Origin of the sequence: Bradyrhizobium sp. SHOUNA76, from assembly GCF_023006445.1 — a bacterium.
GTDB lineage: Bacteria > Pseudomonadota > Alphaproteobacteria > Rhizobiales > Xanthobacteraceae > Bradyrhizobium.
The window spans coordinates 1-56,091 of sequence record NZ_JALBHA010000004.1 but is presented as its reverse complement, the minus strand read 5'-3'; the positions used below and the strand labels follow the sequence as shown (position 1 = coordinate 56,091).

General features: G+C 63.4%; 60 protein-coding genes (1 of these 60 only partly in view). 50 read left to right on the top strand and 10 right to left on the bottom strand.

Annotated elements, in window-relative coordinates; translation table 11 throughout:
• The 9 genes from MOV74_RS01595 to MOV74_RS01555 all read right to left on the bottom strand — a co-directional run.
• Positions 1-1,001: the 5' portion of a DegT/DnrJ/EryC1/StrS aminotransferase family protein gene (locus MOV74_RS01595; protein ID WP_246916952.1), read on the bottom strand. It extends 118 nt beyond the left edge of the window; only the first 1,001 of its 1,119 coding nucleotides appear in the window; its start codon is at positions 999-1,001; the stop codon falls past the left edge of the window.
• A complete protein-coding gene (locus MOV74_RS01590; protein WP_246916949.1) occupies positions 991-2,097 on the bottom strand; it encodes a DegT/DnrJ/EryC1/StrS aminotransferase family protein in 1,107 nt (368 codons plus the stop codon). The genes MOV74_RS01595 and MOV74_RS01590 overlap by 11 nt, the downstream gene beginning before the upstream one ends.
• Before the next feature lie 8 nt (positions 2,098-2,105).
• Positions 2,106-3,065 carry a transketolase family protein gene (locus MOV74_RS01585; RefSeq protein ID WP_246916946.1) on the bottom strand — a complete coding sequence of 320 codons (960 nt, stop codon included), beginning with the start codon at positions 3,063-3,065 and terminating at the stop codon, positions 2,106-2,108.
• Between the two features lie 10 nt (positions 3,066-3,075).
• Complete coding sequence (locus MOV74_RS01580; RefSeq protein WP_246916944.1) at positions 3,076-3,924, bottom strand: transketolase; 849 nt, start codon at positions 3,922-3,924, stop codon at positions 3,076-3,078.
• Positions 3,899-4,936 carry an aminoglycoside phosphotransferase family protein gene (locus tag MOV74_RS01575; protein ID WP_246916940.1) on the bottom strand — a complete coding sequence of 346 codons (1,038 nt, stop codon included), beginning with the start codon at positions 4,934-4,936 and terminating at the stop codon, positions 3,899-3,901. Before MOV74_RS01575 ends, MOV74_RS01580 begins: the two co-directional genes overlap by 26 nt.
• Positions 4,933-5,544, bottom strand: coding sequence for a hypothetical protein (locus tag MOV74_RS01570; protein WP_246916937.1), 612 nt, complete (start codon positions 5,542-5,544; stop codon positions 4,933-4,935). The genes MOV74_RS01575 and MOV74_RS01570 overlap by 4 nt, the downstream gene beginning before the upstream one ends.
• Before the next feature lie 5 nt (positions 5,545-5,549).
• Positions 5,550-6,551: an NAD(P)-dependent oxidoreductase gene (locus MOV74_RS01565; RefSeq protein WP_246916935.1), complete on the bottom strand. Its 1,002-nt coding sequence runs from the start codon at positions 6,549-6,551 to the stop codon at positions 5,550-5,552.
• A 27-nt stretch (positions 6,552-6,578) separates the two neighbouring features.
• Positions 6,579-8,144 carry a PfkB family carbohydrate kinase gene (locus MOV74_RS01560; protein ID WP_246916933.1) on the bottom strand — a complete coding sequence of 522 codons (1,566 nt, stop codon included), beginning with the start codon at positions 8,142-8,144 and terminating at the stop codon, positions 6,579-6,581.
• A gap of 83 nt (positions 8,145-8,227) precedes the next feature.
• Positions 8,228-9,244, bottom strand: coding sequence for an SDR family oxidoreductase (locus MOV74_RS01555; RefSeq protein WP_246916930.1), 1,017 nt, complete (start codon positions 9,242-9,244; stop codon positions 8,228-8,230).
• Between the two features lie 165 nt (positions 9,245-9,409).
• Between MOV74_RS01555 and MOV74_RS01550 the strand changes: the two genes are divergently transcribed.
• The 48 genes from MOV74_RS01550 (at position 9,410) to MOV74_RS01315 (ending at position 52,733) form a co-directional block, all read left to right on the top strand.
• Positions 9,410-9,997: an SIS domain-containing protein gene (locus MOV74_RS01550; protein ID WP_246916927.1), complete on the top strand. Its 588-nt coding sequence runs from the start codon at positions 9,410-9,412 to the stop codon at positions 9,995-9,997.
• A 12-nt stretch (positions 9,998-10,009) separates the two neighbouring features.
• A complete protein-coding gene (locus tag MOV74_RS01545; protein ID WP_246916925.1) occupies positions 10,010-11,029 on the top strand; it encodes a lysylphosphatidylglycerol synthase transmembrane domain-containing protein in 1,020 nt (339 codons plus the stop codon).
• A gap of 85 nt (positions 11,030-11,114) precedes the next feature.
• Positions 11,115-12,383 (top strand): class I SAM-dependent methyltransferase, encoded by a 1,269-nt coding sequence (locus MOV74_RS01540; protein ID WP_246916922.1) that lies wholly within the window; start codon positions 11,115-11,117, stop codon positions 12,381-12,383.
• Positions 12,384-12,751: 368 nt separating this feature from the next.
• On the top strand, positions 12,752-12,943 hold the full coding sequence (gene secE, locus MOV74_RS01535; protein WP_007602984.1) for a preprotein translocase subunit SecE: 192 nt from the start codon (positions 12,752-12,754) through the stop codon (positions 12,941-12,943).
• Complete coding sequence (gene nusG, locus MOV74_RS01530; RefSeq protein WP_007602985.1) at positions 12,943-13,497, top strand: transcription termination/antitermination protein NusG; 555 nt, start codon at positions 12,943-12,945, stop codon at positions 13,495-13,497. The genes secE and nusG overlap by 1 nt, the downstream gene beginning before the upstream one ends.
• A gap of 141 nt (positions 13,498-13,638) precedes the next feature.
• Entirely contained in the window at positions 13,639-14,067 is a 429-nt protein-coding gene (gene rplK, locus MOV74_RS01525) for a 50S ribosomal protein L11 (RefSeq protein WP_006611824.1), read from the top strand.
• Positions 14,068-14,073: 6 nt separating this feature from the next.
• A complete protein-coding gene (gene rplA / locus MOV74_RS01520) occupies positions 14,074-14,766 on the top strand; it encodes a 50S ribosomal protein L1 (RefSeq protein WP_014494487.1) in 693 nt (230 codons plus the stop codon).
• A gap of 89 nt (positions 14,767-14,855) precedes the next feature.
• Complete coding sequence (locus MOV74_RS01515; RefSeq protein ID WP_246916919.1) at positions 14,856-15,809, top strand: 2-hydroxyacid dehydrogenase; 954 nt, start codon at positions 14,856-14,858, stop codon at positions 15,807-15,809.
• A gap of 579 nt (positions 15,810-16,388) precedes the next feature.
• Entirely contained in the window at positions 16,389-16,907 is a 519-nt protein-coding gene (gene rplJ / locus MOV74_RS01510) for a 50S ribosomal protein L10 (protein WP_246916917.1), read from the top strand.
• A 54-nt stretch (positions 16,908-16,961) separates the two neighbouring features.
• Positions 16,962-17,339: a 50S ribosomal protein L7/L12 gene (rplL, locus tag MOV74_RS01505; protein ID WP_028152883.1), complete on the top strand. Its 378-nt coding sequence runs from the start codon at positions 16,962-16,964 to the stop codon at positions 17,337-17,339.
• A 481-nt stretch (positions 17,340-17,820) separates the two neighbouring features.
• On the top strand, positions 17,821-21,939 hold the full coding sequence (rpoB, locus tag MOV74_RS01500) for a DNA-directed RNA polymerase subunit beta (protein WP_246916914.1): 4,119 nt from the start codon (positions 17,821-17,823) through the stop codon (positions 21,937-21,939).
• Between the two features lie 128 nt (positions 21,940-22,067).
• A complete protein-coding gene (gene rpoC, locus MOV74_RS01495) occupies positions 22,068-26,264 on the top strand; it encodes a DNA-directed RNA polymerase subunit beta' (RefSeq protein WP_246916909.1) in 4,197 nt (1,398 codons plus the stop codon).
• A 193-nt stretch (positions 26,265-26,457) separates the two neighbouring features.
• A complete protein-coding gene (locus MOV74_RS01490) occupies positions 26,458-28,518 on the top strand; it encodes an FAD-dependent oxidoreductase (protein ID WP_246916907.1) in 2,061 nt (686 codons plus the stop codon).
• A gap of 132 nt (positions 28,519-28,650) precedes the next feature.
• Positions 28,651-30,672 carry an ABC transporter ATP-binding protein gene (locus MOV74_RS01485; RefSeq protein ID WP_246916905.1) on the top strand — a complete coding sequence of 674 codons (2,022 nt, stop codon included), beginning with the start codon at positions 28,651-28,653 and terminating at the stop codon, positions 30,670-30,672.
• 888 nt (positions 30,673-31,560) lie between these two features.
• A complete protein-coding gene (rpsL, locus tag MOV74_RS01480) occupies positions 31,561-31,932 on the top strand; it encodes a 30S ribosomal protein S12 (RefSeq protein WP_007603006.1) in 372 nt (123 codons plus the stop codon).
• Between the two features lie 15 nt (positions 31,933-31,947).
• Positions 31,948-32,418, top strand: coding sequence for a 30S ribosomal protein S7 (gene rpsG / locus MOV74_RS01475; protein ID WP_018322260.1), 471 nt, complete (start codon positions 31,948-31,950; stop codon positions 32,416-32,418).
• Between the two features lie 30 nt (positions 32,419-32,448).
• Positions 32,449-34,521: an elongation factor G gene (fusA, locus tag MOV74_RS01470; protein ID WP_038950207.1), complete on the top strand. Its 2,073-nt coding sequence runs from the start codon at positions 32,449-32,451 to the stop codon at positions 34,519-34,521.
• Positions 34,522-34,561: 40 nt separating this feature from the next.
• Positions 34,562-35,752, top strand: coding sequence for an elongation factor Tu (gene tuf / locus MOV74_RS01465; protein WP_008136415.1), 1,191 nt, complete (start codon positions 34,562-34,564; stop codon positions 35,750-35,752).
• An 83-nt stretch (positions 35,753-35,835) separates the two neighbouring features.
• Complete coding sequence (rpsJ, locus tag MOV74_RS01460; RefSeq protein ID WP_002712302.1) at positions 35,836-36,144, top strand: 30S ribosomal protein S10; 309 nt, start codon at positions 35,836-35,838, stop codon at positions 36,142-36,144.
• Between the two features lie 52 nt (positions 36,145-36,196).
• Entirely contained in the window at positions 36,197-36,913 is a 717-nt protein-coding gene (gene rplC, locus MOV74_RS01455) for a 50S ribosomal protein L3 (RefSeq protein WP_246916903.1), read from the top strand.
• A 1-nt stretch (position 36,914) separates the two neighbouring features.
• Positions 36,915-37,535, top strand: coding sequence for a 50S ribosomal protein L4 (rplD, locus tag MOV74_RS01450; RefSeq protein ID WP_246916901.1), 621 nt, complete (start codon positions 36,915-36,917; stop codon positions 37,533-37,535).
• Entirely contained in the window at positions 37,532-37,834 is a 303-nt protein-coding gene (locus MOV74_RS01445) for a 50S ribosomal protein L23 (RefSeq protein WP_194402791.1), read from the top strand. Before rplD ends, MOV74_RS01445 begins: the two co-directional genes overlap by 4 nt.
• A 12-nt stretch (positions 37,835-37,846) precedes the next feature.
• Positions 37,847-38,680, top strand: coding sequence for a 50S ribosomal protein L2 (rplB, locus tag MOV74_RS01440; protein ID WP_246916898.1), 834 nt, complete (start codon positions 37,847-37,849; stop codon positions 38,678-38,680).
• 12 nt (positions 38,681-38,692) lie between these two features.
• Positions 38,693-38,971, top strand: a complete 279-nt coding sequence (gene rpsS / locus MOV74_RS01435) for a 30S ribosomal protein S19 (RefSeq protein ID WP_008136357.1) — start codon at positions 38,693-38,695, stop codon at positions 38,969-38,971.
• A gap of 10 nt (positions 38,972-38,981) precedes the next feature.
• Positions 38,982-39,368, top strand: coding sequence for a 50S ribosomal protein L22 (gene rplV / locus MOV74_RS01430; RefSeq protein ID WP_008136353.1), 387 nt, complete (start codon positions 38,982-38,984; stop codon positions 39,366-39,368).
• A 17-nt stretch (positions 39,369-39,385) separates the two neighbouring features.
• Positions 39,386-40,111 carry a 30S ribosomal protein S3 gene (gene rpsC / locus MOV74_RS01425; RefSeq protein WP_129268065.1) on the top strand — a complete coding sequence of 242 codons (726 nt, stop codon included), beginning with the start codon at positions 39,386-39,388 and terminating at the stop codon, positions 40,109-40,111.
• Between the two features lie 30 nt (positions 40,112-40,141).
• Positions 40,142-40,555 (top strand): 50S ribosomal protein L16, encoded by a 414-nt coding sequence (rplP, locus tag MOV74_RS01420; protein WP_008136349.1) that lies wholly within the window; start codon positions 40,142-40,144, stop codon positions 40,553-40,555.
• 5 nt (positions 40,556-40,560) lie between these two features.
• A complete protein-coding gene (gene rpmC / locus MOV74_RS01415; RefSeq protein ID WP_026202715.1) occupies positions 40,561-40,767 on the top strand; it encodes a 50S ribosomal protein L29 in 207 nt (68 codons plus the stop codon).
• Positions 40,768-40,780: 13 nt separating this feature from the next.
• Entirely contained in the window at positions 40,781-41,029 is a 249-nt protein-coding gene (gene rpsQ, locus MOV74_RS01410; RefSeq protein ID WP_007603028.1) for a 30S ribosomal protein S17, read from the top strand.
• Between the two features lie 83 nt (positions 41,030-41,112).
• Positions 41,113-41,481, top strand: coding sequence for a 50S ribosomal protein L14 (gene rplN / locus MOV74_RS01405; protein ID WP_007603030.1), 369 nt, complete (start codon positions 41,113-41,115; stop codon positions 41,479-41,481).
• On the top strand, positions 41,481-41,795 hold the full coding sequence (gene rplX, locus MOV74_RS01400) for a 50S ribosomal protein L24 (protein WP_007603031.1): 315 nt from the start codon (positions 41,481-41,483) through the stop codon (positions 41,793-41,795). The genes rplN and rplX overlap by 1 nt, the downstream gene beginning before the upstream one ends.
• Positions 41,788-42,345: a 50S ribosomal protein L5 gene (gene rplE / locus MOV74_RS01395; protein ID WP_246916895.1), complete on the top strand. Its 558-nt coding sequence runs from the start codon at positions 41,788-41,790 to the stop codon at positions 42,343-42,345. The genes rplX and rplE overlap by 8 nt, the downstream gene beginning before the upstream one ends.
• A gap of 46 nt (positions 42,346-42,391) precedes the next feature.
• Positions 42,392-42,697: a 30S ribosomal protein S14 gene (rpsN, locus tag MOV74_RS01390; protein ID WP_246916892.1), complete on the top strand. Its 306-nt coding sequence runs from the start codon at positions 42,392-42,394 to the stop codon at positions 42,695-42,697.
• 14 nt (positions 42,698-42,711) lie between these two features.
• Positions 42,712-43,110: a 30S ribosomal protein S8 gene (gene rpsH / locus MOV74_RS01385; RefSeq protein WP_246916889.1), complete on the top strand. Its 399-nt coding sequence runs from the start codon at positions 42,712-42,714 to the stop codon at positions 43,108-43,110.
• A 16-nt stretch (positions 43,111-43,126) separates the two neighbouring features.
• Positions 43,127-43,660 carry a 50S ribosomal protein L6 gene (gene rplF, locus MOV74_RS01380; RefSeq protein WP_246916886.1) on the top strand — a complete coding sequence of 178 codons (534 nt, stop codon included), beginning with the start codon at positions 43,127-43,129 and terminating at the stop codon, positions 43,658-43,660.
• Positions 43,661-43,671: 11 nt separating this feature from the next.
• The gene (gene rplR, locus MOV74_RS01375) at positions 43,672-44,034 is read left to right on the top strand and encodes a 50S ribosomal protein L18 (protein ID WP_007603036.1); all 363 of its coding nucleotides are present in this window, start codon (positions 43,672-43,674) and stop codon (positions 44,032-44,034) included.
• A gap of 44 nt (positions 44,035-44,078) precedes the next feature.
• Positions 44,079-44,672, top strand: a complete 594-nt coding sequence (rpsE, locus tag MOV74_RS01370) for a 30S ribosomal protein S5 (protein WP_025036985.1) — start codon at positions 44,079-44,081, stop codon at positions 44,670-44,672.
• Positions 44,673-44,697: 25 nt separating this feature from the next.
• Entirely contained in the window at positions 44,698-44,904 is a 207-nt protein-coding gene (rpmD, locus tag MOV74_RS01365; RefSeq protein WP_212248998.1) for a 50S ribosomal protein L30, read from the top strand.
• 75 nt (positions 44,905-44,979) lie between these two features.
• On the top strand, positions 44,980-45,465 hold the full coding sequence (rplO, locus tag MOV74_RS01360) for a 50S ribosomal protein L15 (RefSeq protein ID WP_011088136.1): 486 nt from the start codon (positions 44,980-44,982) through the stop codon (positions 45,463-45,465).
• A gap of 148 nt (positions 45,466-45,613) precedes the next feature.
• Positions 45,614-46,945 carry a preprotein translocase subunit SecY gene (gene secY, locus MOV74_RS01355; RefSeq protein WP_246916884.1) on the top strand — a complete coding sequence of 444 codons (1,332 nt, stop codon included), beginning with the start codon at positions 45,614-45,616 and terminating at the stop codon, positions 46,943-46,945.
• A 268-nt stretch (positions 46,946-47,213) separates the two neighbouring features.
• Positions 47,214-48,119, top strand: coding sequence for an adenylate kinase (locus MOV74_RS01350; protein WP_246916881.1), 906 nt, complete (start codon positions 47,214-47,216; stop codon positions 48,117-48,119).
• Between the two features lie 184 nt (positions 48,120-48,303).
• Entirely contained in the window at positions 48,304-48,672 is a 369-nt protein-coding gene (gene rpsM / locus MOV74_RS01345) for a 30S ribosomal protein S13 (protein ID WP_008549231.1), read from the top strand.
• A gap of 123 nt (positions 48,673-48,795) precedes the next feature.
• Positions 48,796-49,185, top strand: a complete 390-nt coding sequence (gene rpsK / locus MOV74_RS01340; protein WP_007603045.1) for a 30S ribosomal protein S11 — start codon at positions 48,796-48,798, stop codon at positions 49,183-49,185.
• A 111-nt stretch (positions 49,186-49,296) separates the two neighbouring features.
• Positions 49,297-50,328, top strand: a complete 1,032-nt coding sequence (locus tag MOV74_RS01335; RefSeq protein WP_094895375.1) for a DNA-directed RNA polymerase subunit alpha — start codon at positions 49,297-49,299, stop codon at positions 50,326-50,328.
• Positions 50,329-50,493: 165 nt separating this feature from the next.
• Positions 50,494-50,910, top strand: a complete 417-nt coding sequence (gene rplQ, locus MOV74_RS01330) for a 50S ribosomal protein L17 (protein ID WP_018322277.1) — start codon at positions 50,494-50,496, stop codon at positions 50,908-50,910.
• A gap of 166 nt (positions 50,911-51,076) precedes the next feature.
• Positions 51,077-51,433, top strand: a complete 357-nt coding sequence (locus MOV74_RS01325) for a c-type cytochrome (protein ID WP_258719477.1) — start codon at positions 51,077-51,079, stop codon at positions 51,431-51,433.
• Positions 51,434-51,639: 206 nt separating this feature from the next.
• The gene (locus MOV74_RS01320) at positions 51,640-52,428 is read left to right on the top strand and encodes an SDR family NAD(P)-dependent oxidoreductase (RefSeq protein WP_246916875.1); all 789 of its coding nucleotides are present in this window, start codon (positions 51,640-51,642) and stop codon (positions 52,426-52,428) included.
• A gap of 8 nt (positions 52,429-52,436) precedes the next feature.
• The gene (locus MOV74_RS01315; protein WP_246916873.1) at positions 52,437-52,733 is read left to right on the top strand and encodes a DUF1330 domain-containing protein; all 297 of its coding nucleotides are present in this window, start codon (positions 52,437-52,439) and stop codon (positions 52,731-52,733) included.
• Between the two features lie 110 nt (positions 52,734-52,843).
• Here the strand turns inward: MOV74_RS01315 and MOV74_RS01310 are convergent, their stop codons facing one another.
• Positions 52,844-53,857, bottom strand: coding sequence for a zinc-binding alcohol dehydrogenase family protein (locus MOV74_RS01310; RefSeq protein ID WP_246916870.1), 1,014 nt, complete (start codon positions 53,855-53,857; stop codon positions 52,844-52,846).
• Between the two features lie 121 nt (positions 53,858-53,978).
• Between MOV74_RS01310 and MOV74_RS01305 the strand changes: the two genes are divergently transcribed.
• Both MOV74_RS01305 and MOV74_RS01300 read left to right on the top strand, forming a co-directional pair.
• Positions 53,979-54,356 (top strand): helix-turn-helix domain-containing protein, encoded by a 378-nt coding sequence (locus MOV74_RS01305; RefSeq protein WP_246916867.1) that lies wholly within the window; start codon positions 53,979-53,981, stop codon positions 54,354-54,356.
• Positions 54,357-54,570: 214 nt separating this feature from the next.
• On the top strand, positions 54,571-55,977 hold the full coding sequence (locus MOV74_RS01300; RefSeq protein ID WP_246916864.1) for a DegQ family serine endoprotease: 1,407 nt from the start codon (positions 54,571-54,573) through the stop codon (positions 55,975-55,977).
• Positions 55,978-56,091: the final 114 nt, after the last annotated feature.

Below are 56,091 nucleotides of genomic sequence, written 5' to 3'. Positions count from 1 at the left end.
CCGCGGCCATGGCCCAGATGCGCCGCCGACGGTTGCAGGTGGATCGGTACCGGATAGTGGATCGCGGTCTCGATACCCTTGTCGGCAAGATATTTCTGGAAGTCGTTGCGACGGTCGGTCTGCACCACAAAGGTATGGAAGGTGTTGAACTCGATGTTGCGGCAGGGCGGAATGAACAGAGGGAGTCCTGCGAGCTCGGCGCGGTATTGCGCGGCGCTGCGTCGCCGGCGTTCGATCACGGAGGGAAGGTGGCGCAGGCGGATCCGCAGCACTTCCGCCTGGAGCGTGTCGAGCCGAGACACGATGCCCCATTCCTGGACGTCGCTGCGATTGATCAGCCCGTGATTGCGCAGCCGGCGGATTCGTGCGGCGAGCTCGGCGTCGGCGGTGACGAGGAAGCCGGCATCGCCCGCGGCATTGAGATTCTTCAGGGGATGGGCGGAGAAACAGCCGAACGTTCCGATCGTGCCGCTCATCCGGCCGTCATAGGTCGAGCCGACCGCCTGGGCGCTGTCCTCGATCACCGCAAGCGCATGCTTGTCCGCGATCGCCATCAACGGGGTCATGTCGGCCATGCGCCCGGTCAGATGCACGGGCATGATCGCCCTGGTGCGCGGCGTGACGGCGGCCTCGACCGCGGCCGGATCGATGTTCTGGTCCGGCAGGACGTCCGCAAACACCGGCGTGGCGCCGACCGCGATGATCGCGGCGGTCGATGCCACGAACGAATTGGGCGGGGTGATCACCTCGTCGCCGGGACCGATGTTGAGCGCCCGCAAGGCGAGGATCAGCGCGTCGGTGCCGGAATTCAGGGTCACGACATGTGGCGAGCCGAGATAGGCGGACAATTCCTCCTCGAGCTTTCCGACCGCTGCGCCGCCGATGAAATCGCCGCGGGAAAATACGCCCTCGACCGCCTGCATGATCTCGGCGCGTTCTTCCTCGAATTGTGCGGGAAGATTGACGTAACCGATGCGCCGGCGGCCGGTGTCAGCGTCCATGGCAGAACTTCCTGACGGTCTCGATGACGCGGTCCTGCTGTGCGCGCGTCAGATGCTGGTCGACGGGGAAGCTGATGACTTCCTTCGCGTGGCGGTCGGTGACCGGGAAGGTGCCGGGGGCGTAACCGAGGTGCCTGAGGCCTTCCTGCTGATACAGCGGGATCGGATAGTGGATCTTGGCCTCGATGCCGTTGTCCAGGCAGTATTGGTAGAGCTCGTCGCGGCGCTCGGCGAACACCATGTAGAGATGGTAGACGTGCTTCACATTGGGCCGGCGCGGCGGGACGCGCAGGCCAGGCAGGCCGGCAAGGCCAGCGTCGTAATAGGCCGCATTCTCGATCCGGCGCCGCGTGATCTCGCTGGTCTGGCCGATCAGCCAGTTGCCGACCACGGCCTGCAGGGAGTCGAGCCGTGAATTGCAGCCGAGGATCGCGATCTCGTCGCGGTTCTTCATGCCGTGATTGCGGATCAGGCGAAGCTTCTCGTTCATGCCGTCGTCATTGGTGACGACGACGCCGGCATCGCCCCAGACGTTGAGGTTCTTGAGCGGATGCAGGGAGAAGCCGGCTGCGATGCCGTGGGTGCCGGAGCGCTTTCCGGCAAACTCGGACAGGATGCCCTGGCATGCGTCCTCGACGACGGGCAGGTTGTGGCGCTGGGCGATCGGCATCAGCTTGCCCATATCGGTGACCTCACCGGTCAACTGAACCGGCATGATCGCCTTGGTCTTCTCAGTGATGGCGGCCTCGACCTGGTCGACGTTCATGCAGAACGAATCGTCGCAGTCGACCAGCACAGGCGTCGCGCCGGTCTCCGCGATGGCGCCGACGGTGGCGATGAAAGTGTTGGCGGCGGTGATGACCTCATCGCCATGGCCGATGCCGAGCGCCTTGAGCGGCAGCTTGAGCGCATCGGTGCCGGATCCGACTCCGATGGCGTGACGCACGCCGATCAGCTCGGCAAAGCGCTTCTCGAATTCGGCAACCGGCTTGCCAAGGGTGAAGTCCCCGGTCGCCACCAGCCGGCCGATCTCGGCCAGGATGGGGGCGGGGTCGGAGAATTGCTCGAGCAGATAGGAATATCGAACGTCGTACATGTGACCCGTCAGGTGGAATGGAGTTGAGGAGAGGGGGTGTGCGAGGCGGCATGCGCGCGCTCGATCGAGGTCGCAATCGCGGCCGCGGAAAGTCCATGCTTCTTCAGCAGTGAGTCCTGCGAACCGTAATTGTGCATGAAGCGGTCCGGCAGCGACAGCCGAAGCATCGCCGGCAGGCCTGAAGCGAGCTTGTCGATCAACGCCTCCACAACGGCGCTGCCGAGGCCGCCGGAGGGCACGTGCTCCTCCAGCGTTGCCACGAGCTTGACGCCGCGAACCGACTGCAGCAGCGCTTCGGTGTCGAACGGCTTCACCGTATGCATGTGCAGGATGCCGGCGCGAATGCCTTGCGCGGCCAGCAGGTCGGCTGCGGCGATGGCGCGCTGAAGCATGATGCCGGTGGTCACCATGAGGACGTCGCCCGGCGGCCGCATCAGGATGGCCTTGCCGATCTCAAAACCGTGCTCGGCCTTCGAGACGATCGCATCGCCGCCCTTGCCCAGCCGGATGTAGATCGGTCCGGTCCAGTCGAGCGTCTTTTCCATCAGCCGCGCGGCCTCGTCGGCATCGCACGGGCAGACCACCGTCATGTTCGGCAGCGCCCGCATGATGGCGATGTCCTCGATCGCCTGGTGCGTGGGGCCGAGCGGTGCATAGACGAGGCCGCCGCCATTGGCGATCAGCCGCACCGGCAGATTGTGCAGGCAGAGATCGACGGCCACCTGCTCGTAGCAGCGGCGGGTGAGGAATGTCGCGATGGTATTGACGTAAGGCACGAAGCCTTCCATCGCCAGGCCGGCGGACATGCCGATGATGTGCGCTTCCGAAATGCCCTCGATCAGATGGCGCTTGGGAAACTCCTTGCTCATCGCACGCAGCGTGCCGGCGCCGGGATCGGAGCCGATGTAGAGCACTCGCTCGTCGCGCGCGGCGAGCTTGTGGACCATGTTCATGGCGGTGTTGCGCATGGGGAGCCGATCAAAAATCGCCGACGGCGACGCGGATGGCGTCGAGCTCGCTGTCGGTCAGCTTGTTCTTGTGATGCCAATCGGCGTTGGATTCTGCAGCCGGCAGACCCTTGCCCTTGACGGTATGGCAGATGATGGCAGTCGGTTTCCCGGCAACGGCCGGGACCTGCTTCAGCACGGTGCGCAGGGTGCCGACGTCGTGGCCGTTGAGCTCCTGCACGGCAAAGCCGAAGCTGCGCCATTTGTCCGCGAGCGGCTCCAGCGGCAGGACGTAGTCGGTCGGCCCGTAGCTCTGGAGCTTGTTGTAGTCGATCATCGCGACCAGATTATCGAGCCCGTGCTTGGCCGCGCCCATGGCGGCCTCCCACACCGATCCCTCGTTGATCTCGCCGTCGCCGAGCAGGACGAAGGTCCGGTAGCTGCGCTCGCGCATGCGGGCGGCGAGCGCAAGACCGACGCCGATCGACAGACCATGCCCGAGCGCGCCGGTCGACGCCTCGACCCCCGGCACCATGCCGTATTCGGGATGTCCGCCCAAAATGCTGTCCGGACCGCAGAAGCCGTCCAGCTCCGACAGCGGGAAGAAGCCGCGATCGGCGAGTAGCGCGTAGAGCGCCAGACAACCGTGTCCCTTGCTGAGGATCGCGCGGTCGCGATCGGGATCGCGCGGATTTTTCGGATCGATCCGCAGCACATCGTCGTAGAGCACGCGCACCATCTCGATCAGCGACAGGGCGGGTCCGACATGTCCGCGTCCCGCAGAACGGACAGAACCGAGGACCAGGCGGCGCAAATAAAGACTGCGCTCGTCCAGCGTGCAGGTGAGGGCGGCTTCAGCGTGGGGTGAGATCTGGATCACGTTGGCAAATCGTTTGATGGAGCCGGCGGGCTTTGTCGAGCTGGCCGGCAAGGCGGACCGTCAGATCGCCACCTTGCGCAGCCAGGGCGCGCCGGGAGCGGCTTTCCGGCAAATAAGCATTCAGGACAATCAGGCACCAAATCGCCCCGAACACAGGATACAGTACGTCTCGGCGGATCGCAAACGCGTCATCCCCAGCCTCGAAGGCGCGCGAGAGCCGTTCGATCAACCGGTTCGCGCTGGCCTCCGGCAGATCGCTGCCGGGATGAATCGCGGTGTCGGACACGAGCTTGACCGGATCGTCCCAGCCGAAATATTCAAAGTCGATGAAGCGCAGCCTGCCATCTTCGGTGCGCAGCGCGTTGTGCAATCCGAAATCCGACGGGCTCAATGCGCGATGGGCCGGTGCCAGGTCCGCTGCGGGATCCCGGCCCAGTTCCGCGTAGCGGCGACGGAGCCGCTGAATGGCGGCGGCAGTGCTGGGAACCAGGTTGCCATCGATGAACGCGCGCAGGTCCGGATGATCAACCGAGGCCCGTCTTAGTCCGTCCAGACGCTGCTCGTATTGGGCGACGGCTTCCTCGGGCGAAAAGATGCTGGCTGAGGCGTTCCGCAAAGTCTGCGCACCCTCGGCCTCGCGCAGCTTCTGCAATTCGATCAGGAAGTCGGCCAGCTGGTCGGCATCGCCGTCCTGGGGGCGCAGCACCGCCGCTTCGCCGTCGAACCATTGATACAACGCGCAGAACGTATCCGCGTCCTTCGCGACCGGGCGCGGTGTCGAGATGATGCCGTGGCGCGACAGAAACGACAGCGCGTCATATTCCTGTCCCAGGCGATCGCGCCCGTCGGACGGATATTGCTTGAGGGCGAGGGGCGGACCCTCCGCCATCTCCAGCCGAAACACCCTGTTGTTGCCGCCGGACCGCGCCGGTTGAGCGCCCGCGACCCTTGCCCCGGAGAGGCGGCTGCCGATCGAGATCGCATCCTGCGCGCTCAGGTCCGGCTCGCTCATTGCGCGAACACTCCGCGGCTTATATCCGCCCAGGTCGCGATCGGCTCGCAATGCTCGGGATGGGGAGGCCGCGACTGCGTGAACAGGATCGATCGCGTCGCCTTCGGAAAATGCGGCTGCTCGAAGACATCGACGAGATCGTCAATGAAGATATCGAGCTCAAGGCTCGCGAGCCGCTCCACCTTGGCCGCCAGCGTGTCCTCGAAATAGACATTGCCCGACGCCAACGCCGCATCGGCGACGTCGATGAGGCCCGCGCCCTTCAGCCAGCCGCGCGCGGCCTCGCGCAGATCGACGTGCTCCGGGTCCTGGTGACCAAACTGGGTCTTGTGGCTGACGATGTAGACGCTCGCGCCGGCCTTGCGGCAGCTTGCGAGAAACTCGCGGACACCGGGATAGATCTCGGCGCCGCCGATGCCCTTGCCGTAGACAAAGCCCTGCAGCCCCTGCCAGGCAAGCTCACCGCCGGCGCGGGACCGCAACAGATCCCGCAACTCGGTCTTCAGCCCGACCCAGCCCTCCGGCACCAGCCCACGCTGGCGCGCGGCGGCGGCAAAGACCTTGTCGTAGCAGATGATCGTGTTGTCGAAATCGATGCCGATCCGCACGCCGCTCACTTCAGGCTGATGTTCTGCATCATCTTGATGTTGAAGTACCGGGGATCGTTCAGCGAGTTCGGCAGGCGGCCGGCCTTGAAGGCGTCCACGAGTCCGGACACGGCCTGCTCGATCGTGTGCGTCGGCGCAAATCCGAGCTCGCGGCGGATCTTCTCCGAGGAGACGTGGTAGGAGCGCAGATCGTCGGTCGGCTCGACGGCCACGTCGACGTTGTTTCCGACCACCGATTTGACGATGTCGGCGATCTTCATCAGCGAGTGGTTTTCGTAGCCGATATTGTAGGTCTTGCCGTCGATCTTCGCGTCATCCTGCTGAAGCAGGAACAGATAGGCCGCCGACATGTCCTCGATGTGCAGATTGGGCCGCTTCTGCGTTCCGCCGAACACGCGGATGCGGCCGGTGTTGACCGCGAGGTTGGTCAGGATGTTGACGACGACGTCGAGCCGCTGCCGCGGCGCGTAGCCGCAGACGGTGGCCGGACGAACCGTGCAGGTGACGAAGCCGGACGCGGCCTCTTCGGCGAGGTCGGTCTCGCACATCGCCTTGAACTTGGAGTAGTCCGTGAGCGGCTCGCAGGACAGTTCCTCGGTCACCTCGGCCTCGTCCTTGATGCCGTAGACGCTCGACGAGGAGGCATAGATGAAGCGCTTGATGCCGGCCTTCTTCGCGGCGCGCACCATCGGACGGAAGCAGTCGTAATTGATGGACTTGCCGAGCCCCGGATCCAGCTCGAACGAGGGGTCGTTGGAGATGCAGGCGAGGTGGATCACCGCGTTGTTGCCGCGCAGGGCCTCGTTGATCGCGGCCTCATCGCGGATGTCGCCCTTGATCAGGCGCAGGTTCGGATTGTCGCGAACGGCGTTGAAGACGTCGTCACCGTACATGAAGAGGTCGAGCACAGTGACCTTGTGGCCGGCCGCCAGCAACCGGGGAACCAGTACGCTGCCGACATAGCCGGCACCACCGGTGACCATCACGTTCCATTTCTGATCAATCACTGTCGTTCTCCAAATTTCTCGTTAGCGTCACTTCAACAAGGCGGTGACGAATTTGACCAGCGGCGCCTTTTCGACCGAGCTGCGGTGACCGACGATGCCGACCTTGATCGCGCCTGCCGCGTTACCGATGAAGGCGACGTCCTCGATATTGCCGCCGGCCGCCACCAGCGGCGCCGTAATCGTCAGGAAGGCATCGCCGGCGCCGACCGTGTCCACCACGGTCTTGGTGAAAGCAGGCACGCGCGCGACGCCGGTCTTCGACGAGAAGGGGTAGCAGCCGAAGGAGCCGTGCGTGATGATCATGTTGTCGCAATCGATCTTGCCGTGCAGGCCGTCCTCGATCACCGACGCGATGTCGTTGAATTTGTCGGTCGCGGCCAGGCGCGCTTCCGGCGCGTCGATGCAGACGTAGTCGGCCCGCGGATACTTCGTGATCAGATTGTAGCCGTGGTTGCCGCTGTTGCTCTGGGCGTTGACCGCCAGGAATTTGGAATTCGCGATCAACGTGTCGATCGTGCTGGATGCGATCATGCCGTGACCGAAATCGGTGACGATGACCACGTCCGCGCCGCGCACGCGTTCCGCGGTGACCCTGTCGATCTCCTTGCGCGCGGTCTCGTCCAGTGGCGTGTCGTCCATGGTGTAGACTTCGAACAGCTTGTGCAGATAGCCCAGCTCGACGTACCGCAATTTGCGCGTCGTCGGGCGGCCCTGAATGCGGATCGGCGTGAGCGTGACATTCGGGCGGACATGCGCGCGAATGAATTCTTCGGGGTAGTCGTTGCCACCCAGCGTCGTGACGATCTCCACCGACTTGCAGAAGCTCGCCACGTGATTGGCCGCGGCAATGACGCCGCCGGCAAATTGCTCGCCATTCTTGAACAGCGTAGCGACGATGTTCTCCTTTGAAGCCTTCCCGAGCGCCGTGACGTACTGGTATTCGTCGATGATGGTATCGCCGACCAGCACGACGTGCATGTCCTGGATCTTGTCGATCAGCTTCAGCAGGCGTTCGGCGCCGCCGCCTTCGCGCACCTTCTGGAGGTAGTCGCGCAGGGGCGGATCGTAGATGTCGAAGTAGCGGTTCAGCAGCGACGACGAGCTGAAGGTCACGTCGCGCGTGAAGACGACTCGCCCGCCGTGACGTTCGACGGCCTCGCGCTCGGTGGCGATCTTGCCGGTGACGTCATCCTCGGGGTTTTCGTAATCCGAGCCCTTCACGTAGATGTCGGGGCGCACGGTATCGAGGACCGGCTCGGCGCTGGACGTCCGGTTGATGCCGACCCAGTCGACCGTGCCGAGCGCGGCCAGCATCTCGGCGCGCATGTTCTCCGGAAAGATCGGCCGCCCCGGGCCCTTGTTGACGAAACGGTCGGCGGTGATTGTCACGATGACCACGTCGGCCTCGTTGCGCGCCGCCAGGATGTGCCGGACGTGGCCGAGATGCACCAGATCGAACACGCCGTGGCACAACGCGACGGTCTGGCCCTTTGCCTGCGCGGCGCGTGCAACCGCGCCGAGGTCCTCGATCGTCTTGATCTTCTCGTGCGGTGCCGGATGGCCGTTCGGCTTGTCTGTCGGAGCATTACCCATGTGAATTACCCAAAGCGCCGGCAGGTCTCAGATGGCCGGCCCGAAATTGATCGACTCGCAGCAACGATATCCCGCGAACCTGTTCAAGAGCTTGCCTTCTGCGGCGAGCCATTGTCGTCACCGAGATATTTGAACCAGTCCTTGGTGGCGTCGGCAATCTTGTCGACCGTCCAGAGGGGCGCGTCCTTGTACTGATCCATCGATTTCAGCATCGTCGCAACGCCGTCCTCGAATTTCACCTTCGGCGTCCAGTTCAGGACCCGTTTGATCTTGGTGATGTCGGCGTAGGTGCAGTCGGGTTCGCCCGGACGCTTGGGGATGTGCACCTTGTCGCCGCCGAGAAGCTCGACCAGCCGGTTGACGCTGTAGGTGTTGTCCGAGCCAACGTTGAATATCTCGTGCGAAATATCGGAGCGCGCGGCGGTCACGAAGGCGTCGGCGACGTCGCTGACGAAGGTGAAGTCGCGCGTCTGCTCGCCGTCGCCGACCACCGTGAAGGGCTTGCCGGCAAGCTTCTGCGCCATGAACACGCCGAATACGGCACCGTAGGTGCCCGTGGTGCGATGGCGCGGCCCATACACGTTGAACAGGCGGAGCGCGACCGCGGGCAGCTTATAGACCTGGCACCAGTGCATGACGCACTGCTCGCCGAGATTCTTGGTAAGGGCGTAGGGATACATCGGCCGGATCTCGGCGCTCTCGGGCGTCGGATAGACGTCGGGAATGCCGTAGCAGGATGACGATGCGGCGTAGACGAAGCGCTTGGCGCCCGCATGCCGTGCCGCCTCGAGAACGTTGACCGTGCCGTCGACATTGGCGCGATGATACGGGATCGGGGACTCGATCGAGGGAACGATGTCGGCCAGCGCCGCGAGGTGGAAGACCCAGTCGATCCCCTGGAAATACGGCTTGATCGATTCCAGGTCGGTGACATCCGCCCGCACGACCTTCAACTGGCTCGAATTGGCCCGCGAAGCCAGATTTTCGGGGCGGCCGATCACAAAATTATCGAGCGCGATGACCTCATGGCCATCATCGAGGAGGCGATCGACGAGGTGACTTCCGATGAAACCTGCGCCACCGGTGACAATGCATTTCATGGGGAACATCCGTGACGCGAATGCCCAGCGAAACAGGCCCGCCAATGTTAAGGGAAACTCGAAAGCCGACTATCAGCCGCTCGCCAACTTTGCAAGCATTATACCTTTGCAATCCCTAGTAATAGCCGGTATCAGGGCGTCATGTTGCAGCCGAGCCGCCAGCCCATGCCTGTCGAGTCCGTCGATCCCGATCACAAGGCTTTCCTCGACGATTATGTGGGGCGCCTCCATCGCGCGACGGCGATTGACGATGGCGTTTTTGCCGGGATCTCCGCCACCCGCACCATCTGGTTGCGCACGCGCGAGCAGGGCGGCCGCGTCATCTTCATCGGTAATGGCGGCTCGGCCGGCATCGCCTCGCATCTGGCGATTGATCTTGCGAAGAACGCATCGGTGCCTGCGCTCTGCTTCAGCGACGCGAGCATGATGTCGTGCCTTGCCAACGACTACGGGTTCGAGGATTGGATCGCGCACGCCGTGCGGTTGAACGCACGTGCCGGCGACTGCCTCGTCGCGATCAGCTCGTCGGGACGCTCGAAGAACATCCTCAATGCGGTTGCGCAGGCGCGGACGATGAAGCTCGACGTGATCGGGCTGTCGGGCATGAATGTGGACAATCCGCTGCGCAATCTCGGCGACGTCAATTTCTGGGTCGACAGCCGCAGCTACAACATTGTCGAGACCACGCACCAGTTCTGGATGATGGCCGCGATCGACCTCGTCATCGGTCGCGCGGAATATCCGGCATCCTGAGGCGGGCATCCGATGCAGTCGCGGTTCAAACAGGCGGCCCTGTTTTCGGTAAAGCTGCTGCTGTCGATCGCCGTGCTGGTCTACATCGCGCGCGGTCTCGACCTGCAACGGTTGCGCAGCCATCTCGTCTCGGTCGATCCTTTCCTGTTCGTCCTCGCACTGGCGCTGATCTTCTTCCAGACCTTCGTGCTCAACGGCCGGTGGGAGCTGATCATGCGCGCGCTCGGCGTGTCGCTGGACTGGCTCGCGGGCTGGCGGATCCTCATGATCAGCCTCTGGTTCAATCAGGTGTTGCCGTCGTCGGTCGGCGGGGACGCGGTGCGGATGTGGCTGCTGCGCCAGCGTGGCGTGCAGTGGCCGGAGGCGGTCAAGGGCGTTGCGGCCGACCGTTTCACGGCATTGATCGGGCTGATCGTGCTGATGGTGGCCGGATTGCCGTTGCTGCTATCGCGCGTGTCCAATCAGGCCGCGATCCTGGCCATCGGCGGGCTGACGCTGGCAGGCGTCGCCGGCACCGTGGTGCTGTTGACGCTCGACCGTCTGCCCAGGCGCCTCATTGCGCATCCGGCGATCGCAAGCTTCGTCCGGTTCGGAACGCTTGTCAGGTTTCTTCTCCTGCAGTCCGAGCGCCGCGCTCTGCTGTTCGGATCGGCGCTCCTCATCCATCTCGTGACCGCGGCGGCCTGCTACGCCTTGGCGCGCGGTGTCGGAGCGCAGCTCTCGGTGCTGGACGCCGTCGTCCTGATTCCGCCGGTGGTGCTGTTGACGGCCGTCCCGATCTCGATCAGCGGCTGGGGCGTTCGTGAGGGAGCGATGGTCGCCTGCCTCGGTCTGGCGGGCGTGCCTTCCGAGGAAGCGCTGTCGGTGTCGCTCCTGCTGGGCGCCATCAGCGTGATCATCGGGCTCGTCGGCGGCGCGATCTGGCTGGCAAGCCCGGAGCGCGGCTCGTATTCCGCGGACAAGGCTGCCAAGGCGGCGGAGGAAGGCCCCAGCTACGACGGGCTGGGCAAGGAAGTCTCGAGCCACCCATGACCCTTTTCAGCTCGTTGCTGCAGGTCTGGTTTTCACAGGGTGGGATTGCCTCACCCGCCCGCGCATCTCATTTTTCGGTTCCACGATGAAAAATCTGTTCTACGTCCGCCATACCTGCCGCCTCTGTCATTCGGACAAGCAAGAGCTGGTCGTCCCGATGGCAGGCATGCCCATCGGCACGCCGAACTTCCAGGTCCCGGACGCCAGCGTCGACGATCCCGTGTTCCGGGCCGCGGTGCCGATGGCGCTGCATCTGTGCCGGGATTGCGGTCATCTGCAGATCCTCCATGTCGGCAATCCGGAGATCCAGTACCGCAACTACGTCTACACCACCTCGCTCTCGCTCGGCCTGCGCGAGCATTTTGCTGGCTATGCCAACGACGTCGTCAGCCGCTTTGGTATTACGCCGGGCTCGCTGGTCGTCGAGCTCGGCAGCAACGACGGATCGTTGCTCGGGTTCTTCAAAGAGCGCGGTATGCGGGTGCTGGGCGTCGATCCCGCCGTCGACATCGCGCGGCGCGCGACGGAGGCGGGGATCGAGACCATCGGCGATTTCTTCACCGATGCCATCGGTCACCGCATCCTGCAGAGCCACGGTGCGGCGAGCGTCGTGATCGCCAACAACATGATCGCCAATGTCGACAATCTCGACCCACTGGTGATCGGGGTTCGCGACGTGCTGGCGCCGGACGGGTTGTTCGTCTTCGAAACGCAATACGGCGTCGACGTCACCGAGAAGAACCTGCTCGACACCGTCTATCACGAGCATCTGTCGTATTTTAACATCAAGCCGCTGATCCGTTTCTTTGCCCGGCTCGGCATGGAGCTGATCGACGTCCAGCACATCTGGACCAAGGGTGGCTCGATCCGCGTGACCGTGCAGCGTGCCGGCGGCGCCAAGAAACCGTCGGCCGAGGTCGCGCGCTTCGTTGCCGAGGAGGAACGGCTCGGCGTCGATCAGCCGGCCTATTATGCACCCTACGTGAAGCGGATCGCCGCCATCCGCGACGAGTTGGTCGCGATGGCTGATGCCGCCCATGCGCGCGGGCAGCTCGTTGCCGGCTACGGCGTCTCGGTCGGCACCACGACCCTGCTGCCGCAGTTCGGCCTGGAGAACAAGATCGACTTCCTGGTGGACGACGACCCCAAGAAGGGGAACGTGATGGCCGGCCCGGGTTATGACATCCCGATCCTGCCGCCCGCCGCCCTTTACGAGCGCAAGCCGGCATTCGTCGTCGTTTTCGCCTGGCGCTATGTCGACCCGATCCGGGCCAAGCACGCCCGCTATTTCGCCGAAGGCGGAAAGTTCGTGGTGCCGCTGCCGGGCACTTCGATGGTCGACCGGGCGGACTGACCGCGCGAGGCGCCGAAGAGGCGAGCGCTCCATTGGAGCGTTCTGAAGGAACCGGCCGGAAGCTGCGGTCAGGCCTTGCGAGGGTGGGCAGATAAGTTCTTGATTCGCCTGGGCTCTGCTCTGACGCCCGGGAAGGGCGGCTCGTCGAGGCGAGTCCCCTATATCTTGACCTTTGGTCCTATCCGCAGTAGATACCCCGCACTCGCAGCCGGCCCGTTAGACGCGGATCTCCGGCGCGGCTTTGAAATCCCCGAACAATCGAGCCCGGTTTCCGGCTCATCCTTCGAGACAGAGGGCTGGGCCAACGGCGGCTGTTCGGATCCCTGAAATTCATTCGCGTCTGTCGACGGACGTTGGACATCAAAACGATGGCAGTCAGCCCGTTCAAGTTCTTGCAGGAAGTACGCTCGGAGACGGCCAAGGTCACCTGGCCAACCCGCCGCGAGACCACGATCACCACCATCATGGTGTTCGTCATGGTCGCCGTGGCCTCGATCTTCTTCTTCGCCGCCGACCAGATCATCCGGGTCCTCATCACCTTCCTTCTGGGCATTCACTGATGGCAACAGCAACCGCTCAACTGTCTGACAAGCGCTGGTACATCGTCCACGCCTATTCGAACTTCGAGAAGAAGGTCGCCGAATCGATCCGCGAGCAGGCCAAGCAGCGCGGGCTCGAGGAGCTGTTCGAGCTGGTGCTGGTTCCGACCGAGAAGGTCACGGAAGTGCGCCGCGGCCGCAAGATCGACGCCGAACGCAAGTTCTTCCCGGGCTACGTGCTGGTGAAGATGAAGCTGACCGACGAGGCGTTTCATCTGATCAAGAACACGCCGAAGGTCACCGGCTTCCTCGGCGCCGAAAACAAGCCGATGCCGATCTCGGAGGCCGAAGCCATGCGTATCCTGCACCAGGTGCAGGAGGGCGTGGAACGGCCGAAGGCGTCGGTGTCGTTCGAGATTGGCGAGAACGTGCGCGTGGCCGATGGCCCGTTCGCCTCGTTCTCGGGTGTCGTCGAGGAAATCGACGAGGCGCGCTCGCGCGTGAAGGTCGCGGTGTCGATCTTCGGCCGGGCCACGCCGGTCGAACTGGAATTCGGTCAGGTCGAGAAGGTCTGACCGTTTGTCTCCCTCTCCCCGCAAGAGCGGGGCGAGGGAGAAGAGAGGCCGTGGGAGGACGAGGGCGGTTGCCAGCCGCCTGTTGATCCCGACCACGAACCTGAAACCGCCGGCGACATGCCGGCACAACAGGAGTGATACATGGCAAAGAAAGTGACCGGATACCTGAAGCTTCAGGTCCCGGCCGGTGCGGCGAATCCTTCGCCCCCGATCGGTCCCGCGCTCGGTCAGCGCGGTCTCAACATCATGGAGTTCTGCAAGGCGTTCAACGCGCAGACCCAGAAGGAAGAGAAGAACACCCCGATTCCCGTCGTGATCACGATCTACGCCGATCGTTCGTTCACGTTCGAGATGAAGACGCCTCCGATGTCGTTCTTCCTCAAGCAGGCCGCCAAGATCCAGTCCGGCTCGAAGGCGCCGGGCCGCGACAAGGCCGGCAAGGTGACCAAGGCGCAGGTGCGCGAGATCGCCGAGAAGAAGATGAAGGATCTGAATTGCGACTCGATCGAATCGGCCATGAAGATGGTCGAGGGCTCTGCCCGTTCGATGGGTCTGGAAGTGGCGGGGTAAGCGGTCATGGCAATCGGAAAGCGTTTGAACAAAGCCCGCGAAGGTGTTGACCGCGAAAAGCTTTATCCGCTCGCGGACGCCATCAAGATGGTCAAGGAACGCGCGAAGGCGAAGTTCGACGAGACCATCGAGGTCGCGATCAATCTCGGCGTCGATCCGCGTCACGCCGACCAGATGGTCCGTGGTGTCGTGACCCTGCCGAACGGCACCGGCCGTACGCTCCGCGTCGGCGTGTTCGCCCGTGGCGCCAAGGCTGATGAGGCCAAGGCTGCGGGTGCCGACGTCGTCGGCGCCGAAGACCTGGTCGAGAAGGTGCAGAACGGCTCGATCGATTTCGACCGCTGCATCGCCACCCCCGACATGATGCCGCTGGTCGGCCGTCTCGGTAAGGTGCTCGGCCCGCGCGGCCTGATGCCGAACCCGAAGATCGGCACCGTCACCATGGACGTCACCGGTGCGGTGAAGGGTGCCAAGGGCGGCTCGGTCGAGTTCCGTGTCGAGAAGGCCGGCATTCTGCAGGCCGGTGTCGGCAAGGCCTCGTTCTCCGAGGAGAAGCTGGTCGAGAACATCAAGGCTCTGGCCGATGCTGTCTCCAAGGCCAAGCCCGCCGGTTCCAAGGGCACCTACATCCAGCGCGTTGCGGTGTCCTCGACGATGGGCCCGGGCGTGAAGGTCGAGCCGGGCACCATCCTCGGCTAAGTCTGGAAATTGCATGACGCGAGGGGCGGAATTGGGCAACCGATTCCGCCCCTCGTCGTTTGTGAGGGCTTTCACCGGAAACAAGAACAATGGCTGACAAGGTCCTGATCTATTCGCGCTTTCCCAAGTCGATGATGGCGCGGTTCGCCGAACGGTTCGAATTGCTCGACACGGGCGGCAAGCCCGCGCCAGAGGTGTTTTCGGCCGACGAACTCGGCGACGTCCGTGCGATGCTGACGGCGGGCGGCTCGCCGCTCGGTGCGGAGGGGATGGACCTGTTTCCAAAGCTCGGCGCCATCGTTTGCTACGGCACCGGCTATGACGGTGTCGACCTGAAGGCGGCAGCCAGCCGCAATATCGCGGTCGCCCACAGTCCCGGCGCCAATGCGGCCTCGGTCGCCGATATCGCGATGACCCTGATGCTGGCGACGACGCGTCGGATCCTGGTGGCTGACCAATATGTCCGCAGCGGCGACTGGGCCGCCTCGAAGCAATCGCCGATGATGCGCCCGCAAGCCGGCATGCCCGGCCGCCGCATCGGCGTCTACGGCATGGGCGAGATCGGCCGCAAGATCGCGGCGCGCTGCGCCGCTTTCGAGAGCGAGGTCGGCTATTTCAGCCGCAGCAAATACGATCTGCCCTATCAATACTTCCCAACGCTGGAGGCACTGGCCGACTGGTGCAGCGTGCTGATGATTGCGGTCCGGGCAGGGGCCGAGACCCAGCATGTCGTCAATGCCGGCATCCTGAGGCGACTGGGCGTAGACGGCTACGTCGTCAACATCTCCCGCGGCTCGGTGATCGACGAGAATGCCCTGGTCGCGGCCCTCACAGACAAGACCATCGCTGGCGCCGGCCTCGACGTCTACGAGAAGGAACCGCACGCGCCCGATGCGCTGACGGCGCTTCCCAGCGTGGTGTTCGCCCCGCATATCGGCGGCCACACCCTCGAATCGCACGTTGCCATGCAGAACTGTGTGCTGGCGAACCTGACCGCGTTCTTCGCGGGCCGGCCGCTGCCCCATGCGGTCAAATCGGCCTGAATCGGTCCTTATCGGCCCGGGTCAAGCGCCCGCGGCAACAGATTGGAACTGGTGTGAATTTTGCTCTTGGCAAGCACGCCCGGAGCGGTTAAAGAACCGCCTCCGGACGTGCCGGCCTCGGCTGGCGCGTTCGTGCACGCATTCCAAAACCCGACACGACAGGAGATCATTCCTTTTCAGGACGTCCGAGAGGATTTGCCCGAAAAGGAAGGAAAACCCGTCAGTTGGTGGAATGTGGGCAGAGGTCGGGCGGTTCGCCGGCTGACCTTGTCCTGTCCAAGACTGCAGGCGCCCGCGGGGAATTTCGATTTCTCAACGGCTTAATCGCATGGCCTGCATAGACGGGTGAAGACCGGATTTCACTTCGCATCCAGCTTTAAGGGCTGGCTTTGCGAAACGGGTCTGGTTCGGACCTCGACACGCCGTGGGCCCTAGGGCTCCCGGAGGGCAGGCTTTGAATCGTCGTTTTGCCCGGCGTGTCCTCAGGGTTTTGCCCCGAGGTTCAGGTTTGGGTGGGACGATGGGTGCAACCCGGCGGTCCCGCTTCTCGCGATGACCGCCAACCGGAAAGAGCTTGCTGTGGAACGAGCGGCAAAAAAGGAAGCGGTCGAACAGCTCAATGGGGTCTTCAAGACCACGAGCGTCGCGGTCGTTGCCCAATATTCCGGCCTGACCGTTGCCCAGATGCAGAAGCTGCGTACGCAGATGAAGCAGGCTGGCGCCTCGGTGAAGGTCTCGAAGAACCGTCTCGCCAAAATTGCTCTTGAAGGCACTGACGTCGTTGCCATCGGTCCCATGCTTAAGGGGCCGACCGTGATCGCCACTTCGAACGATCCGGTAGCGGCGCCGAAGGTCGCCATCGAATTCGCCAAGGCGAACGAAAAGTTCGTCATCATCGGCGGCTCGATGGGGAAGACCGTCCTGAATGTCGACGGCGTGAAGGCGCTTGCCTCGCTGCCGTCGCTTGACGAACTGCGCGCAAAGATCGTCGGCCTGCTTGTGGCCCCGGCGACCAAGATCGCTCAGCTCGCCAACGCGCCCGCGGGCAAGCTCGCGCGCGTCATCCAGGCTCATGCCTCAAAGGGCGAAGCGGCCTGACGCCCTTCGCAAAACTCAAACCCGAACCAGACATATACGTAAGGAAACTGAACAATGGCTGACCTGCAGAAGATCGTTGACGACCTCTCGAGCCTCACCGTGCTCGAAGCTGCCGAACTCGCGAAGCTCCTCGAAGAGAAGTGGGGCGTTTCGGCTGCCGCGGCTGTCGCCGTGGCCGGCCCGGCTGGTGGTGGCGCTGCTGCCGCTCCGGCTGAAGAGAAGACCGAGTTCACGGTCGTTCTCGCCGCCGCCGGCGACAAGAAGATCGAAGTCATCAAGGAAGTCCGCGCCATCACCGGCCTGGGCCTGAAGGAAGCAAAGGACCTCGTCGAGGGCGCGCCGAAGCCTGTCAAGGAAGGCGTGAACAAGGACGAAGCCGAGAAGATCAAGGTCCAGCTCGAGAAGGCTGGCGCGAAGGTCGAGCTCAAGTAAGCGCAAGCTTGCTGGTACGAGGTCCCGGGTGCGCATCAAGCGGCGCCCGGGATCTTGGCTCCCCTCAAGAGGGTGGGCCAGATGCAAAAGGCGTGCGACGGAACGTCCCGACGCGAGCCGAACACGAAAAAGTGTAGGGATTAGAGGGTTTACCCCTCGAATCTGCACTATTGTCGCCCCATATCGGTTCGACAGCACGAAAGCGCGGTGGGCAGGGGTGATTTCCCTGTAAGCCGTTGGGAGAGCAAGCTATTTCGGGCTTTTGCAGTCCGTGAAGACGATCGTTGTGACGGGCGGGCGTGCCTATGCGCCCCGCGCGTCGTTTTGCGTTTTGAAGGTCTGAAGAACAGATTCAGGACATGACGGCCTGAAACTGGATTTTCGGTTCCTCAAGACGGGTTCGAAAAATTCAACCCGGGGAGCGGCGGCAGCTGCGTCCTGGACGGCGCGCCCAGTGCGGGCGACGAAATGAGAGGCCACGATGGCGCAGCAGACATTCACCGGTCGCAAACGCGTTCGCAAGTTTTTCGGACACATCAAGGAAGTCGCCGAGATGCCGAACCTCATCGAGGTTCAGAAGGCGTCCTATGACCAGTTCCTGATGGTCGACGAACCCCAGGGTGGCCGTCTCGACGAGGGTCTGCAGGCGGTGTTCCGCTCGGTGTTCCCGATCTCCGACTTCTCGGGCACCTCGATGCTGGAATTCGTCCGCTACGAGTTCGAGCAGCCGAAATATGACGTCGACGAGTGCCGCCAGCGCGGCATGACCTTCGCGGCCCCCCTGAAGGTGACGCTGCGCCTCATCGTGTTCGATATCGACGAGGAAACCGGTGCGAAGTCGGTCAAGGACATCAAGGAGCAGGACGTCTACATGGGCGATATCCCGCTCATGACGATGAACGGCACCTTCATCGTCAACGGCACCGAGCGCGTCATCGTCTCGCAGATGCACCGGTCGCCCGGCGTGTTCTTCGATCACGACAAGGGCAAGACCCATTCCTCGGGCAAGCTGCTGTTCGCCGCCCGCGTCATCCCGTATCGCGGCTCCTGGCTCGATATCGAGTTCGACGCCAAGGACATCGTCTATGCGCGTATCGACCGTCGCCGCAAAATTCCGGTGACCTCGCTGATGTTCGCCCTCGGCCTCGACGGCGAGGCGATCCTCAGCACCTTCTACAAGAAGATCCTCTACAAGCGGACCAAGGAAGGCTGGCGCGTTCCGTTCGACGCCAACCGTTTCCGCGGCTACTCGACCGTCAACGATCTGATCGACGCCGATACCGGCAAGGTCGTGCTCGAGGCCGGCAAGAAGCTCACCGTCCGTGCCGCCCGCCAGCTCCAGGAGAAGGGGCTGAAGGCGCTGCGCTTGTCCGATGAGGAGCTGGTCGGCAATTACGTCGCCGAGGACCTCGTCAATCCGAAGACCGGCGAGATCCACGCTGAAGCCGGCGAGGAGATCACCGACAAGCTGATGAAGGGGCTCAACGAGCACGGCTACAAGGAACTGCCGCTGCTCGACATCGACCACGTCAATGTCGGCCCCTACATCCGCAACACGCTGTCGGCGGACAAGAACATGACGCGCGAGGATGCGCTGTTCGACATCTACCGCGTGATGCGTCCGGGCGAGCCGCCGACGCTGGATTCGGCGCAAGCCATGTTCCAGTCGTTGTTCTTCGACGCCGAACGCTACGACCTCTCCGCGGTCGGCCGCGTCAAGATGAACATGCGCCTCGACCTCGATGCGCCCGACACCCAGCGCACGCTGCGCAAGGAAGACATCCTCTCCGTCATCAAGACGCTGGTGGATTTGCGCGACGGCAAGGGCGAGATCGACGACATCGACCATCTCGGCAACCGCCGTGTGCGCTCGGTCGGCGAGCTCATGGAGAACCAGTACCGCATCGGCCTCCTGCGCATGGAGCGCGCGATCAAGGAGCGCATGTCCTCGGTCGACATCGACACGGTCATGCCGCAGGACCTGATCAACGCGAAGCCGGCGGCTGCCGCCGTGCGCGAGTTCTTCGGCTCCTCGCAGCTCTCGCAGTTCATGGACCAGACCAACCCGCTGTCGGAGATCACCCACAAGCGCCGCCTGTCGGCACTTGGACCGGGCGGTCTGACCCGCGAGCGCGCCGGCTTCGAGGTGCGCGACGTGCATCCGACGCATTACGGCCGCATCTGCCCGATCGAGACGCCGGAAGGTCCGAACATCGGCCTGATCAACTCGCTCGCGACCTTCGCGCGCGTGAACAAGTACGGCTTCGTCGAGACGCCGTACCGCAAGGTCAAGGACGGCCGCGTCACCGACGAGGTCGTGTATCTCTCGGCGATGGAAGAGGGCCGCTACACGGTCGCGCAGGCCAACGTGCCGCTCGACCCGAAGGGCCGCTTCACCGAAGACCTCGTGGTCTGCCGTCACGCCGGCGAAGTTTTGCCGGTGACGCCTGACAAGGTCGACTACATGGACGTGTCGCCGAAGCAGCTCGTTTCGGTCGCCGCGGCGCTGATCCCGTTCCTCGAGAACGACGACGCCAACCGCGCGCTGATGGGCTCGAACATGCAGCGCCAGGCGGTGCCGCTGGTTCGCGCCGAGGCGCCGTTCGTCGGCACCGGCATGGAAGGCGTGGTTGCGCGTGACTCGGGTGCCGCGATTGCGGCGCGCCGTTCCGGCGTGATCGACCAGATCGACGCGACCCGCGTCGTCATCCGCGCCACGGAAGATCTCGATCCGACCAAGTCGGGCGTCGATATCTACCGGCTGATGAAGTACCAGCGCTCCAACCAGTCGACCTGCATCAACCAGCGTCCGCTGGTGAAGGTCGGCGACATCGTCAAGAAGGGCGACATCATCGCCGACGGTCCCTCGACCGATCTCGGTGAGCTCGCGCTGGGGCGGAACGTGCTCGTCGCGTTCATGCCGTGGAACGGCTACAACTTCGAAGACTCGATCCTGCTCTCCGAGCGGATCGTGAAGGAAGACGTGTTCACCTCAATTCATATCGAAGAATTCGAGGTGATGGCCCGTGACACCAAGCTCGGACCCGAGGAAATCACCCGCGACATTCCGAACGTCTCGGAAGAAGCGCTGAAGAACCTCGACGAAGCCGGTATCGTCTACATCGGTGCGGAAGTGCGGGCCGGCGACATCCTGGTCGGCAAGATCACGCCGAAGGGCGAGAGCCCGATGACGCCGGAAGAGAAGCTCCTGCGCGCCATCTTCGGCGAGAAGGCTTCCGACGTTCGCGATACCTCGCTGCGCGTTCCTCCGGGCGTGCAGGGCACGATCGTGGAAGTGCGCGTGTTCAACCGTCACGGCGTCGACAAGGACGAGCGTGCGCTGGCGATCGAGCGGGAAGAGATCGAGCGTCTGGCCAAGGACCGCGACGACGAGCAGGCGATTCTGGACCGCAACGTCTACAACCGTCTTGCCGAGCTGCTCGAGGGGCGTCAGGGCATTGCCGGTCCCAAGGGCTTCAAGAAGGACACCAAGATCACCCGTGCGGTGCTCGAGGAGTATCCGAAGTCGCAGTGGTGGCTGTTCGCTTCGCCGAACGACAAGCTGATGGCCGAGATCGAGGCCATGCGGAAGCAGTACGACGAGTCGAAGAAGGGGCTTGAACAGCGCTTCCTCGACAAGGTCGAAAAGCTGCAGCGCGGTGACGAATTGCCGCCCGGCGTGATGAAGATGGTCAAGGTCTTCGTCGCGGTGAAGCGCAAGATCCAGCCCGGCGACAAGATGGCCGGCCGCCACGGCAACAAGGGCGTGGTGTCGAAGATCGTGCCGATCGAGGACATGCCGTTCCTCGAAGACGGCACGCATGCCGACATCGTGCTCAATCCGCTGGGCGTGCCCTCGCGCATGAACGTCGGACAGATCCTCGAGACCCATCTCGGCTGGGCCTGCGCCGGCCTCGGCAAGCGTATCGGCCAGACGGTCGATGCCTATTTGTCGAAGCAGGACATCAAGCCGCTGAAGGAAACCTTGAAGAAGGTCTACGGCGAGGACGAGACGATCAAGTCGCTCAACGACAACGAACTGATCGAGCTCGGCCACAACTTGAGCCGCGGCGTGCCGATCGCGACGCCGGTGTTCGACGGCGCCAAGGAAGCCGACATCGAGGAGATGCTGAAGCTTGCCGGTCTGGACGCTTCGGGCCAGTCGACCGTCTATGACGGCCGCACCGGCGATCCGTTCGATCGCAAGGTGACGGTGGGCTACATCTACATGCTCAAGCTGCACCATCTGGTCGACGACAAGATCCACGCGCGTTCGATCGGTCCGTACTCGCTCGTCACCCAGCAGCCGCTGGGCGGCAAGGCGCAGTTCGGCGGCCAGCGCTTCGGCGAAATGGAGGTGTGGGCGCTCGAGGCTTACGGCGCGGCGTACACGCTCCAGGAGATGCTGACGGTGAAGTCGGACGACGTCGCCGGCCGCACCAAGGTGTACGAGGCGATTGTGCGCGGCGACGACACGTTCGAGGCCGGTATTCCGGAATCGTTCAACGTGCTGGTCAAGGAAATGCGCTCGCTCGGCCTCAACGTCGACCTGCACAACTCCAAGGTGGGACCGGCGCCGACGTCGGAAGCGGCCGAGTAATCGACCTGTTCATGCCCGGCCTTTACGGCCGGGCACCGGCGCCCCGCCCGAGGCCTTGAGGGCAGGGCGCCCCGCTAAGTGATTTTCGAATTTGCGGCCGGAGGCGACCGGCATGCGAGGAGAAGACGATGAACCAAGAAATTATGAATCTCTTCAACCCGACGACGCCGGCTCAGGTCTTCGACCAGATCCGGATCTCGATCGCGTCTCCAGAGAAGATTCTGTCCTGGTCGTACGGCGAGATCAAGAAGCCGGAGACCATCAACTACCGTACCTTCAAGCCCGAGCGCGACGGCCTGTTCTGCGCCCGCATCTTCGGGCCGATCAAGGATTACGAGTGCTTGTGCGGCAAGTACAAGCGCATGAAGTACAAGGGCATCATCTGCGAGAAGTGCTCGGTCGAGGTCACGCTGTCGCGCGTCCGGCGTGAGCGCATGGGCCATATCGAGCTCGCAGCCCCCGTCGCCCACATCTGGTTCCTGAAGTCGCTGCCCTCGCGCATCGGCCTCTTGCTGGACATGACGCTGAAGGATCTCGAGCGGATCCTCTATTTCGAATACTACGTCGTGCTCGAGCCGGGACTCACCGCGCTGAAGGACCGCCAGCTGCTGTCGGAAGACGAGTATCTGAAGGCGCAGGACGAGTACGGCCAGGATTCCTTCACCGCCATGATCGGCGCGGAAGCGATCCGCGAGCTGCTCAAGGGCATGGACCTCGAGAAGCTCGAATTGTCCTTGCGCGCGGAGATGCAGGAGACCGACTCCGATATCAAGCACAAGAAGCTGGCCAAGCGCCTGAAGATCGTGGAAGCGTTCCGCCACTCCGGCAACAAGCCGGAATGGATGATCATGACCGTGGTCCCGGTGATTCCGCCGGACCTGCGTCCGCTGGTGCCGCTCGACGGCGGCCGCTTCGCGACCTCCGACCTCAACGACCTCTACCGCCGCGTCATCAACCGCAACAACCGCTTGAAGCGGCTGATGGAGCTGCGTGCGCCCGACATCATCATCCGCAACGAGAAGCGCATGCTTCAGGAAGCGGTCGATGCGCTGTTCGACAACGGCCGCCGCGGCCGCGTCATCACGGGCGCCAACAAGCGCCCGCTGAAGTCGCTCGCCGACATGCTCAAGGGCAAGCAGGGCCGCTTCCGCCAGAACCTGCTCGGCAAGCGCGTAGACTATTCGGGCCGTTCGGTGATCGTGGTCGGTCCCGAGCTGCGCCTGCATCAGTGCGGCCTGCCGAAGAAGATGGCGCTCGAGCTGTTCAAGCCGTTCATCTATTCCCGGCTTGACGCCAAGGGCCTGTCCACCACCGTGAAGCAGGCGAAGAAGCTGGTCGAGAAGGAGCGGCCCGAGGTCTGGGACATCCTGGACGAGGTCATCCGCGAGCATCCGGTGCTGCTGAACCGCGCGCCGACGCTGCATCGTCTCGGCATCCAGGCGTTCGAGCCGGTGCTGATCGAGGGCAAGGCGATCCAGCTTCACCCGCTGGTCTGCTCCGCGTTCAACGCCGACTTCGACGGCGACCAGATGGCCGTGCACGTCCCGCTGTCGCTCGAAGCGCAGCTGGAAGCGCGCGTCCTGATGATGTCGACCAACAACATCCTGCATCCCGCCAACGGTCAGCCGATCATCGTGCCGTCGCAGGACATCGTGCTCGGCCTCTACTACGTCTCGATCATGCGCGAAGGCCTGCCCGGCGAGGGCAAGGTGTTCGGCGAGATGGCTGAGCTCGAGCACGCGCTGCATGCGAAGGTCATCCACCTCCACACCAAGATCAAGTACCGGTGGGAAGGCATCGACGAGACCGGCAAGATCTCCAAGCGCTGGATCGAGACCACCGCCGGCCGCGTCATGCTCGGCAATCTGCTGCCGAAGAACCCGCGCGTCCCGTACGAGATCATCAACAAGCTGATGACCAAGCGCGAGATCTCGGGCGTCATCGACCAAGTCTACCGCCACTGCGGTCAGAAGGAGACGGTGATCTTCTGCGACCGCATCATGGCGCTCGGCTTCTACAACGCGTTCAAGGCCGGCATCTCGTTCGGCAAGGACGACATGGTCGTACCGCACTCCAAGTGGAAGATCGTCGACACCACCCGTACGCTGGCGAAGGATTTCGAGCAGCAGTACAACGACGGTCTGATCACCCATGGCGAGAAGTACAACAAGGTCGTCGACGCCTGGTCGAAGGCCACGGAAGAAATCGCCAAGGCGATGATGAAGGAGATCTCCTCCACCAAGAAGACGGCGAGTGGAGCGGATGCCGACATCAACTCGATCTACATGATGGCTCACTCCGGTGCCCGCGGTTCGCCGGCCCAGATGCGCCAGCTCGCCGGCATGCGCGGCCTGATGGCCAAGCCGTCGGGTGAGATCATCGAGACGCCGATCATCTCGAACTTCAAGGAGGGCCTCTCGGTTCTCGAGTACTTCAACTCGACCCATGGCGCCCGCAAGGGTCTCGCGGACACCGCGTTGAAGACCGCGAACTCGGGCTACCTGACCCGTCGTCTGGTCGACGTGGCGCAAGACTGCATCATCACGCAGAGCGATTGCGGCACCAAGCTCGGCATCAAGATGCGTGCCATCGTCGATGCCGGCACCGTGGTTGCTTCGCTCGGTTCGCGCATCCTCGGACGCACGGCCTGCGAAGACATCCGTGACAGCTCGGGCAAGGTGATCATCAAGCGCGATACGCTGATGGAAGAAAGCCATCTGGACGCCATCCAGCAGGGTGGTGTGCAGGAGGTGAAGATCCGCTCGGCGCTGACCTGCGAACTCGTCAACGGCATCTGCGGCAAGTGCTACGGCCGCGACCTCGCCCGCGGCACGCCGGTCAACCACGGCGAAGCGGTCGGCGTCATCGCGGCGCAGTCGATCGGTGAGCCGGGCACCCAGCTCACCATGCGCACCTTCCACATCGGTGGTGCGGCGCAGCTGAACGAGCAGTCGTTCGTCGAAGCCAACTTCGACGGCAAGATCGTGATCAGGAACAAGGCCATCGCCCGCAACAGCGAAGGTCACCTGGTCGCAATGGTGCGCAACATGGTGGTGGCGATCGTCGATGCCGACGGCACCGAGCGTGCGACGCACCGCGTCCAGTACGGTTCGCGCCTGCACATCGACGAAGGCGACATGGTCAAGCGTGGCCAGCGCATCGTCGAGTGGGACCCGTACACCCGTCCGCTTCTCACCGAAGTGGAAGGCACCATCGGCTTCGAGGACCTGATCGAGGGTCTGTCGATCTCGGAAACGCTCGACGAAGCCACCGGCATCGCCAAGCGCGTGGTCATCGACTGGCGCTCGACGCGTGGCGGCGCGGACCTGCGTCCCGCCATCGTGGTCAAGGGCAAGGACGGCAAGGTGCTCAAGCTCGCCCGCGGCGGCGATGCCCGCTACATGCTGTCGGTCGACGGCATTCTGTCGGTCGACATCGGAGCCAAGGTCCAGGCGGGTGACATTCTCGCCCGTGTCTCGACCGAAAGCGCCAAGACGCGTGACATCACCGGCGGTCTGCCGCGGGTGGCGGAACTGTTCGAGGCACGGCGTCCGAAGGACGCGGCGATCATCGCCGAAATCTCGGGCACCATCCGGTTTGGGCGCGACTACAAGAACAAGCGTCGCATCTCGATCGAGCCGATGGACAAGACCGACGAGGCGCGTGAGTACCTGATCCCGAAGGGCAAGCACATCCACCTTCAGGACGGCGACGTCGTCGAAAAGGGCGATTTCATCGTGGAAGGCAACCCGGCGCCGCACGACATTCTTGCGGTCAAGGGCATCGAGGAACTCGCGGCCTATCTGGTCAACGAGATCCAGGAGGTCTACCGGCTTCAGGGCGTGCTCATCAACGACAAGCACATCGAGGTGATTGTCCGTCAGATGCTCCAGAAGGTGGAAGTCACCGACCAGGGCGACACGGACATGATCTCCGGCGAGCAGGTCGACAAGATCGAGTTCGACGCGCTGAACGAGAAGGCCAAGGAAGAGGGCAAGAAGATCGCCACGGGTACGCCGGTTCTGCTCGGCATCACCAAGGCGAGCCTCCAGACCCGCTCGTTCTTCTCGGCGGCCTCGTTCCAGGAGACCACCCGCGTCCTCACGGAAGCGGCGGTCAACGGCAAGGTCGATCCGCTCGAAGGCCTCAAGGAGAACGTCATCGTCGGCCGGCTGATCCCGGCGGGCACCGGCGCTTCCATGGCCAAGATCCGCGAAGTCGCCGTGAAGCGCGACAATATGATCCTGGACGAGCGCGAGAAGCAGGCGGCCGTCGTGTCGCCCGCGCCGGAAGCCGAGCTTCCTGCGCTGCCGCCCGCGGAATGATGGTTCATCCGTAGGAATACCGAGGACAATGAAAAGGCCGGCGCAAGCCGGCCTTTTTGCTGCTTTCATTGCCTGCTGCGATGCGGGATCAACCTTTGTTCATCTTTCCTTCAGGCGCAAAAGCGCTTCTGCTAGGAGAGTTTAGACCGGTGGATCCCGTGACGGGGGCAGGGCCGGAGACCACGGAACTCACATGCTTGATCTCGCAATCGTAGGCGGCGGCCCCGGTGGGCTGATGAGTGCCTGGTATCTGAAGCGCAAGCTTGGCGATCTCTGTCGTGTCACCATCTACGAGGCCTCCGACCGGCTCGGCGGCAAGATCGTCACGCGCAAGTTCGATTCCGCACCTGCGATGTACGAGGCCGGCGTCGCCGAGATCTACGACTACTCGATGACGGGGCCCGATCCGCTGCGCGAGCTGATTCAGCATTTCGGGCTGCAGACCATTCCGATGGATGCCGAGCAGGTCCAGTTCGGCGGCGAGCTGCTGCGCGACGTGCCCGACATGCGCCGCAAATACGGCGCCAAGACCGCGGCCGCGATCGAAGCGTTCCGCAAACGTTGTGCCGAGGTGATGTCGCCGGTCGAATATTACGAGGGCGTCGGCGCGCACGACAACGAGAATCCCTGGGCCTTCAAGACCGCCGAGCAGGTGCTCGACGAGGAGGTCGAGGACGAAACCGCAAAGCGTTTCTTCAAGGTGATGGCGCGCTCCGATATCGCGACCGAGAGCCACAACACCAACGGCCTCAACGCGCTCAAGAACTACCTGATGGATGTCGACGGCTATATTGGCCTGTATTCCATCCAGAACGGCAATGAGCAGTTGATCGAGTGCCTCCAGTCGGAGGTCAACGCCGACATCCAGCTCAATCACCGCGTGCTCACCGTGGGCAAGGCGCCGACCGGCCGCTACCAGCTCAAGATGATGAATGGCAAGGGACCGGAGACCCGCGACTTCGATCTCGTGCTGGTCTGCCTGCCGCATTCCTGGCTCGCCACCATGGGGTGGGAAGGCGAGCAGCTGCGCAAATCGATGGTCAAGCACGTCTCCTATTTCGACCGTCCCGCACATTACCTGCGCGTCTCGATCCTGTTCGACACGCCATTCTGGGGCGAGAAGATTTCCGGCGCCTGGTTCATGTCGGAAGCCTTCGGCGGCTGCTGCGTCTACAACGAAGGCGCGCGCCACGACGTCGGCAAGCACGGCGTGTTGAACTGGCTGATTCCCGGCTCCGACGCGCTGGCCTTTGCCAATCTGTCGGACCAGGAGCTGATCGATGCCGCGCTCAAGTCGCTGCCGGCTTCGCTCGGCGATGCGCGTTCGCATTTCATGGAAGGCAAGATCCACCGCTGGCTGTCGTCCGTGAACGCTATACCGGGCGGCCTGCCCGTGCGCGACGTCATGACCAATCACCGGCCGGAGCCGAAGGAGCATCCGGGCATCGTGGTGGTCGGCGACTATCTGTTCGACTCGACGCTGAACGGCCTGCTCGACTCCTCGGACGCGGCGACCGACATCATCCTGACCGAGATGATGCGCCTGCGCCGCCAGCGCGCGCAGGATGGCGAGCCGGTCTCCGACAAGATCGACCGCGGCTATTTCGAGGATTATCGTGGCCTCGGTCCCTATCACGAGGCATGGCGCCACTTCACCGACGCCGATTATCTCACCAGGCTGCTCGGCATCGTCTGGGGCAAGACCAAGGGCGCCAAGCTGCTCGTCGCGGGCTCGGCCAGCGGTGAGCTGGTCGGCGCGCTGCGCGAGCGCGGCATCGATGCCTTCGGCATCGAGAACAACCGTGCCATCCACGGCAGGACGCCGAAGGCGCTGAAGAAATACAACAAGCTCGGCTCTATCACCGACATGCCGTTCAAGGACGGCGCGTTCGACTTCGTGTTCGAGACCAGCCTTTGCCACGTTTCCCCGAAGCAGGTGGTCCGCGCGATCAAGGAGCTGAACCGCGTGGTCAAGACCGGCCTCGTGTTCGGCTCGATCACCTCGGACATGGCTCCGGCTCTGATTGACCGCTACGACCTCCTGCGCGGGGTCAAGAAGCTCGGGACCTGGTGGGAATGGTCCGAGCTGTTCTTCGGCAACGGTTTCGACCTCTCGATGCACCGCAAGGATTGCACCGATGCGCTCTGGGAGGCGACGCTCGCCGCCAACAAGGGGCCGGGGCAGTGGTACGCCGACGCCGACAGCTTGCGATATTCCTTCTTCGACAAGGTCGGGGACGAGGACGACGATTAGGCGCTTGGAGCGAGCGCCTTCGCCAATTGTTTTGCCGAATTCATCTTGATCGCATAGAATCGGTGCAATAGCGGTTACCGCTATCTCCTGCTTTCTCTGCGGTCATGCCGGCCGTCAGCATCGGTTGGTTTCATGGCGTCCAAGCCCCTCCCGCCCGACAAACAGAAGCTCGCCGCCGAAGAGGCGGCCGAGCTCGACGACAAGCTCGCCGCTTCTGCCAAGCCGGACCTCGAAGACGACGAGGACGAGGCAGATGACGAGCTGGAGCTTGATGACGACGATGAGGACGAGGACCTCGTCGTCTTTACCGCACGCGAGGCTGCGGGCGCGCTCGCCACCATCGTCGGGTTCGTCAAACCCCATCTGACCAACTACAAGCGGATGCTGTCATTCGTGGCGTTTGGCGTCTTCGTCGAGACGCTGTTCAACGTCATCATGCCTCTCAGCCTCAAGTTCCTGATCGACGATGCGCTCGGCGAGGAGGACTTCCAGGCGCTGTACAAGATCCTCGGCGTGCTCGCCGTCGCCGGCATCTTCACCTCGATCGTCGCCGTCTGGTACGAGCGCTGGGATGCGCGGCTGGCTGCCTGTATCATCTCCGACGTCCGCAAGCGCCTGTTCGAGCACGTGCAGGACCTGCCGGCGGCCTATTTCGGCCGCACCAAGCGCGGCGAGATTTTATCGCGCTTCTCGGTCGACCTCTCGGCCTTCGAAGGCTCGGTGAAGACTTTCGCCAACAGTGCCGCGCTGCCGTTTCTGGAATTGATCGCCGGCATCGTCCTGATGGTGTTCTTGAACTGGCAGCTCGCCGCCGTTGCGCTGCTCGTGTTCCCAATCACGCTGATCGGCCCGCGGATCCTGACGCCCAAGGCGGTGCAGGCCAATTACGAGCAGAAGCTCAACGAGAGCGCGCTGCTCGGCATGGTGCAGGAGAACGTGGCGGCGCAAGCCGTGATCAAGGCATTCAGCCTGCAGCGCAAGATGTTCGGGTTCTTCACCTTCCGCAACGACGAGACGCGCAACAAGATTGCCTCGGCCGCGTTCCTGTCCACCATGGTGGAGCGGACGGTGACCATCTCGGTGCTGATGCTGCACCTGGTCGTGCTGGCCATCGGCGCGTACCTGGCGACCAAGGGCCAGATCACCATCGGCACCTTCGTCACATTCGAGAGCGCGTTCTGGGAGGTCTCCTACAACATCGCCCATGTGATGCATTTCATCCCGGTGTCGATCTCCTCGGCCGCCGCGATCCGCCACATCCAGGAGTTGCTGGACCAGCCGACCCGCAGCGCTGATCGCCCTGGCGCGCCCGACCTGCCGCGCATCACCAACGACATCACCTTCGATCACGTCACCTTCCAGTACGAGGGCAGTCAGACGCCGGTGCTGGATAATCTCAGTCTCAAGCTCAATGCGGGCAAGCGCATCGCGATCGTCGGCCCGAGCGGCTCCGGCAAGAGCACGTTGCTCAACCTGATCCTGCGGCTCTACGTGCCCAACGAGGGGCGCGTCACCATCGACGGCGTCGACGTCCGCAAGGTGACGCTGGATTCCCTGCGCCGGAGCATGGCGGTGGTGTTCCAGGAGAACATGCTGTTCAACATGTCGATTCGCGAGAACATCCGGCTCGGCAAGGAAGGCGCGAGTGACGAGGAGGTGGAGGACGCCGCCAAGAAGGCCGAGATTCATCGCTACATCATGAGCCTGCCGCAGCGATACGACACGCCGGTCGGCGAGCGCGGCGATACCCTGTCGGGCGGCCAGCGCCAGCGCATCGCGATCGCGCGCGCGATCATTCGCAACCCCTCGGTGCTGCTGCTGGACGAGGCGACCTCGGCGCTGGACCAGACCACGGAAGCTGCAATCAACCGGACGCTGCTCAAGGTCGCCAAGGGCCGCACCATGATCTGGTCGACCCACCGGCTGACCTCGGTGGTCGAGATGGACGAAATCATCGTGATTTCCGCGGGCAGGGCGATCGAACGCGGCTCGCATGCCCAGCTGCTCGCCAAGAACGGCACCTATCGCAAGCTGTGGAACGACCAGATCCACCAGCCGCATGGCGCGGCGGCTCACGCCGACGACGGCAGAGACGATGACGATGAAGACGACCGCGAGGATGATGAGGACGAGGACGGCGACGGGGAGGGGTGAGTCGGGCCGCACCGATTCTGTGATTCCGGTCATCGGCATTCGCGGGGGCGCATGGACCGATGAACTCCTCGATTCGAGAGCTCGGCCGGATACCTCTCAGAGTGAATCGGTCGGGACCCGATGTCACGGACGTTGGTCGCGCCGGCGACCTTTCGCCCATTTTTTGGTAACGTTCCCGATGCCGATTGCTGTCGAAGGGAAGAGATTAACGCTCATTAACGCTTGAAGAGCCCAAAAAACCTTCGCGGATCGTTATAAAGTTACATTTCGCCCGGATATAAATGTTCGTCGAGCTGGCGAAATGGGTGCTGCGCTCCCATATCCGGGTGACGCGGCGAGGGTGGCAAACAGCGATTTTGACAGGCTCCTGAGCGCCTTGTGACTGTCGTTTCGCCTTGACTTGACCGACTCTCACTTATAGAAAGCGCCTCACTTAACGACAGGCGGTGAGCATCGCCAGCGTCGGAACGGGCCACCCGTTAGATCCCCAAGAACTAGATCCCACAAGGACTAGATCAGCAGGGGTCGCGCAAGACGGGCACCAACCTCGACGAATGCCGCTCAAACGCTGTCGATCATAGCTAGGCAATGCCAGTGCGATTTTAGTTCTCTTGAGCACGTTCTCTAGAGATCGAATTCGGATGCATGACCTCAGTGCGCGGGCCGCGGCTTTACGCTGACCGGCCTCAAGACTGCGGTCCTCTGTGGCGTCGAAGCGCTTTCCGCCCGTTGATGGGGCGGTTGGCGCGATTTCGCTTTGTGCGGATTGTTCCGCCGAAGGCGACCTCGTCGGGCGGGTGGCTCGAAAGAATTTGCGGTCCCGGCAACGGGCTGCGGCAAGACAGCGGATCCGGAAGGATCTGCAACAGAACAAAGGGTAAGGCCAGGATGCCGACGATCAACCAGCTGATCGCTCAACCGCGTGAAGTGCAGAAGTCGCGCAAGAAGGTGCCGGCGCTGCAGCAGTCGCCGCAGAAGCGTGGTGTTTGCACCCGCGTCTACACCACGACCCCGAAGAAGCCGAACTCGGCGCTTCGTAAGGTCGCCAAGGTGCGCCTGACCAACGGCTTCGAGGTGATCGGCTACATCCCCGGTGAGGGCCATAACCTCCAGGAGCACTCGGTGGTCATGATCCGCGGCGGTCGCGTCAAGGACTTGCCCGGCGTGCGCTATCACATCCTCCGCGGCGTTCTGGATACCCAGGGCGTCAAGAACCGTAAGCAGCGTCGTTCGAAGTACGGCGCGAAGCGTCCGAAGTAAGCGGGAACCAGGTCCATGTCTCGTCGCCACTCAGCGGAAAAGCGCGAAGTTCTCCCCGATCCGAAGTTCGGGAACATCATCGTCACGAAGTTCATGAATTCGGTGATGTACGCCGGCAAGAAGTCGGTCGCCGAAGGCATCGTCTACGGTGCGTTCGGTATCATCGAAACCAAGACCAAGCAGAACCCGCTCGGCGTGTTCGAGCAGGCACTCGAGAACGTCATGCCGACGATCGAAGTGCGCTCCCGCCGCGTCGGCGGCGCGACCTACCAGGTCCCGGTCGAGGTTCGTTCGACCCGCCGTCAGGCGCTGGGCATCCGCTGGCTGATCTCCGCTGCTCGCGATCGCAACGAGAAGACCATGACCGAGCGGCTGTCGGCCGAACTGCTGGACGCGTCGAACAACCGTGGCAACGCCGTCAAGAAGCGCGAAGACGTGCACCGGATGGCGGAAGCCAACCGCGCCTTCTCGCACTATCGCTGGTAACGGCGAAACACGGAATCTAAGGAACACCCAATGCCCCGCGTTCATGCCATAGAGAATTACCGCAACTTCGGTATCATGGCGCATATCGATGCCGGCAAGACGACGACGACCGAGCGCATCCTCTATTACACCGGCAAGAGCCACAAGATCGGCGAAGTGCACGAAGGTGCCGCGACGATGGACTGGATGGAGCAGGAGCAGGAGCGTGGCATCACGATCACTTCGGCTGCGACCACCGCGTTCTGGGCCGGCAAGCGTCTGAACATCATCGACACCCCCGGCCACGTCGACTTCACCATCGAAGTCGAGCGTTCGCTGCGCGTGCTCGACGGCGCCGTCTGCGTGCTCGACTCCAACCAGGGCGTCGAGCCCCAGACCGAGACCGTCTGGCGCCAGGGCGACAAGTACAAGGTTCCGCGCATCGTCTTCGCCAACAAGATGGACAAGACCGGCGCCGACTTCTTCAAGTGCCTGGCCGACATCGTCGACCGCCTCGGCGCCAAGCCGATCGCGATCCAGCTTCCGATCGGCGCCGAGAACAACTTCAAGGGTCTCGTCGACCTCGTGAAGATGCAGGGCATCATCTGGAACGATGAATCGCTCGGCGCGAAGTTCGACTATGTCGACATTCCCGAGGATCTCGTCGAGCAGGCCAAGGAATATCGCGAGAAGATGGTGGAAGCCGCCGTCGAGCTCGACGACGACGCCATGGCCGCCTATCTCGACGGCAAGGAGCCGGACGAAGAGACGCTGAAGCGGCTGATCCGCAAGGCGGTCCTGACCGGCGCGTTCTATCCCGTGCTGTGCGGCTCGGCCTTCAAGAACAAGGGCGTGCAGCCGCTGCTCGACGCCGTCGTCGACTATCTGCCGTCGCCGATCGACGTGCCCGCGATCAAGGGCACCGACGACCGCGGCAACGAGGTCGTGCGCAAGGCGGACGACAAGGAGCCGCTCGCGCTGCTCGCGTTCAAGATCATGGACGACCCGTTCGTCGGCACCATCACCTTCTGCCGCATCTACTCCGGCGTTCTGCAGAGCGGCACCGGCGTCGTGAACTCGACCCGCGAGAAGAAGGAGCGCATCGGGCGCATGCTCTTGATGCATGCGAACAACCGCGAAGACATCAAGGAAGCCTATGCCGGCGACATCGTCGCGCTGGCCGGCCTGAAGGAAGCGCGCACCGGTGACACGCTGTGCGATCCCGACAAGCAGGTGATCCTGGAGAAGATGGAATTCCCCGAGCCGGTCATCGAGATCGCGATCGAGCCGAAGTCCAAGGCCGACCAGGAAAAGCTGGGCGTGGCGCTGGCCAAGCTCGCTGCGGAAGATCCGTCCTTCCGCGTGTCGACCGACCAGGAGTCCGGCCAGACCATCCTGAAGGGCATGGGCGAGCTCCATCTCGACATCAAGGTCGACATCCTCAGGCGCACCTACAAGGTCGACGCCAACATCGGCGCGCCGCAGGTTGCGTTCCGTGAGCGCGTCACCAAGAAGGCCGAGGTCAAGTACACCCACAAGAAGCAGACCGGCGGTACCGGTCAGTTCGCGGAAGTGTCGATCGTGGTCGAGCCGAACGAGCCCGGCAAGGGCTACGAGTTCGAGTCCAAGATCGTCGGTGGTGCGGTTCCGAAGGAATACATCCCCGGCGTCGAAAAGGGCCTCAACAGCGTGATGAGCTCTGGCGTGGTCGCGGGCTTCCCCGTGGTCGACGTCAAGGTTCAGCTCGTCGACGGCAAGTATCACGACGTCGACTCGTCGGCGCTCGCCTTCGAAATCGCATCGCGCGCGGCATTCCGCGAAGCCTTGCAGAAGGGCAAGTCCGTCCTGCTCGAGCCGATCATGAAGGTCGAAGTGGTGACCCCGGAAGACTACACCGGCTCGGTCATCGGCGACCTGAATTCCCGGCGCGGTCAGATCCAGGGGCAGGACATGCGCGGCAACGCCAACGTCATCAACGCGATGGTGCCGCTCATGAACATGTTCGGTTACGTGAATAACCTGCGCTCGATGAGCCAGGGTCGCGCAACCTTCACCATGCAGTTCGACCACTACGCAGAAGCGCCGGCCAACGTGTCGGCAGAAGTCCAGAAGAAGTTTGCCTGATTGTCGTCGGTCACGAACTGACGATTGAACGGAGAGTCAAATGGCCAAAGCAAAGTTTGAACGTAACAAGCCGCACTGCAACATCGGCACCATCGGTCACGTCGACCATGGCAAGACGTCGCTGACCGCGGCGATCACCAAGGTTCTCGCCGAAGCCGGCGGTGCAACGTTCACCGCGTACGACCAGATCGACAAGGCGCCGGAAGAGAAGGCGCGCGGCATCACGATCTCGACCGCACACGTCGAGTACGAGACGCCGAACCGCCACTACGCCCACGTCGACTGCCCCGGCCACGCCGACTACGTGAAGAACATGATCACCGGCGCCGCCCAGATGGACGGTGCGATCCTGGTCGTGTCGGCTGCTGACGGCCCGATGCCGCAGACGCGCGAGCACATTCTGCTCGCCCGCCAGGTCGGCGTGCCCGCGCTGGTCGTGTTCCTGAACAAGTGCGACATGGTCGACGATCCGGAACTGCTTGAGCTCGTCGAGCTCGAAGTTCGCGAACTGCTCTCGAAGTACGACTTCCCGGGCGACAAGATCCCGATCATCAAGGGTTCGGCGCTCGCCGCTCTCGAAGACTCCGACAAGAAGCTCGGTCACGACGCCATTCTCGAGCTGATGAAGAACGTCGACGAGTACATCCCGCAGCCGGAGCGTCCGATCGACCAGCCGTTCCTGATGCCGGTTGAAGACGTGTTCTCGATCTCGGGCCGCGGCACCGTGGTGACCGGCCGTGTCGAGCGCGGCATCGTCAAGGTCGGCGAGGAAATCGAGATCGTCGGTCTCCGTGCGACCCAGAAGACGACCGTCACCGGCGTCGAAATGTTCCGCAAGCTGCTCGATCAGGGCCAGGCCGGCGACAACATCGGTGCGCTGCTCCGCGGCACCAAGCGCGAAGACGTCGAGCGCGGCCAGGTGCTGTGCAAGCCGGGTTCGGTCAAGCCGCACACCAAGTTCAAGGCTGAGGCTTACATCCTCACCAAGGAAGAGGGCGGCCGCCACACCCCGTTCTTCACCAACTACCGTCCGCAGTTCTACTTCCGCACCACCGACGTGACCGGTGTCGTGCATCTGCCGGAAGGCACCGAGATGGTGATGCCGGGCGACAACATCGCGATGGAAGTGCACCTGATCGTGCCGATCGCGATGGAAGAGAAGCTCCGTTTCGCGATCCGCGAAGGTGGCCGCACCGTCGGCGCCGGCGTCGTCGCCTCGATCATCGAGTAACAAGCGAATAGGGAATGGGGAGTGGCGAATAGGGAATTCTATTCGCTACTCGCTACTCGCCACTCACTAGAGAAAGCACGGCAATGAACGGCCAAAACATTCGTATCCGTCTCAAGGCGTTCGACCATCGTATCCTCGATACGTCGACCCGCGAGATCGTGAACACGGCGAAGCGCACCGGCGCGCAGGTCCGCGGACCCATTCCGCTGCCCACCCGCATCGAGAAGTTCACCGTCAACCGTTCGCCCCACGTCGACAAGAAGAGCCGCGAGCAGTTCGAGATGCGCACTCACAAGCGCCTGCTCGACATCGTCGATCCGACCCCGCAGACCGTCGATGCTTTGATGAAGCTCGACCTGGCCGCCGGTGTCGACGTCGAGATCAAGCTCTAAGATTTTTGGATCCCGTTCGCGCAAGCGGACAGAAAGAACAGGAAGCAAGCCGATGCGCTCCGGAGTGATCGCACAAAAGGTCGGGATGACGCGGGTCTTTACAGAGGCCGGCGAACATATCCCCGTGACCGTGCTGAAGCTCGGCAATTGCCAGGTCGTAGGCCACCGCACCGAAGAGAAGAACGGTTACGTCGCGCTCCAGCTTGGTTCTGGCAGCCGCAAGACCGTTTACATGCCCAAGGCGGAGCGCGGCCAGTTCGCGGTCGCCAAGGTCGAGCCGAAGCGGCAGGTCGAGGAATTCCGAGTCTCCGCGGATCAGATGATCCCGGTCGGCGCCGAGATCCTTGCCGACCACTTCGTCGTTGGCCAGTTCGTCGACGTCACCGGCACTTCGGTCGGTAAGGGCTTCGCCGGCGGTATGAAGCGCTGGAACTTCGGCGGTCTGCGCGCCACCCACGGCGTCTCGGTCTCGCACCGCTCGATCGGTTCGACCGGTGGCCGTCAGGACCCCGGCAAGACCTGGAAGAACAAGAAGATGCCCGGCCATATGGGTGTCGACCGCATCACCACGCTCAACCTTCGCGTCGTTCAGCTCGATGTCGAGCGTGGCCTGATCCTCGTCGAAGGCGCCGTTCCCGGCTCCAAGGGCGGCTGGATTCGCGTGCGCGACGCCGTCAAGAAGCCGCTGCCGAAGGAAGCTCCGAAGCCCGGCAAGTTCAAGGTTGCGGGTGGCGAAGCCGAGGCTGCGGCCCAGCAGGAGGGTGCGTGAGATGGAATTGAAGGTCACCACCCTCGAAGGTAAGGAAGCCGGCTCGGTCCAGCTGTCCGACACCATTTTCGGCCTCGAGCCGCGCCAGGACATCATTGCACGTTGTGTGCAGTGGCAGCTCAACAAGCGCCAGGCCGGCACGCACAAGGCCAAGGGCCGCGCCGAGATCTGGCGCACCGGCAAGAAGATGTACAAGCAGAAGGGCACCGGCGGTGCTCGTCACGGCTCGGCCCGCGTGCGGCAGTTCCGCGGCGGCGGCCGTGCCTTCGGTCCGGTGGTGCGTTCGCACGCCACCGACCTGCCGAAGAAGGTCCGCGCGCTCGCGCTGAAGCATGCGCTCTCGGCCAAGGCCAAGGACGGCGATCTCGTCGTGATCGACAAGGCCGCGCTGGAAGCCGCCAAGACCAAGGCGCTGCTCGGTCACTTCTCGGGGCTCGGCCTGACCAACGCGCTGATCATCGACGGCGCCGAGCTCAACAATGGCTTCGCCGCTGCGGCTCGCAACATCCCGAACATGGACGTGCTGCCGATCCAGGGCATCAACGTCTACGACATCCTGCGCCGTCAGAAGCTCGTTCTGACCAAGGCCGCCATCGATGCGCTGGAGGCGCGCTTCAAATGACGAAGAACATCGAGGCTCGCCACTACGACGTGATCGTGTCGCCGGTCGTGACCGAAAAGGCGACGATCGCATCCGAGCACAACAAGGTGCTGTTCAAGGTGGCCGCCAAGGCGACCAAGCCGCAGATCAAGGAAGCGATCGAGAAGCTGTTCGACGTCAAGGTCAAGAGCGTCAATACGCTGGTCCGCAAGGGCAAGACCAAGATCTTCCGCGGCAATCTCGGCTCGCAGTCGAACACCAAGCGCGCGATCGTGACCCTCGAAGAGGGCCACCGGATCGACGTAACCACCGGTCTGTAAGGTCGTACGACGATGGCACTGAAGACATTCAATCCTACGACGCCGGGCCAGCGCCAGCTGGTCATGGTCGATCGTTCGGCCCTCTACAAGGGCAAGCCGGTCAAGGCGCTCACCGAGGGCAAGCACTCCTCGGGCGGCCGCAACAACACCGGTCGCATCACCGTGCGCTTCCGCGGCGGCGGTCACAAGCAGACGCTGCGCACCGTGGATTTCAAGCGCGAGAAGATCGACGTCCCCGCGACGGTCGAGCGTCTCGAGTATGATCCGAACCGCACCGGCTTCATCGCGCTGATCAAGTATCAGGACGGCGAGCTGGCCTACATCCTGGCGCCGCAGCGCTTGGCCGTGGGCGACACCATCATCGCCGGCAACTATGTCGACGTGAAGCCGGGCAACGTCATGCCGCTCGGCAACATGCCGGTCGGCACGATCATCCACAACATCGAGGTCAAGATCGGGAAGGGCGGCCAGCTCGCCCGTTCCGCGGGCACCTATGCCCAGCTCGTCGGCCGCGACCAGGACTACGTGATCATCCGCCTGAACTCGGGCGAGCAGCGCCTGGTGCACGGCCGTTGCCGCGGCACGATCGGCGCGGTGTCGAACCCGGATCACATGAACACCTCGATCGGCAAGGCCGGCCGTAACCGTTGGCTGGGCCGCAAGCCGCATAACCGCGGTGTCTCGATGAACCCGATCGACCATCCGCACGGCGGTGGTGAAGGTCGTACCTCGGGCGGTCGCCACCCGGTCACCCCGTGGGGCAAGCCGACCAAGGGCAAGAAGACCCGCACCAACAAGTCGACCAACAAATTCATTCTCCTAAGCCGCCACAAGCGGAAGAAGTAAGGAACGCCGGACATGGTTCGTTCAGTCTGGAAAGGCCCGTTCGTCGAGGGTTCTCTGCTCAAGAAGGCAGATGCTGCCCGCGCGTCCGGCCGTCACGACGTCATCAAGATCTGGAGCCGTCGCTCGACGATCCTGCCGCAGTTCGTCGGCCTGACCTTCGGCGTCTACAACGGTCAGAAGCACGTGCCGGTGGCCGTCAACGAGGAAATGGTCGGTCACAAGTTCGGCGAGTTTTCGCCGACCCGGACCTTCCATGGCCACTCCGGCGACAAGAAAGCCAAGAAGGCTTGAGGATTAAACGATGAGCAAACCTAAGCGCGAACGGAGCCTCGCCGAGAACGAGGCCAAGGCGGTCGCCCGGATGCTGCGGGTGAGCCCGCAGAAGCTCAACCTGGTCGCCCAGCTCATTCGCGGCCGGAAGGCAGCTGCTGCGCTCGCCGATCTGCAGTTTTCGCGCAAGCGGATCGCGGTGGACGTGAAGAAGTGCCTGGAATCGGCTATCGCCAATGCCGAGAACAACCACGACCTCGACGTCGACGATCTCGTCGTGGCGCAGGCCTTCGTCGGCAACGGCCTCGTGATGAAGCGCTTTGCCGCTCGCGGCCGTGGCCGCTCGGGCCGTGTCTACAAACCATTTTCGCAGCTGACGATCATCGTTCGTCAGGTCGAAGCTGAAGCCGCCGCTTAAGGGCGCAGGAGAACACGATGGGTCAAAAGATCAATCCGATCGGTCTGCGTCTCGGCATCAACCGCACCTGGGATTCCCGCTGGTTCGCCGGCAAGCAGGAATACGGCAAGCTGCTGCACGAGGACGTCAAGATCCGTGAGATCCTGCACAAGGAGCTCAAGCAGGCGGCCGTCGCCCGCATCGTGATCGAGCGTCCGCACAAGAAGTGCCGCGTCACCATCCACTCGGCCCGTCCGGGCGTGGTGATCGGCAAGAAAGGCGCAGACATCGACAAGCTGCGCAAGAAGGTCGCGGACATCACCTCGTCCGACGTCGTCATCAACATCGTCGAAATCCGCAAGCCGGAGCTCGATGCGACGTTGGTGGCCGAGTCGATCGCGCAGCAGCTGGAGCGCCGCGTGGCGTTCCGCCGCGCCATGAAGCGCGCCGTGCAGTCGGCGATGCGTCTCGGCGCGGAAGGCATCCGCATCAACTGCTCGGGTCGTCTGGGCGGTGCGGAAATCGCGCGCATGGAGTGGTACCGCGAAGGTCGCGTGCCGCTGCACACGCTGCGCGCCGACATCGACTACGGCGTTGCGACCGCGTTCACGACCTTCGGCACCTGCGGCGTCAAGGTCTGGATCTTCAAGGGCGAGATCCTCGAACACGATCCGATGGCCCAGGACAAGAGAATGGCCGAAGGCGAGACCAGCGGTGGTGGTGATCGCGGTGGCCGTGGGCGCCGTGACAACGCTGCGGCCTGATCCGCACTGAGAATTTGAGGGCTTAAAGCCATGATGCAACCTAAGAAGACGAAGTTCCGGAAGGCGCATAAGGGCCGTATCCACGGCGTTGCGTCGTCGGGCGCGACGTTGGCGTTCGGCCAGTTCGGCCTGAAGGCGACCGAGCCTGAGCGCGTCACCGCGCGCCAGATCGAAGCCGCTCGCCGCGCGCTGACCCGCCACATGAAGCGTGCCGGCCGCGTCTGGATCCGCGTATTCCCGGACGTTCCGGTGTCGAAGAAACCGGCCGAAGTCCGCATGGGCTCCGGCAAGGGTTCGCCGGAATTGTGGGTCGCGCGCGTCAAGCCGGGCCGGGTGCTGTTCGAGATCGACGGCGTCAACACCCAGACGGCGCGTGAGGCGCTGACCCTGGCGGCCGCCAAGCTGCCGATCAAGACGCGCTTCGTCGAGCGCATTGCGGAGTAATGGCCATGGCCCAGATGAAGATCGAAGACATCCGCGCGATGAGCCCCGACCAGCAGGACGACGCCGTCCTGAACCTGAAGAAGGAGCGCTTCAACCTGCGCTTCCAGCGCGCCACCGGGCAGCTCGAGAATACCTCGCGCCTGCGCGAGGCCCGTCGTGACATCGCCCGGATCAAGACCGTCGCCGCGCAGACGCGCGCGAAGAAGAAGTAAGAGGCTTACGAAGATGCCGAAACGTACTTTGCAGGGCGTGGTCGTCAGCGACAAGCAAGCCAAGACCATCGTGGTGCGCGTCGATCGCCGCTTCACGCACCCGATCTACAAGAAGACGATCCGCCGTTCGAAGAACTACCACGCGCACGACGAGAGCAACGAGTTCAAGCCGGGCGACATGGTGTGGATCGAGGAATCGAAGCCGATTTCGAAGTTGAAGCGCTGGGTCGTGATCCGGGGCGAACACAAGAAAAGCGCCTGATCTGTTGGCTTTAGCCGACTGACTTCAGGGAAATGTTGAGCGCCGGCTGGGCTGGCGCAAAGAGAAGAGGACGAGGTGCATCAATGATTCAGATGCAGACCAACCTCGACGTGGCCGACAATTCTGGCGCACGCCGTGTCATGTGTATCAAGGTGCTCGGGGGCTCCAAGCGCCGCTACGCCACGATCGGCGACATCATCGTCGTTTCGATCAAGGAAGCAATTCCGCGTGGCAAGGTGAAGAAGGGCGACGTGATGAAGGCCGTCGTGGTGCGCGTCCGCAAGGACATCCGCCGCGCCGACGGTTCGGTCATCCGCTTCGACCGCAACGCCGCCGTCCTGATCAACAACCAGTCCGAGCCGGTCGGCACCCGTATCTTCGGGCCCGTGCCGCGCGAGCTGCGCGCGAAGAACCACATGAAGATCATCTCGCTCGCGCCGGAGGTGCTGTGATGGCTGCGAAGATCCGCAAGGGCGACAAGGTCGTCGTGCTGACCGGCCGCGACAAGGGCCGCACCGGCGAAGTGTTCGAAGTGCGTCCCGACGCCGGCACGGCGCTCGTGCGCGGCATCAACATGGTCAAGCGTCACCAGAAGCAGACGCAGGCCCAGGAGGGCGGCATCATCTCGAAGGAGTCGCCGATCCAACTGTCCAACATCGCGTATGTCGGCAAGGATGGAAAGCCGACCCGCGTCGGATTCAAGATTCTGGCGGACGGCAAGAAGGTCCGCATCGCCAAGAGCTCGGGAGCTGAGATCGATGGCTGAGGCCGCTTACACGCCGCGCCTGCGCGCGGAATACGATGCGAAGATCCGCACGGCGATGACCGAGAAGTTCGGTTATGAGAACGTCATGCAGGTTCCGCGCCTGGACAAGGTCGTGCTGAACATGGGCGTTGGCGATTCCGTCAACGACCGCAAGAAGGCCGAGACCGCTGCCGCCGAGCTGACCCAGATCGCCGGCCAGAAGGCGATCGTGACCTATTCGCGTATCGCGATTGCGACCTTCAAGCTGCGCGAGAACCAGCCGATCGGCTGCAAGGTCACGCTGCGCAAGTCCCACATGTACGAGTTCATCGATCGCCTGGTGACGGTCGCGCTGCCGCGCGTCCGCGACTTCCGCGGCCTGAACCCGAAGAGCTTCGACGGCCGCGGCAACTACTCGCTCGGCATCAAGGAGCACATCATTTTCCCCGAGATCGACTTCGACAAGGTCACGGAAGCCCGCGGCATGGACATCACCGTCTGCACCACGGCCAAGACCGACGACGAGGCGAGGGCCTTGTTGACCGCTTTCAATTTCCCGTTCCGGCAGTGAGACGCTGACCTAAAGCCTCTCAAACGCGGATACCCAGGAGCCAAGCATGGCAAAGAAGAGTTCAATCGAGAAGAACAACCGGCGCAAGCGGATGGTGAAGAACGCCGCCCCGAAGCGCGAGCGGTTGAAGGCGATCATCGCCGACAAGAAGCTGCCGATGGAGGAGCGGTTCGCCGCCACCCTGAAGCTCGCGGAAATGCCGCGCAATTCGTCGGCGACCCGCATCCGCCTGCGTTGCGAGCTGTCGGGCCGCCCGCGCTCGAACTACCGCAAGAACAAGCTGTCCCGTATCGCGCTGCGCGAACTTGGCTCCAAGGGCATGGTCCCGGGCCTCGTGAAGTCCAGCTGGTAAGGAGGGTCGTTTAGATGTCTACGCACGATCCAATCAGCGATCTGATCACCCGTATCCGCAACGCGCAGATGCGCTCCAAGAACAAGGTCTCCACGCCTGGTTCGAAGATGCGCGAGAACGTGCTCGAAGTCCTCAAGTCCGAGGGCTACATCCGCGGTTACGCCACGCTCGAGCATTCCTCGGGCCGCAGCGAGATCGAGATCGAGCTGAAGTATTTCGACGGCGAGCCCGTCATCCGCGAGATCGAACGTGTCTCCAAGCCCGGGCGTCGTGTCTACGCCTCGGTGAAGAACCTGCCGCGGGTCAACAACGGGCTCGGCATTTCGGTGTTGTCGACGCCGAAGGGGATCATGGCCGACCACAGCGCGCGTGACGCGAATGTGGGCGGTGAAGTCCTCTTCACGGTGTTCTGAGAAGGATTTTTGATCCATGTCACGAGTTGGCAAAAGGCCTGTTCCGGTTCCGTCGGGAGTGACCGCGACCGTTGATGGGCAGACCGTCAAGATGAAGGGCCCGAAGGGCCAGCTTCAGTTCGTCGTCCATGACGACGTCGAGGTGAAGCTCGAGAACGGCCAGGTGAAGGTGAACCCGCGGGTCGAGACCAACCGCGCGCGCGCGCTGTACGGTACCGCTCGCGCCCAGGTCGCGAATCTGGTCGAAGGCGTCACCAAGGGCTTCGAGAAGAAGCTTGAGATCACCGGCGTCGGTTACCGCGCCGCGATGCAGGGCAAGAACCTGCAGCTCGCGCTCGGCTACAGCCACGACGTGGTCTACACGATCCCCGAGGGGATCACGATCACCGTGCCGAAGCCGACCGAGATCACGGTGACAGGCAGCGACATCCAGCGTGTCGGCCAGGTCGCGGCCGAGATCCGCAGCTATCGCCCGCCGGAGCCCTACAAGGGCAAGGGCGTGAAGTATGTTGGCGAATTCATCTTCCGCAAGGAAGGCAAGAAGAAGTAACGGAGCCGGTCATGTCCAAAGCCAAGGTTACCAATGCCCGGCGCAAGCGGAGTGTGCGGCTGAAGCTGCGCCGCTCCGGCGGTGGTCGTCCGCGTCTGTCGGTGTTCCGCTCGTCCAAGCACATCTACGCCCAGGTCATCGACGACCTGAAGGGCGAGACGCTGGCCTCGGCCTCGTCGCTCGAGAAGTCGATGCGCGACGGCGGGAAGACCGGTGCCGACATCGATGCGGCGAAGGCGGTCGGCAAGCTGCTGGCCGAGCGCGCCGCCGAGAAGGGCGTCAAGGAAGTCGTTTTCGATCGCGGCAGCTACCTCTATCACGGGCGCGTCAAGGCTCTGGCCGACGCGGCGCGTGAGAGCGGGCTGAGCTTCTAACGGAATTTGAGGATTGAGGCGTAAGCCTCTGAAGGATTGGAAAAATGGCAGAACGCGAACAGCGTGGTGGACGCGATCAACGCGGCGGCGGACGTGAACGCAGGGAGCGCGAGGAGCGCGACAGCGAGTTCGTCGACAAGCTCGTCCACATCAACCGCGTGGCCAAGGTCGTCAAGGGCGGCAAGCGCTTCGGTTTCGCAGCGCTGGTCGTGATCGGCGATCAGAAGGGCCGCGCCGGCTTCGGTCACGGCAAGGCGCGCGAAGTGCCCGAGGCGATCCGCAAGGCAACCGAATCCGCCAAGCGTAACCTGACCCGCGTGTCGCTGCGCGAGGGCCGCACCCTCCATCACGACATCGCTGGCCGTCATGGCGCGGGCCGCGTCTACCTGCGTGCAGCTCCGGCCGGTACCGGGATCATCGCCGGCGGTCCGATGCGCGCCGTGTTCGAGACGCTCGGCGTCCAGGACGTGGTGGCGAAGTCGATCGGCTCGTCGAACCCGTACAACATGGTGCGCGCGACCTTCGACGCGCTGAAGCATCAGGATTCGCCGCGCTCGGTCGCTGCCCGCCGCAACATCAAGGTGTCCACCCTCCAGTCTCGCCGTATCGGCGGCGACGCCGAGGCGGCTGCCGACTAACGGAAGCTTTTCGGAGTAGACTCCCATGGCCAAGAGTGCCGTTACGACCGCAAAGACGATCAAGCTCGAGCAGACCGGCAGCGCGATCCGCCGCCATCACTCGCAGCGCTCGACGCTGATCGGGCTCAAGCTCAACAAGATCGGCCGCACCAGCGAACTGCCGGATACCCCGGCGGTCCGCGGCATGATCGAGAAGGTTCACCATCTCGTCCGCATCGTCGACGAGAAGTAAGCAAAGGCGCATGATCCCGAAGAGCGGGCACCGTTTTTCGGCGAAGATCGTGCGCAAGACACAAGGAGAAGGGCGATGAAGCTCAGCGATATCGCCGACAACGCCGGCTCGCGCAAGAAGCGTATGCGCGTCGGCCGCGGCATCGGTTCGGGCAAGGGCAAGCAGTCCGGCCGCGGCGGCAAGGGCCAGACCGCCCGTTCGGGCGTGCGCATCAAGGGTTTCGAAGGCGGTCAGATGCCGATGCATCGCCGTCTGCCCAAGCGCGGCTTCAACAACATCTTCCGCGTCGAGTTCGCCGAGATCAATCTCGACCGGCTCCAGGAAGCGGTCGATGCCAAGAAGATCGACGCCGGCAGCGTCGTGAACGTCGAGGCCCTGGTGAAGGGCGGCGTGCTGCGCCGCGCCAAGGGCGGCCTGCGGCTGCTCGGCCGTGGCGAGCTCAAGTCCAAGCTCAACATCGAGGTGCACGGCGCCACCAAGACCGCGATCGCCGCGGTCGAGAAGGCCGGCGGTTCGGTGAAGATCCTCGCCCCTGCCAAGGAAGAAGGCGAGGCGGCGTAACAACTGCGTCATTGGCCCGCGGCTCGCGGGCCTTTACGCATGCGGGACGTGGACTTATCGAAGCCGAGCCCCAGATAATGTCCGGCGTCCGCGAGAGTAGCCCGGCCGCGGGCATGACGGCGCAATAGGCGGCGGGAGAAAGTCCAAGATGGCCTCTGCAGCGGAACAACTGGCAGCCAATCTCAATTTCGGTGCGTTTGCCAAGGCTGACGAACTGAAGAAGCGCATCTGGTTCACCCTGGGTGCGCTGCTCGTTTATCGGCTCGGGACCTACATCCCGCTCCCCGGCATCGATCCCAATATCTGGGAGCAGGTGTTCCGTTCCCAGGCGGGCGGCATCCTCGGCATGTTCAACATGTTCGCCGGCGGCGGCATCCACCGCATGGCGATCTTCGCGCTGAACATCATGCCGTATATCTCGGCCTCGATCATCATCCAGCTCCTCACCACCGTCTCGCCGCAACTCGAGGCGCTGAAGAAGGAAGGCGAGTCCGGCCGCAAGCTGCTGAACCAGTACACCCGCTATCTCACCGTGATCCTGGCCGCGTTCCAGTCCTACGGTATTGCGGTGGGTCTCGAGGGCGCCGGCAACGTCGTCAGCGACCCCGGCATGTTCTTCCGGCTGTCCACCGCGATCACGCTGACCGGCGGCACCATGTTCCTGATGTGGCTGGGCGAGCAGATCACCTCGCGCGGCATCGGCAACGGCATCTCGCTGATCATTCTCGCCGGCATCGTCGCCGAGCTGCCCGCCGCGCTCGCCAACATGCTCGAGCTCGGCCGTCAGGGCGCGATGTCGACCGGCCTGATCCTGGTCGTCATCATCATGGCGGTCGCCGTGATCGCCTTCATCGTGTTCATGGAGCGCGCGCAGCGCCGCCTCTTGATCCAGTATCCGAAGCGTCAGGTTGGCAACAAGATGTTCGAGGGCCAGTCCTCGCATCTGCCGCTCAAGCTCAACACCTCGGGCGTGATCCCGCCGATCTTCGCGTCCTCGCTGCTGCTGCTGCCGACTACGGTTGCGAACTTCAACGCGGGCAGTGGGCCGGAATGGTTCCAGTGGATCACCACCCAGCTCGGCCACGGCCGTCCGCTGTTCCTGATCATGTATCTGGCGCTGATCGTGTTCTTCGCCTTCTTCTACACCGCGATCGTATTCAACCCGACCGAGACCGCGGACAATCTGAAGAAGCACGGCGGCTTCATTCCGGGCATCCGTCCCGGCGAGCGCACCGCGGAATATATCGACTACGTGCTCTCGCGCGTCACCGTGTTAGGTGCGGTCTATCTGGCGATCGTCTGCTTGATCCCGGAGATCCTGATCTCCTACGCCTCGGTGCCGTTCTACTTCGGCGGCACCTCGCTGCTGATCGTCGTCAGTGTCACCATGGACACCGTGGCGCAGGTGCAGGGCTATCTGCTGGCGCATCAGTATGAAGGCCTGATCCGCAAGTCGAAGCTGCGCGGCCGCCGCCGCTAAATGCCTTCTCTCGGCGGCGCCAATGCGCCGCCGATTCGCGGCGCGAGCAATGTGCGACGCCGGCTGCGCCGTCAGCGAGCCACCGGCTGCGTCGGCAGAGCTGCTCTCACTGCGCCGCAATCCCTGATTTCAAAGCCTCCTTGGCGTCCGCCCATTCGCTCCCTTATGATATGGGTAGCGGTGCGGCGCTGATTGTGGTTTGCACCGTTCTTGATCTTCAAACACAGGTGCGCGACGTATCGCTCACCAATCGGGGGGGCGTACGCCGATGAGAATTATACTTCTGGGACCGCCGGGGTCGGGCAAGGGGACCCAGGCGCAACTCTTGGTGCAGCGCTATGGCATCGTCCAGCTCTCGACCGGCGAGATGCTGCGCGCGGCGGTTGCGGCGGGAACGCCGGTCGGGCTGAAGGCCAAGGAGATCATGGCCAGCGGCGGCCTCGTGCCCGACGAGGTCGTGGTCGGAATCATCTCCGACCGAATCGACCAGCCGGATGCCAAAAACGGTTTCATCCTCGACGGCTTCCCGCGCACCGTACCGCAGGCCGAGGCGCTGGACGAGTTGCTCAAGCATAAGCACCTCAAGCTCGATGCCGTCATCGAGCTCCGCGTCAACGAGAGCGCGCTGCTGAGCCGCGTCGAGACTCGCGTCGCCCAGATGCGTGAGCGCGGGGAGGAGGTCCGACTCGACGACACCCCGGAGGTCCTGACCAAGCGGTTAGCCAGCTACCGCAACCAGACGGAACCGCTGATTCACTACTATTCCGAGCGGCGGAAGCTCTCGACCATCGACGGTATGATGGCCATCGACGAGGTCACCCGCGCCATCCATCGGCAGCTGCTGGCGCTGGGCGCTGTCGAGCCGAAGACCCGCGCCAAAAGCGCAGCCAAGGCGGCGCCGGCCAAGAAGGCCAGGGCGGGCAAGACGGCGAGCAAGGCGGCGACCAGGAAAACAGCCAAAAAGCCGGCGGAAACGGCCAGAAAACCCGCCAAATCGGCTAAAAAGGCAGCCAAGACGGCGGTGAAGGGCTCCAAGAAGGCGGCCAAGAAAGCCGGCAAGAAGACCGTCAAGAAAGCAGCGAAAAAGGCAGCCCAAAAGACCGCCAAGAAGGCAGTCAAAAAGGGTGCCAGGAAGGCTGCAAAAAAGGTCACGAAAAAGCGAGCCAAGCGCTAGCAGCGGTTGACGAAAGCCCCTGGAATCCCTTAATAAGCCCCGCATCCAAGTCGGATAGTTTCAGACGATGCCGGGCCCCAGGAAGACCGGGGGTGGGCGTCGTGTTCGCGTTTGTGAACACCTGCCCGAGAACACAAGCACTTAAGCCCGATCCTGACGAGGATCGGCGACAGGAGAGAAGGCCGTGGCCCGTATTGCCGGCGTGAACATTCCCACCAACAAGCGCGTGCTGATCGCGCTCCAGTACATCCATGGCATCGGTCAGAAGATCGCCGGTGAGATCCTGGAGAAGGTGAAGATCCCCGTGGATCGTCGCGTCAATCAGCTCAGCGATGCCGAAGTGCTCCAGATCCGCGAAGTGATCGACCGCGACTATCTCGTCGAGGGCGACCTGCGTCGCGAGGTCGGCATCAACATCAAGCGTCTGATGGACCTCGGCTGCTATCGCGGCCTGCGTCATCGTCGCGGTCTGCCGGTGCGCGGCCAGCGCACCCACACCAATGCGCGCACGCGCAAGGGCCCGGCGAAGGCCATCGCCGGCAAGAAGAAGTAAGTTTTCGAATCCAAATCGCGGCGTGTGGCGAACAGGGATGACCCGTTCGCCACGCGCCTTTCGTTCCACAGGTGTAGCCGCTGGCATTACGGCGGCGTTTGAGATCTTCAGGAAAGGTACTCCATGGGCAAGGAAGCCACCCGCGTTCGTCGTCGTGAGCGCAAGAACATCGCCTCCGGCGTCGCGCACGTGAATTCGTCGTTCAACAACACGACCATCACCATCACCGACGCGCAGGGCAACACGATTGCCTGGTCTTCCGCCGGCACGATGGGCTTCAAGGGCTCGCGCAAGTCGACCCCGTACGCCGCGCAGGTTGCCGCCGAAGACGTGTCCAAGAAGGCGCAGGAGCACGGCATGCGCACGCTCGAAGTCGAAGTCGCAGGTCCCGGTTCGGGCCGCGAATCGGCGCTCCGCGCGCTCCAGGCCGCAGGCTTCACCGTCACCTCGATCCGTGACGTGACTACGATCCCGCACAACGGTTGCCGTCCCCGCAAGCGTCGGCGCGTTTGATACGAAATTGCGGGCGCATCGGCGCCCGCGATTGTTTTTTGCAAAGCCGCGGGAATGACCTGCGGCCTTTCTCCAACGCCAGTATCTGCAATCGCAGTATGACTGGCCTGTATGGGTGAAACAGTGACGATCCAGAAAAATTGGCAAGAACTGATTCGACCGAACAAGCTCCAGGTGCAGCCCGGCAGCGATCCCTCGCGTTTCGCGACCATCGTCGCCGAGCCGCTCGAGCGCGGCTTCGGCCAGACGCTCGGCAACGCGCTGCGCCGCATCCTGCTCTCCTCGCTCCAGGGCGCAGCGGTGCAGTCGGTGCACATCGACGGCGTGCTGCACGAGTTCTCCTCGATCGCGGGCGTCCGTGAGGACGTCACCGACATCGTGCTCAACATCAAGGACATCTCGATCAAGATGCAGGGCGAAGGCCCCAAGCGTATGGTCGTGAAGAAGTCCGGCCCGGGCGTCGTCACCGCTGGCGACATCCAGACCGTCGGCGACGTCGTCGTGCTCAACCCGGATCTGCAGATCTGCACCCTCGACGAAGGCGCCGAGATCCGCATGGAGTTCACGGTCGCCACCGGCAAGGGCTACGTGCCCGCCGAGCGCAACCGTCCCGAGGATGCGCCGATCGGCCTGATCCCGGTCGACAGCCTGTACTCGCCGGTCCGCAAGGTCTCCTACAAGGTCGAGAACACCCGTGAGGGCCAGATCCTCGACTACGACAAGCTGACCATGACGATCGAGACCAACGGCGCGCTGACGCCGGATGACTCCGTGGCTTACGCCGCGCGCATCCTGCAGGATCAGCTCAACGTGTTCGTCAACTTCGAAGAGCCGCGCAAGGAAGTCGCCCAGGAGATCATCCCGGACCTCGCCTTCAACCCGGCCTTCCTCAAGAAGGTGGACGAGCTCGAGCTGTCGGTGCGTTCGGCCAACTGCTTGAAGAACGACAACATCGTCTACATCGGCGACCTCGTGCAGAAGAGCGAAGCGGAAATGCTCCGCACCCCGAACTTCGGCCGCAAGTCGCTCAACGAGATCAAGGAAGTGCTGGCCCAGATGGGTCTGCATCTCGGCATGGAAGTACCGGGCTGGCCGCCGGAGAACATCGACGAGCTCGCCAAGCGCTTCGAGGATCACTACTGAGTATTTCGTCATTCCGGGGCGGTCCGTAGGACCGAACCCGGAATCTCGAGATTCCGGATCGACGCTTCGCGCCGTCCGGAATGACGACCGGGCGAACGCAGGCAGCCCACCTGAGCAACATGTCCGACGAACCGTCGCGGCAGTTTTTACGTAAGGAATAGTCACATGCGTCACGGCAAGGTTCATCGGAAGCTCAACCGCACTGCCGAGCATCGCCGCGCGATGTTCGCCAATATGTGCGCCGCGCTGATCAAGCACGAGCAGATCGTCACCACGCTGCCGAAGGCGAAAGAATTGCGCCCGATCGTCGAGAAGCTGGTCACCCTCGGCAAGAAGGGCGGGCTGGCCATGCGCCGCCAGGCCATCTCCGAGATGCGCGACAAGGACCAGGTCAAGAAGCTGTTCGACGTTTTGGCGCCCCGCTACAAGGACCGCCAGGGCGGCTACACCCGCATCATCAAGGCCGGCTTCCGCTACGGCGACAACGCCGCGATGGCCGTGATCGAGTTCGTCGATCGCGACGTCGATGCCAAGGGCCAGGACTCCGGTCCGGTGCAGGAGAAGGAAGCCGAGGCGGCGTAAGCCGACCGGCATTGGGTTTTCAGAAAGCGGCGCCCCTGGGCGCCGCTTTTTTGTATGGCGCAACGGCATCTCATGCTGCGCGTCGTTTTGTTGAACGCATTCCGGGCGGGGGCCCTCATGAGGATTGTGTTTGGATTCGTGTTGGCGCTGCTGATGTCGCCGGCCGCTGGCGAAACGCTGGTCGAGCGCGCGCGGCCGTTATCTGTTGACCATTGCCCATTGCCTGGAATGCCATACGCCGGAAGGCCCGTCCGCCGTCCACGATTTCGCCGCAGCGAGCGGCAAGGGCGGCCGGACGTTCAGGGGGCCGTGGGGGGAGTCCGTCTCTCCCAACATCACCCCCGATCGAGCGATCGGCCTGGGCCAATGGAGCGACGACGAAATCAAACGTGCGATTACGCAAGGCATCGCGCGCGATGGTCACAAGCTCAAGCCGCCGATGGCCTATGCTGCCTATGCCAGCATGACGGCCCAGGATCTCGATGCGATCGTCGCCTTTCTCAGGACGCTGCCGCCGCGATGACGGACCCGTAGGGTGGGCAAAGGCGCGCTCTTCGCGCGCCGTGCCCACCATGGGTCTAGCACCGTCTCGAAATGGTGGGCACGCTCCGCTTTGCCCACCCTACGATTCCTCCGTTGTGGCGGCCGATCCTCACGCGTCGGTGAGTGGCGATTGCATCCGTCTGCGCTGCGCACGATATCCGCACCAGCTTCAAATGGAGATGACGCATGAACATCGACCTTTCCGGAAAGACCGCGCTCGTGACCGGCTCGACCGCCGGCATTGGCCACGCCATTGCGAAGGGTCTCGCCGCTTCAGGCGCCAGCGTTGTGATCAATGGCCGCGGCCAAGACAAGGTCGATGCCGCCGTACGCAAGCTGGAAGGGACGGGCGCCAAGGTGCGCGGCATCGCCGCCGACGTCTCGACTGCCGCAGGCTGCAAGGCGCTCGTTGCGGCGCTGCCGGACGTCGACATCCTCATCAACAATGCCGGCATCTTCGAGCCGAAGGACTTTTTCGACATCCCCGACGAGGACTGGAGCCGCTTCTTCGAGGTCAACGTCATGAGCGGCGTGCGGCTGTCGCGCGCCTATATGCAAGGCATGCTCAAGCGCAATTGGGGCCGCATCGTCTTCATCTCCTCGGAGTCCGGGCTCAACATTCCCGTCGAGATGATCCACTACGGCATGAGCAAGACGGCCCAGCTCTCGGTCGCGCGGGGCCTGGCGCAGCTCACCCGCGGCACCGGCGTCACCGTCAATTCCGTGCTGCCGGGCCCGACCATGTCGGAGGGCGTCGAGACCTTCGTGAAGGATCTCGCGAAGCAAAACGGACAATCCGTGGACGAGGCCGCGGCCAATTTCGTCAAGCAGCATCGCCCGAGCTCGTTGATTCAGCGCTTCGCCAGCGTCGACGAGATCGCCAACATGGTGGTCTACGTTGCTTCGAAGCAGGCGTCTGCCACCAACGGCGCGGCGCTGCGCGCGGAAGGCGGCATCGTCAACACGATCGCCTGAGGCCGTGTATGACAGCCTACGCAATTTCCGAGGTCGAGATGCGCGATCCCGACGGATTTGAGGCCTATCGGACGCTCGCCGCGAAGACGATCGCGCAGTACGGCGGGCACTATCTCGTCCGTGGCGGCAAAGCCGAACTGGCGGAGGGCAATCTTCCGCCGAAGGCCATCGTGATCGTCGAATTCCCGTCGATGGCGAGGCTGAAGGAATGGTACGCCTCGCCGGAATATGCCGAGGCGCTCAAGCTGCGGCAGACGGCGCTGGAGCGGCGGCTGCTATTCGTCGAGGGCGGGGCTCGAACGTAGCTGCCGTAGGGTGGGCAAAGTGTAGCGTGCCCGCCACCTCGAGTGCATGTTGAGAAGATTGTGGTGGGCACGGCGCAAGTGCGCCTTTGCCCACCCTGCGAGTCCTTCGCCTACCACCCCTCCAGCACGATCTTGCCGCGCGACTTGCCGCTCTCGAGCAGCGCATGCGCGCGCTTGAGGTTGGCGGCGTTGATCGTACCGAAAGTCTGGTCGAGCGTCGTGCGCAGCACGCCCTTGTCGATGAGGTCGGCGACGTCGTTCAGCAGATGATGCTGCGCGATCATGTCCGCCGTCTGGAACGAGGAGCGCGTGAACATCGATTCCCAGTGGACCGAGATCGCCTTGCCCTTGAACGTGCTCATGGTGAACTCCGGGGGATCGTCGATCAGGCCGAACCGGCCCTGCGGCGCCATCAACTCGGCGATCGCCTTGTAGTGCTGGTCGGTGAAGGTGAGGCTCGCCACCAGCGCGACCGGCGGCAGCTTCAGCTTCTCGATCTGCTCCTTCATCGGCTTGCCATGATCGACCACCGCATGCGCGCCGAGATCGAGGCACCATTTTTGCGATTCCGGCCGCGTCGCGGTCGCGAGCACCGTCAGCCCGGTGAGGCGGCGGGCAAGCTGGATCAGGATCGAGCCGACGCCGCCGGCGCCGCCTGTGATCAGCAGCGTGCGCGGATCGACGCTCTTGCCCGGCACCGCGCCGAGCCGGTCGAATAGCAGCTCCCATGCCGTAATGGAGGTGAGGGGAAGGGCGGCGGCCTGCGCGAACGACAGGCTCTTCGGCTTGTTGCCGACGATGCGTTCGTCGACCAGATGGAATTCGGCATTGGTGCCTTGGCGCAGGATCGAGCCAGCGTAAAACACCTCGTCGCCCGGCTTGAACAACGTAACCTCGGGGCCGATCGCATCGACCACGCCGGCCGCGTCATAGCCCAGGATCTTCGTCTCACCCTCGGGCGGGGCGGCGCGCTTGCGCACCTTGAAATCGACCGGATTGGCGGAGATCGCCTTCACGGCGACGCGGATGTCGCGTCCCTTGGGATCTGGCTTGGCGGTCTCGAAATCGAACAACGCGTCCTGATCCTCGATCGGAAGCGATTTCTTGTAGCCGACGGCCTTCATGGCTTGTCTCCATCAGATGGCGTGCTCGCCTGCCGTCCTAACTGTCGCTATAGCTCCGATTTGGCAAGTACTGTAAATTCGGGGATATAGTCCCTGTTTGGATACTATTGGGAAAACACGCATGAAACGGCGAGACTTTGCCCGTCGTCCCGGCTGTTCGGTCGAGGCGACGCTGGATCTGATCGACGGCAAGTGGAAGGGCGTGATCCTCTATCATCTGCAAGACGGCACCCAGCGCTTCGGCGAACTGCGCCGCCGGATGCCCGGCATCACCCAGCGCATGCTGACGAAACAGCTTCGCGCGCTGGAGGAGGACAAGCTCGTCATTCGCAAGGTCTATGCGGAAGTGCCGCCGCGCGTGGAGTATTGTCTCTCCGAGCTCGGCGAGAGCCTCAAGCCGGTGATCGATATCCTAAAGGCTTGGGGCGAGAGCCATCAGCAGCGATTGTCCTGTGCACCAGCGCCGGTCGTCGTGAAGAAGCCGAAGCGCGCGGCGTGACGCCGATGCGCGCGGCGGATGTTCTCGCCGCGGTCGAAATATTGCGGCACGTCGCCAATGCACATCATGCCAATCCAGCCCTCGGGCCAATTGCCGATTCGCACGCTCAGCTTGCATCCCGGACACACCGGAAAGGGCCCCGAATTGCCGCCCGGCGCCCTTCTATTGAGGGACGAACGCGCCTATATTCCGGCGTCTTTTCCAAGAGGTAGGAATGTTCCGATCGACCTGGACCGCCGCCGTTACGGCATTGTGCATAGGCTTTTCCGCCCACTTCAATCCGGCTGCGGCGCAGGACCGCCGCGTCCCGTCCTCGCCGGCCGAACTGCGGCTGTCCTATGCGCCGATCGTGCAGCGGGTGCAGCCGGCTGTGGTCAACGTCTATGCCGCCAAGGTGGTGCAGAACCGCAATCCGCTGCTCGATGACCCCATCTTCCGCCGCTTCTTCGGCGTGCCTGGCCAGCAGCCTGAGCAGATGCAGCGCTCGCTCGGCTCGGGCGTCATCGTCGATGCCTCCGGCCTCGTCGTCACCAACGTCCATGTCATCGAAGGCGCGGACCAGGTGAAGGTGTCGCTGTCGGACAAGCGCGAGTTCGAAGCCGAGATCCTGCTGAAGGATTCCCGCACCGATCTTGCCGTACTCCGCCTGAAGGACACGAAGGAGAAGTTCCCGACCCTCGATTTCACCAACTCCGACGAGTTGCTGGTCGGTGACGTCGTGCTCGCGATCGGCAATCCCTTCGGCGTCGGGCAGACCGTGACCCACGGCATCATCTCGGCGCTCGCGCGCACCCAGGTCGGGATCACCGACTACCAGTTCTTCATCCAGACTGACGCTGCGATCAATCCCGGCAATTCCGGCGGCGCGCTGGTCGACATGAGCGGCAAGCTCGCCGGCATCAACACCGCGATCTATTCGCGCTCCGGCGGCTCGCAAGGAATCGGCTTTGCGATCCCTGCCAACATGGTGCGCGTCGTCGTCGCCTCCGCCAAGAGCGGCGGCAAGGCGGTGAAGCGGCCGTGGCTCGGGGCAAAGTTGCAGGCGGTGACGCCGGAGATCGCCGAGAGCCTCGGCTTGCGTTCGCCGACAGGTGCGCTGGTCGCGAGCGTGGTCTCGAACGGCCCCGCGGCGAAGGCCGGCCTGAAATCCTCCGATCTCATCATCGGGATCGACGGCCAGACCGTGGATGATCCCAACGCTTTCGATTATCGCTTCGCCACCCGTCCGCTCGGCGGCACCGCGCAGATCGACGTGCAGCGGGGCGGCAAGCCGCTCAAGCTGGCGGTGGCGCTGGAGACCGCTCCCGATACGGGACGCAACGAACTCGTCGTCACCGCGCGCTCTCCGTTCCAGGGAGCGAAGGTCTCGACCATCACGCCGGCGGTCGCCGACGAACTGCATCTTGACGCCGATACCGAGGGTGTTGTGATCACCGATCTCGGCGGCGACAGTGCGGCCGCGAATGTCGGCTTTCAGAAGGGCGACATCATTCTCGCGGTCAACAACCAGAAGATCAGCAAGACCGGTGACCTCGAAAAGGCGGCCGGCGAGCGCCCGAGGATCTGGCGCATCACGCTGGTGAGGGGCGGCCAGCAGATCAACGTCACGCTGGGCGGATGAGTCCGAAGCGACCACAGGAGACGCCAACTCTCTTTGCCGCGGCGGGGCTCGACCACGATGCCCCGCATCCGCTGCCGGACCGGCTGCGCCCGCGCGCGCTGTCGGAGGTCGTCG

Coding starts and splice junctions, on each gene's coding strand:
- rpsK (WP_007603045.1), top strand. CDS start 48,796: ATGGGCAAGGAAGCCACCCGCGTTCGTCGTCGTGAGCGCAAGAACATC.
- MOV74_RS01585 (WP_246916946.1), bottom strand. CDS start 3,065: ATGCGCAACACCGCCATGAACATGGTCCACAAGCTCGCCGCGCGCGAC.
- rpsQ (WP_007603028.1), top strand. CDS start 40,781: ATGCCGAAACGTACTTTGCAGGGCGTGGTCGTCAGCGACAAGCAAGCC.
- rpsJ (WP_002712302.1), top strand. CDS start 35,836: ATGAACGGCCAAAACATTCGTATCCGTCTCAAGGCGTTCGACCATCGT.
- rpsN (WP_246916892.1), top strand. CDS start 42,392: ATGGCAAAGAAGAGTTCAATCGAGAAGAACAACCGGCGCAAGCGGATG.
- MOV74_RS01540 (WP_246916922.1), top strand. CDS start 11,115: ATGAAAAATCTGTTCTACGTCCGCCATACCTGCCGCCTCTGTCATTCG.
- rplB (WP_246916898.1), top strand. CDS start 37,847: ATGGCACTGAAGACATTCAATCCTACGACGCCGGGCCAGCGCCAGCTG.
- MOV74_RS01485 (WP_246916905.1), top strand. CDS start 28,651: ATGGCGTCCAAGCCCCTCCCGCCCGACAAACAGAAGCTCGCCGCCGAA.
- rplN (WP_007603030.1), top strand. CDS start 41,113: ATGATTCAGATGCAGACCAACCTCGACGTGGCCGACAATTCTGGCGCA.
- MOV74_RS01315 (WP_246916873.1), top strand. CDS start 52,437: ATGACAGCCTACGCAATTTCCGAGGTCGAGATGCGCGATCCCGACGGA.
- nusG (WP_007602985.1), top strand. CDS start 12,943: ATGGCAACAGCAACCGCTCAACTGTCTGACAAGCGCTGGTACATCGTC.
- tuf (WP_008136415.1), top strand. CDS start 34,562: ATGGCCAAAGCAAAGTTTGAACGTAACAAGCCGCACTGCAACATCGGC.
- rplF (WP_246916886.1), top strand. CDS start 43,127: ATGTCACGAGTTGGCAAAAGGCCTGTTCCGGTTCCGTCGGGAGTGACC.
- MOV74_RS01445 (WP_194402791.1), top strand. CDS start 37,532: ATGACGAAGAACATCGAGGCTCGCCACTACGACGTGATCGTGTCGCCG.
- rplV (WP_008136353.1), top strand. CDS start 38,982: ATGAGCAAACCTAAGCGCGAACGGAGCCTCGCCGAGAACGAGGCCAAG.
- rplD (WP_246916901.1), top strand. CDS start 36,915: ATGGAATTGAAGGTCACCACCCTCGAAGGTAAGGAAGCCGGCTCGGTC.
- rpsS (WP_008136357.1), top strand. CDS start 38,693: ATGGTTCGTTCAGTCTGGAAAGGCCCGTTCGTCGAGGGTTCTCTGCTC.
- MOV74_RS01515 (WP_246916919.1), top strand. CDS start 14,856: ATGGCTGACAAGGTCCTGATCTATTCGCGCTTTCCCAAGTCGATGATG.
- rpoC (WP_246916909.1), top strand. CDS start 22,068: ATGAACCAAGAAATTATGAATCTCTTCAACCCGACGACGCCGGCTCAG.
- MOV74_RS01320 (WP_246916875.1), top strand. CDS start 51,640: ATGAACATCGACCTTTCCGGAAAGACCGCGCTCGTGACCGGCTCGACC.
- rpsG (WP_018322260.1), top strand. CDS start 31,948: ATGTCTCGTCGCCACTCAGCGGAAAAGCGCGAAGTTCTCCCCGATCCG.
- MOV74_RS01335 (WP_094895375.1), top strand. CDS start 49,297: ATGGGTGAAACAGTGACGATCCAGAAAAATTGGCAAGAACTGATTCGA.
- MOV74_RS01490 (WP_246916907.1), top strand. CDS start 26,458: ATGCTTGATCTCGCAATCGTAGGCGGCGGCCCCGGTGGGCTGATGAGT.
- secY (WP_246916884.1), top strand. CDS start 45,614: ATGGCCTCTGCAGCGGAACAACTGGCAGCCAATCTCAATTTCGGTGCG.
- MOV74_RS01545 (WP_246916925.1), top strand. CDS start 10,010: ATGCAGTCGCGGTTCAAACAGGCGGCCCTGTTTTCGGTAAAGCTGCTG.
- rplE (WP_246916895.1), top strand. CDS start 41,788: ATGGCTGAGGCCGCTTACACGCCGCGCCTGCGCGCGGAATACGATGCG.
- rpsC (WP_129268065.1), top strand. CDS start 39,386: ATGGGTCAAAAGATCAATCCGATCGGTCTGCGTCTCGGCATCAACCGC.
- secE (WP_007602984.1), top strand. CDS start 12,752: ATGGCAGTCAGCCCGTTCAAGTTCTTGCAGGAAGTACGCTCGGAGACG.
- MOV74_RS01560 (WP_246916933.1), bottom strand. CDS start 8,144: ATGGGTAATGCTCCGACAGACAAGCCGAACGGCCATCCGGCACCGCAC.
- rplR (WP_007603036.1), top strand. CDS start 43,672: ATGTCCAAAGCCAAGGTTACCAATGCCCGGCGCAAGCGGAGTGTGCGG.
- MOV74_RS01555 (WP_246916930.1), bottom strand. CDS start 9,244: ATGAAATGCATTGTCACCGGTGGCGCAGGTTTCATCGGAAGTCACCTC.
- rpsE (WP_025036985.1), top strand. CDS start 44,079: ATGGCAGAACGCGAACAGCGTGGTGGACGCGATCAACGCGGCGGCGGA.
- rpmC (WP_026202715.1), top strand. CDS start 40,561: ATGGCCCAGATGAAGATCGAAGACATCCGCGCGATGAGCCCCGACCAG.
- rplC (WP_246916903.1), top strand. CDS start 36,197: ATGCGCTCCGGAGTGATCGCACAAAAGGTCGGGATGACGCGGGTCTTT.
- rpmD (WP_212248998.1), top strand. CDS start 44,698: ATGGCCAAGAGTGCCGTTACGACCGCAAAGACGATCAAGCTCGAGCAG.
- MOV74_RS01575 (WP_246916940.1), bottom strand. CDS start 4,936: ATGAGCGAGCCGGACCTGAGCGCGCAGGATGCGATCTCGATCGGCAGC.
- rplL (WP_028152883.1), top strand. CDS start 16,962: ATGGCTGACCTGCAGAAGATCGTTGACGACCTCTCGAGCCTCACCGTG.
- rpsH (WP_246916889.1), top strand. CDS start 42,712: ATGTCTACGCACGATCCAATCAGCGATCTGATCACCCGTATCCGCAAC.
- rplK (WP_006611824.1), top strand. CDS start 13,639: ATGGCAAAGAAAGTGACCGGATACCTGAAGCTTCAGGTCCCGGCCGGT.
- fusA (WP_038950207.1), top strand. CDS start 32,449: ATGCCCCGCGTTCATGCCATAGAGAATTACCGCAACTTCGGTATCATG.
- rpoB (WP_246916914.1), top strand. CDS start 17,821: ATGGCGCAGCAGACATTCACCGGTCGCAAACGCGTTCGCAAGTTTTTC.
- rplX (WP_007603031.1), top strand. CDS start 41,481: ATGGCTGCGAAGATCCGCAAGGGCGACAAGGTCGTCGTGCTGACCGGC.
- rplP (WP_008136349.1), top strand. CDS start 40,142: ATGATGCAACCTAAGAAGACGAAGTTCCGGAAGGCGCATAAGGGCCGT.
- MOV74_RS01350 (WP_246916881.1), top strand. CDS start 47,214: ATGAGAATTATACTTCTGGGACCGCCGGGGTCGGGCAAGGGGACCCAG.
- MOV74_RS01550 (WP_246916927.1), top strand. CDS start 9,410: ATGCCTGTCGAGTCCGTCGATCCCGATCACAAGGCTTTCCTCGACGAT.
- MOV74_RS01305 (WP_246916867.1), top strand. CDS start 53,979: ATGAAACGGCGAGACTTTGCCCGTCGTCCCGGCTGTTCGGTCGAGGCG.
- MOV74_RS01300 (WP_246916864.1), top strand. CDS start 54,571: ATGTTCCGATCGACCTGGACCGCCGCCGTTACGGCATTGTGCATAGGC.
- rplO (WP_011088136.1), top strand. CDS start 44,980: ATGAAGCTCAGCGATATCGCCGACAACGCCGGCTCGCGCAAGAAGCGT.
- MOV74_RS01590 (WP_246916949.1), bottom strand. CDS start 2,097: ATGTACGACGTTCGATATTCCTATCTGCTCGAGCAATTCTCCGACCCC.
- rplA (WP_014494487.1), top strand. CDS start 14,074: ATGGCAATCGGAAAGCGTTTGAACAAAGCCCGCGAAGGTGTTGACCGC.
- rpsL (WP_007603006.1), top strand. CDS start 31,561: ATGCCGACGATCAACCAGCTGATCGCTCAACCGCGTGAAGTGCAGAAG.
- rplQ (WP_018322277.1), top strand. CDS start 50,494: ATGCGTCACGGCAAGGTTCATCGGAAGCTCAACCGCACTGCCGAGCAT.
- MOV74_RS01310 (WP_246916870.1), bottom strand. CDS start 53,857: ATGAAGGCCGTCGGCTACAAGAAATCGCTTCCGATCGAGGATCAGGAC.